This is a genomic window from Massilia sp. 01N417 (assembly GCF_056399645.1).
The window spans coordinates 57672-114092 of sequence record NZ_JBFTRS010000015.1; the positions used below are offsets into that span (position 1 = coordinate 57672).

The 56421-nt window shown below is 66.2% G+C and carries 53 protein-coding genes (2 of these 53 running past the window's edge); 6 read left to right on the top strand and 47 right to left on the bottom strand.

The window, feature by feature from the left end:
* The 4 genes from AC1DOQ_RS16605 to clpS all read right to left on the bottom strand — a co-directional run.
* A protein-coding gene (locus AC1DOQ_RS16605) for a S41 family peptidase (protein ID WP_477366417.1) crosses the window boundary here: on the bottom strand, positions 1 to 45 show its start. It extends 3339 nt beyond the left edge of the window; only the first 45 of its 3384 coding nucleotides appear in the window; the start codon lies at positions 43 to 45; the stop codon falls past the left edge of the window.
* Positions 46 to 138: 93 nt separating this feature from the next.
* On the bottom strand, positions 139 to 1716 hold the full coding sequence (locus AC1DOQ_RS16610) for a methyl-accepting chemotaxis protein (RefSeq protein WP_477366420.1): 1578 nt from the start codon (positions 1714 to 1716) through the stop codon (positions 139 to 141).
* Positions 1717 to 1845: 129 nt separating this feature from the next.
* Positions 1846 to 4146: an ATP-dependent Clp protease ATP-binding subunit ClpA gene (clpA, locus tag AC1DOQ_RS16615; RefSeq protein WP_477366423.1), complete on the bottom strand. Its 2301-nt coding sequence runs from the start codon at positions 4144 to 4146 to the stop codon at positions 1846 to 1848.
* Positions 4143 to 4445: an ATP-dependent Clp protease adapter ClpS gene (gene clpS, locus AC1DOQ_RS16620; protein WP_477366426.1), complete on the bottom strand. Its 303-nt coding sequence runs from the start codon at positions 4443 to 4445 to the stop codon at positions 4143 to 4145. The genes clpA and clpS overlap by 4 nt, the downstream gene beginning before the upstream one ends.
* Positions 4446 to 4799: 354 nt before the next feature.
* Between clpS and AC1DOQ_RS16625 the strand changes: the two genes are divergently transcribed.
* The gene (locus AC1DOQ_RS16625; protein ID WP_060566744.1) at positions 4800 to 5003 is read left to right on the top strand and encodes a cold-shock protein; all 204 of its coding nucleotides are present in this window, start codon (positions 4800 to 4802) and stop codon (positions 5001 to 5003) included.
* Positions 5004 to 5198: 195 nt separating this feature from the next.
* Here the strand turns inward: AC1DOQ_RS16625 and icd are convergent, their stop codons facing one another.
* Positions 5199 to 6455 carry an NADP-dependent isocitrate dehydrogenase gene (gene icd / locus AC1DOQ_RS16630; protein WP_477366429.1) on the bottom strand — a complete coding sequence of 419 codons (1257 nt, stop codon included), beginning with the start codon at positions 6453 to 6455 and terminating at the stop codon, positions 5199 to 5201.
* Positions 6456 to 6536: 81 nt separating this feature from the next.
* On the opposite strand from icd, the gene AC1DOQ_RS16635 reads away from it, so the two are divergent.
* Positions 6537 to 7115, top strand: a complete 579-nt coding sequence (locus AC1DOQ_RS16635; RefSeq protein ID WP_477366432.1) for a pseudouridine synthase — start codon at positions 6537 to 6539, stop codon at positions 7113 to 7115.
* 107 nt (positions 7116 to 7222) lie between these two features.
* Positions 7223 to 7420: a hypothetical protein gene (locus AC1DOQ_RS16640; RefSeq protein WP_477366435.1), complete on the top strand. Its 198-nt coding sequence runs from the start codon at positions 7223 to 7225 to the stop codon at positions 7418 to 7420.
* 319 nt (positions 7421 to 7739) lie between these two features.
* Here the strand turns inward: AC1DOQ_RS16640 and rpsT are convergent, their stop codons facing one another.
* Complete coding sequence (gene rpsT, locus AC1DOQ_RS16645) at positions 7740 to 8006, bottom strand: 30S ribosomal protein S20 (RefSeq protein ID WP_047823157.1); 267 nt, start codon at positions 8004 to 8006, stop codon at positions 7740 to 7742.
* Between the two features lie 201 nt (positions 8007 to 8207).
* On the opposite strand from rpsT, the gene murJ reads away from it, so the two are divergent.
* On the top strand, positions 8208 to 9752 hold the full coding sequence (murJ, locus tag AC1DOQ_RS16650; protein ID WP_477366438.1) for a murein biosynthesis integral membrane protein MurJ: 1545 nt from the start codon (positions 8208 to 8210) through the stop codon (positions 9750 to 9752).
* Here the strand turns inward: murJ and AC1DOQ_RS16655 are convergent.
* The 12 genes from AC1DOQ_RS16655 to AC1DOQ_RS16710 form a co-directional block, all read right to left on the bottom strand.
* Entirely contained in the window at positions 9733 to 10533 is an 801-nt protein-coding gene (locus tag AC1DOQ_RS16655) for a type II secretion system protein (protein ID WP_477366441.1), read from the bottom strand. The genes murJ and AC1DOQ_RS16655 overlap by 20 nt on opposite strands.
* Positions 10534 to 10547: 14 nt before the next feature.
* Complete coding sequence (locus tag AC1DOQ_RS16660) at positions 10548 to 10922, bottom strand: type II secretion system protein (RefSeq protein WP_477366444.1); 375 nt, start codon at positions 10920 to 10922, stop codon at positions 10548 to 10550.
* 4 nt (positions 10923 to 10926) lie between these two features.
* Entirely contained in the window at positions 10927 to 11403 is a 477-nt protein-coding gene (locus tag AC1DOQ_RS16665) for a type II secretion system protein (RefSeq protein WP_477366447.1), read from the bottom strand.
* Positions 11400 to 13379 (bottom strand): secretin N-terminal domain-containing protein, encoded by a 1980-nt coding sequence (locus tag AC1DOQ_RS16670; RefSeq protein WP_477366450.1) that lies wholly within the window; start codon positions 13377 to 13379, stop codon positions 11400 to 11402. Before AC1DOQ_RS16670 ends, AC1DOQ_RS16665 begins: the two co-directional genes overlap by 4 nt.
* Positions 13379 to 13951, bottom strand: a complete 573-nt coding sequence (locus tag AC1DOQ_RS16675; protein WP_477366452.1) for a hypothetical protein — start codon at positions 13949 to 13951, stop codon at positions 13379 to 13381. The genes AC1DOQ_RS16670 and AC1DOQ_RS16675 overlap by 1 nt, the downstream gene beginning before the upstream one ends.
* Positions 13948 to 14541 carry a hypothetical protein gene (locus AC1DOQ_RS16680; protein WP_477366455.1) on the bottom strand — a complete coding sequence of 198 codons (594 nt, stop codon included), beginning with the start codon at positions 14539 to 14541 and terminating at the stop codon, positions 13948 to 13950. Before AC1DOQ_RS16680 ends, AC1DOQ_RS16675 begins: the two co-directional genes overlap by 4 nt.
* Positions 14538 to 15095, bottom strand: coding sequence for a PilN domain-containing protein (locus AC1DOQ_RS16685; protein ID WP_477366458.1), 558 nt, complete (start codon positions 15093 to 15095; stop codon positions 14538 to 14540). Before AC1DOQ_RS16685 ends, AC1DOQ_RS16680 begins: the two co-directional genes overlap by 4 nt.
* On the bottom strand, positions 15092 to 15925 hold the full coding sequence (locus tag AC1DOQ_RS16690) for a hypothetical protein (protein ID WP_477366461.1): 834 nt from the start codon (positions 15923 to 15925) through the stop codon (positions 15092 to 15094). The genes AC1DOQ_RS16685 and AC1DOQ_RS16690 overlap by 4 nt, the downstream gene beginning before the upstream one ends.
* The gene (locus tag AC1DOQ_RS16695; RefSeq protein WP_477366664.1) at positions 15918 to 17600 is read right to left on the bottom strand and encodes a GspE/PulE family protein; all 1683 of its coding nucleotides are present in this window, start codon (positions 17598 to 17600) and stop codon (positions 15918 to 15920) included. The genes AC1DOQ_RS16690 and AC1DOQ_RS16695 overlap by 8 nt, the downstream gene beginning before the upstream one ends.
* 17 nt (positions 17601 to 17617) lie before the next feature.
* Positions 17618 to 18808 (bottom strand): type II secretion system F family protein, encoded by a 1191-nt coding sequence (locus AC1DOQ_RS16700; protein ID WP_477366464.1) that lies wholly within the window; start codon positions 18806 to 18808, stop codon positions 17618 to 17620.
* An 11-nt stretch (positions 18809 to 18819) separates the two neighbouring features.
* A complete protein-coding gene (gene gspG / locus AC1DOQ_RS16705) occupies positions 18820 to 19272 on the bottom strand; it encodes a type II secretion system major pseudopilin GspG (RefSeq protein WP_477366467.1) in 453 nt (150 codons plus the stop codon).
* 185 nt (positions 19273 to 19457) lie between these two features.
* Entirely contained in the window at positions 19458 to 19886 is a 429-nt protein-coding gene (locus AC1DOQ_RS16710) for a hypothetical protein (RefSeq protein WP_477366470.1), read from the bottom strand.
* 258 nt (positions 19887 to 20144) lie between these two features.
* Between AC1DOQ_RS16710 and AC1DOQ_RS16715 the strand changes: the two genes are divergently transcribed.
* Together AC1DOQ_RS16715 and AC1DOQ_RS16720 are read left to right on the top strand one after the other, a co-directional pair.
* Entirely contained in the window at positions 20145 to 20894 is a 750-nt protein-coding gene (locus tag AC1DOQ_RS16715; RefSeq protein ID WP_477366473.1) for an NF038120 family PEP-CTERM protein, read from the top strand.
* Between the two features lie 349 nt (positions 20895 to 21243).
* On the top strand, positions 21244 to 21534 hold the full coding sequence (locus AC1DOQ_RS16720) for a hypothetical protein (RefSeq protein WP_477366476.1): 291 nt from the start codon (positions 21244 to 21246) through the stop codon (positions 21532 to 21534).
* Between the two features lie 18 nt (positions 21535 to 21552).
* On the opposite strand, the gene AC1DOQ_RS16725 is transcribed toward AC1DOQ_RS16720, so the two are convergent.
* The 29 genes from AC1DOQ_RS16725 to gmd all read right to left on the bottom strand — a co-directional run.
* Positions 21553 to 22320: a LuxR C-terminal-related transcriptional regulator gene (locus AC1DOQ_RS16725; protein WP_477366479.1), complete on the bottom strand. Its 768-nt coding sequence runs from the start codon at positions 22318 to 22320 to the stop codon at positions 21553 to 21555.
* A gap of 8 nt (positions 22321 to 22328) precedes the next feature.
* Positions 22329 to 23045: a winged helix-turn-helix domain-containing protein gene (locus tag AC1DOQ_RS16730; RefSeq protein WP_477366482.1), complete on the bottom strand. Its 717-nt coding sequence runs from the start codon at positions 23043 to 23045 to the stop codon at positions 22329 to 22331.
* Positions 23046 to 23312: 267 nt separating this feature from the next.
* Positions 23313 to 23903 carry an NF038129 family PEP-CTERM protein gene (locus tag AC1DOQ_RS16735; RefSeq protein WP_477366485.1) on the bottom strand — a complete coding sequence of 197 codons (591 nt, stop codon included), beginning with the start codon at positions 23901 to 23903 and terminating at the stop codon, positions 23313 to 23315.
* A 25-nt stretch (positions 23904 to 23928) separates the two neighbouring features.
* Complete coding sequence (locus tag AC1DOQ_RS16740; RefSeq protein ID WP_477366489.1) at positions 23929 to 26913, bottom strand: ExeM/NucH family extracellular endonuclease; 2985 nt, start codon at positions 26911 to 26913, stop codon at positions 23929 to 23931.
* A 147-nt stretch (positions 26914 to 27060) separates the two neighbouring features.
* Positions 27061 to 28089: a TIGR03790 family protein gene (locus AC1DOQ_RS16745; RefSeq protein WP_477366491.1), complete on the bottom strand. Its 1029-nt coding sequence runs from the start codon at positions 28087 to 28089 to the stop codon at positions 27061 to 27063.
* A 35-nt stretch (positions 28090 to 28124) separates the two neighbouring features.
* Complete coding sequence (locus AC1DOQ_RS16750; protein ID WP_477366494.1) at positions 28125 to 28850, bottom strand: PEP_CTERM-anchored TLD domain-containing protein; 726 nt, start codon at positions 28848 to 28850, stop codon at positions 28125 to 28127.
* Positions 28851 to 29002: 152 nt separating this feature from the next.
* Positions 29003 to 30421 (bottom strand): mannose-1-phosphate guanylyltransferase/mannose-6-phosphate isomerase, encoded by a 1419-nt coding sequence (locus AC1DOQ_RS16755; protein WP_477366496.1) that lies wholly within the window; start codon positions 30419 to 30421, stop codon positions 29003 to 29005.
* Entirely contained in the window at positions 30418 to 31584 is a 1167-nt protein-coding gene (locus AC1DOQ_RS16760) for a nucleotidyltransferase family protein (protein ID WP_477366499.1), read from the bottom strand. The genes AC1DOQ_RS16755 and AC1DOQ_RS16760 overlap by 4 nt, the downstream gene beginning before the upstream one ends.
* Before the next feature lie 16 nt (positions 31585 to 31600).
* Positions 31601 to 32599: a UDP-glucose 4-epimerase GalE gene (galE, locus tag AC1DOQ_RS16765; RefSeq protein WP_477366502.1), complete on the bottom strand. Its 999-nt coding sequence runs from the start codon at positions 32597 to 32599 to the stop codon at positions 31601 to 31603.
* Between the two features lie 104 nt (positions 32600 to 32703).
* The gene (locus tag AC1DOQ_RS16770) at positions 32704 to 33456 is read right to left on the bottom strand and encodes a WecB/TagA/CpsF family glycosyltransferase (RefSeq protein ID WP_477366505.1); all 753 of its coding nucleotides are present in this window, start codon (positions 33454 to 33456) and stop codon (positions 32704 to 32706) included.
* A gap of 18 nt (positions 33457 to 33474) precedes the next feature.
* On the bottom strand, positions 33475 to 34611 hold the full coding sequence (wecB, locus tag AC1DOQ_RS16775; RefSeq protein ID WP_477366508.1) for a non-hydrolyzing UDP-N-acetylglucosamine 2-epimerase: 1137 nt from the start codon (positions 34609 to 34611) through the stop codon (positions 33475 to 33477).
* A gap of 53 nt (positions 34612 to 34664) precedes the next feature.
* The gene (locus AC1DOQ_RS16780; RefSeq protein ID WP_477366511.1) at positions 34665 to 36635 is read right to left on the bottom strand and encodes a heparinase II/III family protein; all 1971 of its coding nucleotides are present in this window, start codon (positions 36633 to 36635) and stop codon (positions 34665 to 34667) included.
* Positions 36635 to 37711, bottom strand: a complete 1077-nt coding sequence (locus AC1DOQ_RS16785; protein WP_477366514.1) for a glycosyltransferase family 4 protein — start codon at positions 37709 to 37711, stop codon at positions 36635 to 36637. The genes AC1DOQ_RS16780 and AC1DOQ_RS16785 overlap by 1 nt, the downstream gene beginning before the upstream one ends.
* A 55-nt stretch (positions 37712 to 37766) precedes the next feature.
* Positions 37767 to 39089, bottom strand: coding sequence for a phenylacetate--CoA ligase family protein (locus AC1DOQ_RS16790; RefSeq protein WP_477366517.1), 1323 nt, complete (start codon positions 39087 to 39089; stop codon positions 37767 to 37769).
* Between the two features lie 9 nt (positions 39090 to 39098).
* Positions 39099 to 40346, bottom strand: coding sequence for a glycosyltransferase (locus AC1DOQ_RS16795; RefSeq protein ID WP_477366520.1), 1248 nt, complete (start codon positions 40344 to 40346; stop codon positions 39099 to 39101).
* Between the two features lie 45 nt (positions 40347 to 40391).
* Entirely contained in the window at positions 40392 to 41246 is an 855-nt protein-coding gene (locus AC1DOQ_RS16800) for a beta-1,6-N-acetylglucosaminyltransferase (RefSeq protein WP_477366523.1), read from the bottom strand.
* 108 nt (positions 41247 to 41354) lie between these two features.
* A complete protein-coding gene (locus AC1DOQ_RS16805; protein WP_477366527.1) occupies positions 41355 to 43586 on the bottom strand; it encodes a DUF4962 domain-containing protein in 2232 nt (743 codons plus the stop codon).
* 318 nt (positions 43587 to 43904) lie between these two features.
* A complete protein-coding gene (locus tag AC1DOQ_RS16810; protein WP_477366530.1) occupies positions 43905 to 44663 on the bottom strand; it encodes a glycosyltransferase family 2 protein in 759 nt (252 codons plus the stop codon).
* A gap of 2 nt (positions 44664 to 44665) precedes the next feature.
* Positions 44666 to 45877 (bottom strand): glycosyltransferase family 4 protein, encoded by a 1212-nt coding sequence (locus tag AC1DOQ_RS16815; RefSeq protein WP_477366533.1) that lies wholly within the window; start codon positions 45875 to 45877, stop codon positions 44666 to 44668.
* On the bottom strand, positions 45874 to 47391 hold the full coding sequence (locus AC1DOQ_RS16820) for a flippase (RefSeq protein WP_477366536.1): 1518 nt from the start codon (positions 47389 to 47391) through the stop codon (positions 45874 to 45876). The genes AC1DOQ_RS16815 and AC1DOQ_RS16820 overlap by 4 nt, the downstream gene beginning before the upstream one ends.
* 1 nt (position 47392) lies before the next feature.
* Positions 47393 to 48862, bottom strand: a complete 1470-nt coding sequence (locus AC1DOQ_RS16825) for an O-antigen ligase family protein (RefSeq protein ID WP_477366539.1) — start codon at positions 48860 to 48862, stop codon at positions 47393 to 47395.
* Between the two features lie 9 nt (positions 48863 to 48871).
* Entirely contained in the window at positions 48872 to 49564 is a 693-nt protein-coding gene (gene epsI / locus AC1DOQ_RS16830) for an exosortase-associated protein EpsI, B-type (RefSeq protein ID WP_477366542.1), read from the bottom strand.
* On the bottom strand, positions 49561 to 50466 hold the full coding sequence (gene xrtB, locus AC1DOQ_RS16835) for an exosortase B (protein ID WP_477366545.1): 906 nt from the start codon (positions 50464 to 50466) through the stop codon (positions 49561 to 49563). The genes epsI and xrtB overlap by 4 nt, the downstream gene beginning before the upstream one ends.
* 1 nt (position 50467) lies before the next feature.
* Positions 50468 to 51337, bottom strand: coding sequence for a chain length determinant protein tyrosine kinase EpsG (epsG, locus tag AC1DOQ_RS16840; RefSeq protein WP_477366548.1), 870 nt, complete (start codon positions 51335 to 51337; stop codon positions 50468 to 50470).
* Positions 51338 to 51350: 13 nt separating this feature from the next.
* Positions 51351 to 52757, bottom strand: coding sequence for a chain length determinant protein EpsF (gene epsF / locus AC1DOQ_RS16845; protein ID WP_477366551.1), 1407 nt, complete (start codon positions 52755 to 52757; stop codon positions 51351 to 51353).
* Positions 52758 to 52813: 56 nt separating this feature from the next.
* A complete protein-coding gene (epsE, locus tag AC1DOQ_RS16850) occupies positions 52814 to 53602 on the bottom strand; it encodes a polysaccharide export protein EpsE (protein WP_477366554.1) in 789 nt (262 codons plus the stop codon).
* Positions 53603 to 53636: 34 nt separating this feature from the next.
* On the bottom strand, positions 53637 to 54701 hold the full coding sequence (locus AC1DOQ_RS16855; protein WP_477366557.1) for an EpsD family peptidyl-prolyl cis-trans isomerase: 1065 nt from the start codon (positions 54699 to 54701) through the stop codon (positions 53637 to 53639).
* A gap of 148 nt (positions 54702 to 54849) precedes the next feature.
* The gene (gene fcl, locus AC1DOQ_RS16860) at positions 54850 to 55830 is read right to left on the bottom strand and encodes a GDP-L-fucose synthase (protein WP_477366560.1); all 981 of its coding nucleotides are present in this window, start codon (positions 55828 to 55830) and stop codon (positions 54850 to 54852) included.
* Between the two features lie 3 nt (positions 55831 to 55833).
* Positions 55834 to 56421, bottom strand: partial view of a GDP-mannose 4,6-dehydratase gene (gmd, locus tag AC1DOQ_RS16865; protein WP_477366563.1) — the 3' portion only. It continues 528 nt past the right edge of the window; 588 of the gene's 1116 nt are visible here — the last part of the coding sequence; its start codon lies beyond the right edge, outside the window; its stop codon occupies positions 55834 to 55836.

Here is a 56421-nt window from a genome sequence, read left to right on the forward strand (position 1 = left end):
GATGAGGGCCAGCGACATTGCGATGAGGGTGCGGGACACGTTCATGTTCACAAGACAAAAGTTTGCTAGAGAACATGAGTTTGCCATAGCGAAACGCCGAGTTGGCGTGCATATGTGCAAAAAAGACGGGCTTCGGCCTCAGGCCGGCAGCAGCAGCGCCTCCCTGCCTTGTTCCCTCACCTTGAAGGTCGAGACCACGCCGGTCAGCTGCTCGGCCTGGGAGCGCATGGTGCCGGCGGCGGCCGCGGCCTGCTCGACCATCGCCGCGTTCTGGCGGGTCGCCTCGTCCATCTCCGCGATCGTGCGGCGCACCTGGGCGATGCCCTCGGCCTGTTCGGAGCTGGCGACATCGATGGCGGCCAGCAGGTCGGCCACCTGCTGCACGCGCTCGAGGATCTGGCGCATCGTCATGCCGGCCGCGCCGGCGATCCCGGCGCCGGACTCGATGGCGCCGAGCGATTCCGCGATCAGGGTCTTGATCTCCTTGGCGGCCGCGGCCGAATGCTGGGCCAGGCTGCGCACCTCGTTCGCCACCACGGCAAAGCCGCGGCCTTCGGCGCCGGCGCGCGCCGCTTCCACCGCCGCGTTCAGGGCCAGGATATTGGTCTGGAAGGCGATCCCGTCGATCATCGCGGTGATGTCGCCGATTTTCGCGGCCGACTGGCGGATCGTCGCCATGCGCTCGACCATCTGCTCGACCGCGCCCGCGCCTTCCCTTGCGACGCCGGAGGCCGCCAGCGCCAGTTCGCTGGCGTCGTGGGCATTCACGTGGTTCTGCTGCACGGCCTCGGTCAGCTCGACCATGGCCTGGACCGTGGCATGCAGGCTGCTGGCCTGGTGCTCGGTGCGCCGCGACAGGTCAAGGTTGCCGGCGGCGAGGTCGGCCGAGGCATCGTCGATCATGCGCGCGCTGTCGAGCACTTTCACGACGGTGGCGGAGACGCCGCCGGTCATGTGGTTGAGGGCGTCGAACAGGCGTCCGATCTCGTCGCCGCGCGCATGCCGGATGCTGGCACTGAGGTCGCCGCGGGCGACCCGCTCAGCCAGCCGCACGGCGTCCTGCAGGGGCGCGACGATGCTGCGCGTGAGCAGCCAGCCGGCCAGGCCGCCCAGCAGCAGCGCGGCGCCGCCCACGCCCAGCAGCAGGACGCGGCTGAACAGCGAGGCGGTTTCCGAGGCGGTGGCCAGCGCGTGGGCCTGGCGGGTCTGGTGCGCCAGCAGCGCCCCCAGCGCCTGGGTGTAGGCATCGAAGGTGGTGGCGAGGCTGGTGGAGGCGAGCTGTTCGACCTCGACGGTCTTGCCGAGGTCCTTGGCCTGGAAGACCTGCTGGCGCACCTTCATGTAGCCAGCCTTGGCGGTGGCCGCCTGCTGCTGCAGCTTGCGCTCGTCCGCGCTGGTGGCCAGCGCCGCGATGCGCGATTCGAGTTTACCGGCTTCCTGTTCTCCCTGGCCGAGCTGGGCCTGGAAATAGTCGCCGACTTCGAGGCTGTCGCTACGCGCGATGGCGACGGCGCGCATGCCGTTCAGGCGCGCCACGCCGAGCAGTTCGGAACTGAGCTGCTGGCCGGCCAGGCGGTTGTTGACGAGATCCCTGGTCAGGGCGTCGGCGGCCTGCATGCGCCACAGGGCGACGGCACAGATGACGGCGATGGCAGCGGACACGACGGCGAAAGCGCCGAGGATCTTGGTACCGGTCTGGAGCTTGGCAAGTCGCATGGGAGCAATGCTGGTTAAATTGCGGCCAAGTATAGAATTGCATTATGACAATCTGATGACGAAAAAAAAGCCCGCACGCGGCGGGCTTCCTGTCGCGGGGCGAACCCCGCGCGCTTTGTGACGGTCTCGTTACTCGATCTCGACCGTTTCGACCGGCTCCGGCGGCGGCGGGACGTCGCCTTCCGGGAACTCGAGGAAGACATCGTCCTTCTCGTTCAGGTCCACCGTCACGCGGCCGCCGTTGACCAGGCGGCCGAACAGCAGTTCGTCGGCCAGCGCCTTGCGGATCATGTCCTGGATCAGGCGCGACATCGGTCGGGCACCCATCTGCGGATCGAAGCCCTTCTTCGAGAGGAACTTGCGCAGCTTCTCGCTGAAGATGGCTTCCACCTTCTTCTCGTGCAGCTGCTCTTCCAGCTGCATCAGGAACTTGTCCACGACGCGCAGGATGATTTCCTCGTCGAGCGCGCGGAAGCTGATGATCGCATCCAGGCGGTTACGGAACTCCGGCGTGAACATGCGCTTGATGTCGGCCATCTCGTCGCCTGCCGCCTTCGAATCCACGAAGCCCACCGAGCGCTTGGTCAGGCTTTCGGCGCCCGCGTTCGTGGTCATGATGATGATCACGTTGCGGAAGTCCGCCTTGCGGCCGTTGTTGTCGGTCAGCGTGCCGTGGTCCATCACCTGCAGCAGGATGTTGAAGATGTCCGGATGGGCCTTCTCGATCTCGTCCAGCAGCAGCACCGCGTGCGGCTTCTTGGTGATGGCCTCGGTCAGCAGGCCGCCCTGGTCGAAGCCGACATAGCCCGGCGGCGCACCGATCAGGCGCGACACCGCATGGCGTTCCATGTACTCCGACATGTCGAAGCGCACCAGCTCGATGCCGAGGATGAAGGCCAGCTGCTTGGCCACCTCGGTCTTGCCGACGCCGGTCGGACCGGAGAACAGGAAGGAGCCGATCGGCTTGTCCTGCTTGCCCAGGCCTGCACGGGCCATCTTGATCGCGGCCGACAGCGCCTCGATCGCCGGGTCCTGCCCGAACACGACGTTGCGCAGGTCGCGGTCGATGGTCTGCAGCTTGCTGCGGTCGTCCTGGTTGACGGTCTGCGGTGGAATCCGCGCGATCTTCGCGATGATGTCCTCGATCTCGGTCTTGCCGATGGTCTTCTTCTGCTTCGACTTCGGCAGGATGCGCTGGGCCGCGCCGGCTTCGTCGATCACGTCGATCGCCTTGTCCGGCAGGTGCCGGTCATTGATGAAGCGCGCCGCCAGTTCGGCCGCGGTGGAGAGCGCCGACGACGAGTACTTCACGCCGTGGTGCTCTTCGAAACGCGACTTCAGGCCGCGCAGGATCTGCACGGTCTGCTCGACCGAAGGCTCGTTGACGTCGACCTTCTGGAAGCGGCGGCTGAGCGCATGGTCCTTCTCGAACACGCCGCGGAATTCCGTGAACGTGGTCGCGCCGATGCACTTCAGCTGGCCGTTCGCCAGAGCCGGCTTCAGCAGGTTCGAGGCGTCGAGCGTGCCGCCCGAAGCCGAACCGGCGCCGATGATCGTGTGGATCTCGTCGATGAACAGGATGCCGTTCGGCGTATCCTTCAGCTGCTTCAGCACCGCTTTCAGGCGCTGCTCGAAGTCGCCGCGGTACTTGGTGCCGGCCAGCAGCGCGCCCATGTCCAGCGAATACACGACGGCATTCTGCAGGATGTCGGGCACGTCTTCCTGGACGATGCGCCATGCCAGGCCTTCCGCGATCGCGGTCTTGCCGACGCCGGCCTCGCCCACCAGCAGCGGGTTGTTCTTGCGGCGGCGGCACAGGATCTGGATCACGCGGTCCACTTCCTCTTCGCGGCCGATCAGCGGATCGATGCGGCCGTCGGCGGCAGCCTTGTTCAAGTTCTGGGTGAACTGGTCCAGCGGGCTTTCCTTGGCCTGGCCTTCGACCTGGGCTTCTTCCACGCCTTCGGACGCCTTCTGGCTGTCGATCTGCTGGTCCTTGCGCACGCCGTGCGAGATGAAATTGACCACGTCGAGACGGGTCACGCCCTGCTGGTGCAGGTAGTAGACGGCATGCGAGTCCTTCTCGCCGAAGATCGCCACCAGCACATTCGCGCCGGTCACTTCCTTCTTGCCGTTCGAGGCGGATTGCACGTGCATGATCGCACGCTGGATCACGCGCTGGAAGCCAAGGGTCGGCTGGGTATCGACCTCGCCCGTGCCAGGCACGGTCGGGGTGTTGTCGCCGATGAAATTCGTCAAGGTCTTACGCAGGTCTTCGATGTTGACCGCGCATGCACGCAGGACTTCAGCGGCCGACGGGTTGTCGAGCAGCGCCAGCAGCAGGTGTTCGACCGTGATGAACTCGTGCCGAGCCTGCCGGGCTTCGACAAAGGCCATATGTAAAGAGACTTCTAATTCCTGCGCAATCATACTTCCTCCATCACGCACTGCAGGGGGTGACCTGCCTTACGCGCATGCGTTAATACAAACTCCACTTTGGTACACGCTATATCTTTGGAAAACACGCCGCACACCCCTTTACCATGGCGATGTACGGAAAGCATGATCTGCGTCGCCGTCTCGCGATCCTTGTTGAAGTACTCCTGGATGATGGCGACCACGAATTCCATCGGCGTGTAGTCGTCATTCAGCAGCGCCACCTGATACAGGGGGGGTGGCTTTACGGTCTGCCGCTCCAGCAGCTGTTCGGTTTCGTGCTTGGTTGCCATAAGAGTATTCTAAGATGCTTTCGCTGTTCGTGCGTACGTTAACAATCAGGGACAATCACGGGGCAATCATGGGCATCCCCTATGCAATCCCAGGTGCTTTCCATCTTACGCGTTTTCCCAACTGAGCGCAGATGGCGGTCCGATTGTAAAAATCAAGAGCTTGTTGCAAAGCAGTAGTGAACGTTTTTACAACACGCGCTCAAAAGCTCTTGACTTACAAGATTATTGCACCAACAATGCAAACATTGACATGTACTTATGTACTTGTTGATAAGAAGTGAGCAGGCTGAGGAGGGGGCAAGAAGCTTCTTGCTTTTATGGCTCGTGTGATTTGTTTTTATTTGAAAGTTTTTTATGGCAACTGGTACTGTTAAATGGTTCAATGATTCCAAGGGTTTTGGCTTCATCACTCCTGATGACGGCGGCGAGGATCTGTTCGCGCACTTCTCCGCAATCAATATGGCCGGTTTCAAGACCCTCAAAGAAGGTCAGAAAGTCCAATTCGAAGTCACGCAAGGCCCTAAAGGCAAGCAAGCTTCCAACATCCAGGGCGTGTAAACGTTCTCGGAAGCCAGAAAGCCCCGCTGCGGCGGGGCTTTTTTCTTGGGCGCAGTCTCTCAGCCGCTGCGTCCCCTCCCCTGGCGCACTCCCTCCGCCAGCGCCGCAAGCAATTCCTCAAGCCCGCCGATGCGCTGGCCACCGTAGATCAGCTGGCCGATCCGTTCGTGAAAAGGGCATCGGCCATGCCGCGTCTCAGCCCATGTACTCGATCATGACCTCGCCGAAGCCCGAGCACGAGACCTGGGTCGCGCCCTCCATCAAGCGTGCGAAATCGTAGGTGACGCGCTTCGACATGATCGCCTTCTCCATCGAGCTGATGAGAAGATCCGCCGCCTCGGTCCAGCCGATGTGGCGCAGCATCATCTCGGCCGACAGGATCAGCGAGCCCGGGTTCACATAGTCCTTGCCCGCATACTTGGGCGCGGTGCCGTGGGTGGCTTCGAACATCGCCACCGAATCCGACATATTCGCACCCGGCGCGATGCCGATGCCGCCGACCTGGGCCGCCAATGCGTCCGAGATATAGTCGCCGTTCAGGTTCAGGGTCGCGATCACGCTGTACTCGGCCGGGCGCAGCAGGATCTGCTGCAGGAAGGCGTCGGCGATCGAGTCCTTGACGACGATGTCGCGGCCGGTCTTCGGATTCTTGAACTTGCACCACGGGCCGCCGTCGACCAGCTCGGCACCGAATTCGCGCTGGGCCAGCGCATAGCCCCAGTCGCGGAAGCCGCCCTCCGTGTACTTCATGATGTTGCCCTTGTGGACCAGGGTCACCGAAGGCTTGTCGTGGTCAATCGCATACTGGATCGCCTTGCGCACCAGGCGCTCGGTGCCTTCGCGCGAGACCGGCTTGACGCCGATGCCCGAGGTCTCCGGGAAGCGGATCTTCCTGACACCCATCTCGTTGACGAGGAAGTCGATGATCTTCTTCGCGCCCTCCGACTCGGCGGCCCACTCGATGCCGGCATAGATGTCTTCCGAATTTTCCCTGAAGATGACCATGTGGGTCTTCTGCGGCTCCTTCAGCGGCGAGGGGACGCCGGCGAAGTAGCGCACCGGACGCAGGCAGACGTAGAGGTCCAGCTCCTGGCGCAGCGCCACGTTCAGCGAGCGGATGCCGCCGCCGACCGGGGTCGTCAGCGGGCCCTTGATCGACACCACATATTCTTTCACCGCATCGAGGGTCTCCGGCGGCAGCCAGACGTCCGGGCCGTAGATCCGGGTCGACTTCTCGCCGGCGAAGATTTCCATCCAGCTGATCTTGCGCCGCCCACCGTAGGCCTTCGCCACCGCCGCATCGACCACCTTCAGCATCACCGGGGTGATGTCGACGCCCGTGCCGTCACCCTCGATATAGGGGATGACCGGCTGGTCCGGGACGTCCAGCGAAAAGTCGGGCTTGACGGCGATCTTCTGGCCTTCGGTAGGTACTTTAATATGTTCGTACATCGTGTTCTCCGTAGGGGCGCGCTGGGCTGCGATAATCACATTATTGATGACCCTTGCTATTTTGCTCTAAAAACCGATTACATGTCCCTCATCTTATTCAACAAGCCATTCCAGGTACTCTGCCAGTTCAGCGCCGAGCCGGGCCGCGCCTCGCTGGCCGACTACATCGATATCCCGAATATCTACCCGGCCGGCCGCCTCGACGCCGACAGCGAAGGCCTGATGCTGCTCACCGACGACGGCCGCCTGCAGCACCGCATCGCCCATCCGGACCAGAAAGAAGCCAAGACGTATATCGTGCAGGTGGAAGGCGCGGCCGACGCCGGACTGCTGGCGCGCCTGCAGGCGCCGCTCGACCTGGGCGACTTCGTGACCAAGCCCTGCCGCGCGGTGCAGATCGCCGAACCGGAATGGCTGTGGCCACGCAATCCGCCGATCCGCATGCGCCAGGACAAGCCGACCAGCTGGATCGCCATCACTTTGCAAGAAGGAAAGAATCGCCAGGTGCGGCGCATGACGGCCGCGGTCGGACTGCCGACTTTGCGCCTGGTGCGTACCAGCATCGGCCCGTTCTCGCTGGCCAGCCATCCGCTGATGCCGGGCGACTGGATGGAAGTGCCGGCGGAGGCGGTCGGTGCCGGAAAGGCGAAGACGCGCTGAGGGCTTGACTTGCCTCAAGGGCAAGACCCTCATCCCGCAAGGAATGCCTGCCGTTAACGAGCCAGATTCACGTCGTGGATCGATTTCTTAACGAAAAGGAACCCGAAATGTCCAAACTCATCGCTGGGCTGTTTGCTTCGCTGTTCGCCGTTTCCGTGTTCGCCGCCACCCCGGCAGCCGCGCCCGCAGCCGCACYGGCCGCGTCGCCGGCAGAGCCGGCCGCCGTCGCACCGAAAAAAGCCAAGAAGATGAAGAAAACCAGGAAAACCGCAGCCCCCGCGATGCCGTCCGAACCCGCCAAGTAAGCCCCAGCGCCGGACAAGCAAGGCAGGCCACGGCCTGCCTTTTTTCTTGAATTCGGGGTCATGAATTCGGGGTCAGAGCACTTTTTTTGGCAAGATCCTCACAGCATCCCTGCTGGGCGATAAGCCGCGCTGGAAGGCCGGGTCTGCCCTACCCGGCGCAGAAGCATGTGCCTGGGCAGTTGTCCGAAAAAGTGCTCTGACCCCGAATTTTGACCCCGAATTTTGGCGGGTTGGGCAAACGAAAAAACCCGCCGGACCGGAGTCGGGCGGGTCTTTCATCCTTCAGAACTGCGCGGCAAGCCGCGCGTGCCGTGCCGAATTAGGCCGACAGGGCCTTGATGGCGGCAGCCAGGCGGCTCTTGTGGCGAGCGGCCTTGTTCTTGTGGATGATTTTCTTGTCAGCGATGCTGTCGATAGTCGACACGGATTGCTGGAAGATGGTGGTCGCAGCGGCCTTGTCGCCAGCCTGGATGGCCTTCTTGACAGCCTTGATCGCGGTGCGCAGGGTCGAGCGCTGTGCCGAGTTGTGAGCGTTTTGCTTAACTGCTTGACGAGCGCGCTTGCGCGCCTGTGCGGTATTTGCCATGGAAATTCCTAATCGGTGTAAGTTGCGTCCGCAAACACCTCAAACGATTAGTGTCTGCCAACTGAATTCAATACAGCCCTCGATTATAGCGAAGGTTTCATCGCAGGGCAATTCCCAATTCATATTCCTGTCCGCTTTACCCCGCAAAAAGCGACGCCATGTAGCTTTCCCGAGGCTATTGCCCAGCTATAATCGCGGTCTATGAACCTACTCCGAACCCTGGCGGCCATCTCGAGCATGACGATGGTTTCCCGCATCACCGGCCTGCTACGCGACAGCCTGTTTGCCCGCGCCTTCGGCGCCTCGCCCTACACCGACGCCTTTTATATCGCGTTCCGCCTGCCCAACCTGCTGCGCCGCCTGTTCGGCGAAGGCGCCTTTTCGCAGGCTTTCGTGCCCATCCTGGCCGAATACAAGACCCAGAAGGGCGAAGCCGCCACCCGCAGCCTGGTCGACCACGTCGCCACCACCCTGGTCTGGGCGACGGTGCTGGTCAGCGTGATCGGCGTCATCGCTTCGCCGCTGATCCTGATGGCCATCGCCAGCGGCCTGGACGGCGACGGCTTCGACAAGGGGGTCGTCATGACCCGCCTGATGTTCCCCTACATCGCCTGCATGTCCTTCGTGGTGCTGTCCGGCGCCGTGCTGAATACCTGGCGCGAGTTCAAGATCCCGGCCTTCACGCCGGTGCTGTGGAACCTGTCCTCGATCATCTTCTCGCTGTTCCTGGTGAAGTACTTCGAGGTACCGATCTATTCGATGGCGGTGGCGGTGATGGTCGGCGGCGTGGCCCAGATCGCGATCCAGATCCCGGCCCTGAAGCGCATCGGCATGCTGCCGCGCCTGTCCTTCAACCCGCTCTCGGGCCTCAAGGACCCCGGCGTGCGCCGCATCCTCAAGAAGATGGGCCCGGCAGTGTTCGCCGTCTCCGCCGCCCAGATCAGCCTGCTCATCAACACCAACTATGCCTCGAACATGGGCGGCGGCGCGGTCTCCGTGCTGCAGTACGCCGACCGCCTGATGGAATTCCCGACCGGGATGCTGGGCGTGGCCCTCGGCACCATCCTGCTGCCCAGCCTGTCCAAAGCCAATTCGGACGGCGACGCCACCGAATACTCGGCCCTGCTCGACTGGGGCCTGCGCCTGACCCTGCTGCTGGCCCTGCCCGCCGCGGTCGGCCTGGCGGCCCTGTCGACGCCGCTGATCGCCGCCCTGTTCAACTACGGCGAATTCAACGCCGCCAACGTGGCCGCCGCCACCGCGCCGCTGATGGCCTATGCCGCCGGCCTGCTGGGCATCATCCTGGTCAAGATCCTGGCCCCGGCCTTCTATGCGCGCCAGGACATCCGCACCCCGGTGCGGATCGCCATCGGCGTGCTGATCGCGACCCAGGCGATGAACCTGGTCTTCGTGCCGCTGCTGGGCGTGGCCGGGCTGGCGCTGTCGATCGGCATGGGCGCCTGCATCAACGCGCTGTTCCTGTTCATCGGCCTGCGCCGGCGCCGCATCTACACGCCGCATGCCGGCTGGCTGATCTTCTTCCTGAAGGTGGTGGCCGCCGTCGTCGTGATGGGCCTGGCGGCCTGGTTCAGCCAGGCGCAGCTCGACTGGGCCGCGCTGCGCTCCCATCCCTTCCTGCGCATCGGCGCCCTGCTCCTGATCATCGGCCTCAGCGCCGCCGTCTACTTTGCCGTGCTGTTCGCGTTGGGCTTCCGTCCGCGCGACTTCATGCGCCGCGCGAAGTAAGCCGCTCCTTCGCGTCCTTCTCGTCCTTCTCGTCCTTCTCGTCCTTCTCGTCGTCGCCGGAGCCCGAGGCTTCCGACGGCGGCGGTTCGGCCGGCTCCGGCGGCGCCGCATTCTCCGCCGGCGGCGGTTTCACATTCTCCGGATGGCCGCGCACCGGGAACAGCGACGGCGGCTCGGACGGCGCGGCGCCGGGCGGCTGGCCGGCAGCGGGCTGGCCCGGCTGGCCGAACAATCCCGGCTGGCCCGGCTGCCCTGGAGGCTGCCCCGGCGGCTGACCCGGCTGCCCTTGCGCCACCCCCTGCCCGGTCGCCGCAAACTTCCAGTCCGAGATATGCTCGCGGCCCTCCAGGTTCTGGAAGCGCGCATCGAAGTTCGCCTGCTTCAGCGGCTTCGACTGCGACAGGCTGTACACCGCCACCACCCCGCTGCCCTTGCCGTCGATGCCGCCCCCCTTGTTCAGCCAGACGATGCCCCACTCGGCCTTGCCGCTGACCGGGTCGACGAAGATCTTGCGCAGATGGCGGCGGGTGCCGGGAAAGCGCGGATCCTTCAGCAGTTCTTCGAGCGAAGGCGGCTGCGGCGGCTGGCCGCGCGGGGTCGCCTCCGCATAGCTGGTCAGCGCGGCGCTGAAGGCGGCGCCGATCTCCAGCAACTCCTGCTCGGCGGCGGCGCGGCGCAACAGGGCGTCGGCCTTCAGGGTCGCGGCGCCCACCAGGCCGATGATCGTGACCAGCACGATCAGCCCGACATAGGTGAAGCCGGCCTCGCGGCCCAGCCGCATGGAAGGCCGGCGCGCTACCATTCGGAATACGGCTTGCCGTTATGGCCCTTGCCCTCGGCGCCGCTGCGGATGTCGTAGACGTTGCCGCGCGATAGATCCTCGGGCGGCACCACGATCCAGCTGGCATCGCTGTCCGCCACCGGATCGAAGGGCAGGCGCGGCAGGTATTTTTTATCGACCAGCTGCTCCAGCGATTCCGGATAGCGCCCGGTATCGGCATGGAACTGGTCGATCACCGCGCGCGTGGTCCTCAGGTTCTCGGCCAGGATGGTCTCCTTCGTCCTGTCGACGCTGGGAAAGAAGCGCGGCACGGCCAGGGTCAGCAGCAGGGCCACGATGCCCAGCACCACCAGCAGTTCGATCAGGGTGAACCCGCGGTTCGTCTTCATGCGCTCACCACCTGCCGTAGGGGATGCCGTTCAGGCCCGCCCGGCCGGACAGCGAATACACATCGAACACGTCGTCGCCCTCCTTCGGCTCTTTGGCCTCGCTGGCATAGCTGCGCTTGCCCCAGGTCTGGGCGTCGTCCAGCGCCGGGTCGGCGGCGAAGGGATCGCGCGGCAGGCGGCGCAGGAAGTAGATCTTCGCCTTCTTCGGACTGCGCTGGTCGACCACACCGTCGGCCAGCAGCTCGAGCTTCGGCGGATAGCCGGTCGCGCCCACGGCCTTGGCGATGCGGCCTTCGTCGCTGGCCTTCTTGTAGGCGTCGATGGCCTGGCGGATCTCGCGCAGGGCCAGGCGCAGGTCCTGCTCGTGGCGGCGCTGCACGGCCATGCTGGCGGCTGGCACCACCATGGTCCCGAGCAGGGCCAGGATGGCGAGCGTGACCAGCAGCTCGATCAGCGTGAAGCCGCGCGCGCGACGCATCATTGGCGGGACGGCACCGGCGTCACGTCCGGCTGGGGCAGCGGCACGGCCTGCACCTCGGGCGTCGGCGGCAGCGCGGTGGCGGGACTCGAGGGCGGCGCGGCCGGCGGCGGACCGCCCATGTTGACGCTGGTGGCCGGCACCATCGCCGCCGGCGCCGCGGCGACCGGCGCCGGCGCGGGCAGCTGCGGACGTCCCGGCAGCGTGGCAGGCAGGCGCGCCGCCTGGTCCGGACGGCGCCGGAAGCTGGCCTCGGTGCCGGCATTGAACTCGGCCGCGCCGGCGGCCGGACGCTGGATGTTGCGCACCAGGTGGGGCGTGATCGACAACACCACCTCGGTCTTGTCCCGGGTGTCCTGGCGGCTGCCGAACAGGCGGCCGACCAGCGGCAGGTCGCCCAGGCCCGGCAGGTGGGTGGCGCTGCTGCGTTCGTCGTTCTTGATCAGGCCCGCCAGCACCTGGTTCTCGCCATCCTTCAGCTGCAGCATGGTGGCGGCCGAGCGCGTGCCGATGCGGTAGGCGGTGGTGCCGGTCTTGGTCTGGATGGTGTCGACCAGGGTGCTGGCCTCGAGCGAGATGCGGATGCCGATCTCGTTGTTCAGGTAGATGGTCGGCTCGACGTTCAGGGTTAGGCCGACGTCCACGTAATTCACCGACTCCGAGGCAAAGCCGCCCACGCCCGAGGAGATGGTGGTGGTAATGGTCGGCAGCTTGTCGCCGATGACGACCTTGGCCTTTTCCTTGTTGCGCACGCGGATGCGCGGCGCGGCCAGGGTGTTGGCGTCGCCGTCGGTCTTCTTGGCGGCGATCGTGGCCGACACGCCGGTCACGCCGATATTGCCGGCATTGAGGCCGCGCACCTGGTCGATGGTGAGCGGGACGTCGTTCAGGTTCTTCAGCGGCGCGAAGGACAGCGCGGTCGGCCAGTCGACGCCGAGATCGAGCAGGCGGTTGCGCTGCACCTCGAGCACCTCGACGTCGAGCACGACCTCGGGCTCCGGCACGTCCTGCAGCTGGACCAGCTGGGTGGCCAGCCTAACCGCTTCCGGGCTGTCGCGCAGGATCACCAGGTTGAGCTTTTCGTCGACCACCACGTCGCGCGACTTGAGGATGGTCTTGAGCGTGTTGGCGATGCTCTTCGCCTCCGCATTCGCCAGGAAGAAGGTCTTGACCGTCATCTCCTGGTATTCCTTCTGCTTGGCCGCGATGTTCGGGTAGATCAGGATGGTGTTGCCGTCCATGACCTGGCGCTCGAGCTGGTTGGTCATCAACAGGTAGTAGACCGCCGATTCGACCGTGCTGTTCTTCAGGAAGATGGAAGCGCGCTGGTCGGTCTTGACGTCCTTGTCGAACAGGAAGTTGAGGCCCGAATGGCGGGCGATGACTTCGAAGATCTGCTTGATCGGGGCATCGCGGAATTCCAGGCTGATCGGCGTCTTGAAGGCCTGGGCCAGGGCCGCCTCGCCCGGCGCCGCCGCGGTCTTTTCGCCGACCTCGGCCAGCAGCAGGCGCGCCGGTTCGTGGCTGGGGCGCTCGCTCAGGATCGCGCCCAGCTTCTGGCGCGCGCTGTCGTAGTCCTTGCGTTCGAAGGCGGCGCGCGCATCCTCAAGCAGCACGGCGTGGCGGCGGTCGGCCTCGACCAGGCGCAGGCCGGCGCGGGCGCGGTCGTTGACCGGATCGATGGCCAGCACGCGCTGGTAATCCTGCAGGGCCAGCTGCACATTGCCGTCGGCGAGTTCGCGGTCGGCCTGGGTCAGCAGGCGGTTGGTGGCGTTGTCGCGCGCACGCAGCCAGGCCGTCTTGTAGGCCGCATTCGCAGGATCGGCGGCCACCGCTTCCTGGTATTTCAGCAGGCCGGCCTCGACCCTGTCCTGGGCCACCAGCGCATTGCCCTCGCGGTAGGCTGCCTGGCCGGCGCAACCGGCCAGCAGGACGGCGACTGCAAGGGGTACCGCCAAGTTACGGGACAGACGCAGCATCAGTCGAACACTCCAATATTGAGCTGCTGAACCTGGTTCAGCGGCAAATAGGTCAGGGTCAGCAAGGGCGGTGCGATGGCGTCGACGCGGTAAGTGCCGTCGATCAGGCTCTTGTCGCGCACGACATAGGTGCGGTCGCCGCGCGTCAGGTAGACCTCCCAGGCGCCGTTGGCCACCGCCTTGCCGATGAAGGTGAAGGGCAGCGGCGGCGCGCTCGGCGGCGGGGGCGGCGGTGCGGGCTGGGGCGGCGGCGGGGGCGGCGTCCAGTCCTGGCGCCCGAACACGCCATGTTCGCCCTGGCGGAATCCGGCCTCGCTGTCGCCGACCAGGGCTTCGCGCGGTATCAGCGCCAGGATGCGCGCTCCACCGGCCTCCGCCGCGGCCGGCGTGGCCGCAGTGGCGGCCCCTCCGGTGGACGCCGCGACCGCGGATGGCGCAAGCGATGCGGCACGCGGCCGCGGCGCCCGCGCCACCGCCTCGGCCACCTCGCTGCCGGGCGCCCTGTCGCCGAAGATGGCCAGCAGCGCGGCGCCCGCCAGGGCCGCGCCCAGCAGCAGGTGGCGCGGCTTCATCGCTCGCCTCCCGGAACGTCCTTCAGGTACAGGGTCAGGCGCAGGCGCGCCTCGACCACCGGGTCGCCGATGCTGTCGCGGCGGAAGCCGATGTCGTCCAGCGAGGCGAACGGGATCGCGCGCAGCGCGTCCAGCGCGAACTGCCAGATGGCGCCATAGCTTCCCTTCACCGGCAGGTTCACCTGGTAGGTGGTGAGGCGCGCATTGCGGTCGTAGGCGCTCTTGTACTCGCCCTGGCTGAGCGACAGGCCGTTCTTCGCCGCCAGCGCGAACAGGGTCTTCACCTGCTGCTCGGCGTAGCGGCGCGGGCCGAGCGCGGCGTAGAAGGCGTCCAGCGTGTCGGGCGGCGGCGCGGCCGGGAGTGCGGGGGCCGGCGCGGCCGCCGGTATCCTTGATGCCAGGCTCGCCGTGCGCGCCGCGGCCGCCTTCAGGGCATCGCGCTCCTCATCGGCCTGCACGACGGCGTGCAGGGTCCAGGCCAGCGCCGCGAGGCAGGCCAGCAGGCCCAGTGCGGCCGCCGCCAGCAGCGGATTGGCGCGCACGGCCAGCCGCAGGCGCAGCATGAGGTGGCCGAACGACGCGGAGGTCATTGCGCCGCCCTCCACTGGGCGTCGAGCTGGAAGCGGATCGGCCGGTTCGGATCCTGCTCGTTGATCTCGTGGCGCGCCAGGACCACGGTGCTGAACCATTCCTGCTTCTGCAACTGCTCGACGTAGGCGATCATGTCGTCGCTGCTCTTCGCCTCGGCCGTGATGCGCACGCTGTGCCTGCGCGCATCCGGCTCCAGCGCCAGCAGGGCGACGCTGGCCGGCGTGCCGGCCTGCACCGCGTCGTGCAGCGCGCGCCACGGCAGGTTCAGCTGCAGCACGGCGGCATTCACCGCGGCCGCCTGGGCGTCGGGCACGGGCGGCCGGGCCACGGCCGGCGGCGCCGTCCGCGCCTGCGCCTGCGCCTGGATGCGCGCCTGCGATTGCGCGCGCAGCAGCTCGATTTCCCACTGGCGCTTGCCGAGTCCCAGGTTGGCGGCAACCAGGCCGAATACGCAACAGGCCAGCACCCACAGCGCGAGCCAGCCCAGGCGCGGCGTGCGGAACACGCTGCGCACCAGGCCCGGCGGCGCGAAATCGATGCGGACCTTCTTCATGGCGCCCTCCCCGTCATGGCCAGGCGCGCGCTGTCCGGCCATAGCGGATCAAGCTCGTCCTCGAACAGGGTGCAGGCGAACTTCAGGCGTCCGGCGCTGCTGGCCCAGCCTTGCGGCGCCGGGCCGCAGACCTGCAGGCGTTCCGGGCGGCCCAGGCCCACGCGCAGCGCCTCGCGCGCGACGTGGCTCTCCAGCCAGTCGCGGTCGGCGCCGTCGGGAATCGGCGCGGTGCGCACCGCGGCCAGCTGCTTGCCGTCGAAGGCCGCCACGCTCAGCACGCCGCCGTGCACCAGGCCGAACCAGGCGCCGGGGCGCAGGCGCGAACGGAACTGGTTCAACGCGGCGACGAATTGCGGCGCCACCTCGACCAGGTGGAGGCGGTGGCCGGCCGCGGCTTGCCGCAGCTGCGCCAGCAAGGCCTGCGGCACGGCGGTGGCCAGGAAGGGCTGGCTGGCGTTCCAGTCGGCGCGGACCGTCCAGCCGGCCAGGCCGGCGCCGAACAGCGCCTGGTAGCGCAGCGCGGCGGCGGCTTCGAGGTCGGCCATCCGCGCCGCGCCGCCCGGGGGCGCCACCTGCCACAGGCGCACCAGTTCGTCGGACAGCACCACGCTCAAGCGCATGCCGGCCACGTCGTGCTCGTCCAGCAGCAGCGGCAGCGCCTCGGCGATGGCATCCAGGCCCGTGTACGCGCCATCCGCGGCCAGGCGCAGCTGGCCGAGCAGCAGCGCGCGCTCATGCTGCCATGCGCTGGTGCGCACCAGCGCCAGGCCGTCGGGCGCGATCCCGAGGCGCAGCGCATGCCCCAGCCAGGGTCTCAGCCATCTACGCATGCAGGGTCACCCGTTTGATCTCTTCGATGGTGGTGGCGCCGCGCCGGACCAGGTCGAGCGCCGCCATGCGCAGGCTGCGGGTGCCGTTGGCGGCGGCCGCGGCCTTGATGCGGCGGATCGGCTGCTTGTCGACGATCAGTTCGCGGATCTCGTCGTTCAGGGTCAGGATCTCGGCGATCGAGCGGCGGCCCTTGTAGCCGGTGCCGCGGCAGTCGCCGCAGCCCTTCCCGCGCATGAACAGGTAGTCGCCCACCTCGTCCGGGTGCAGGTGCGCCGAGGCCAGCTCGGCGTCGTCCGGCTCGTATTGCGTGGCGCAGTGCGGGCAGTTCATGCGGATCAGGCGCTGGGCCCAGATACCGTTCAGGGCCGAGACGAAGGCATAGGGGTCGATGCCCATGTGGGTGAAGCGGCCGAACACGTCGAACACATTGTTGGCGTGGACGGTCGTTAAAACCAGGTGCCCGGTCAGTGCCGACTGCACCGCGATCTCGGCGGTCTCGCGGTCGCGGATCTCGCCGACCATGATCTTGTCCGGGTCGTGGCGCAGGATCGAGCGCAGGCCCTTGGCGAAGGTCAGGCCCTTCTTCTCGTTGACCGGGATCTGCAGGATGCCGGGCAGCTGGTATTCGACCGGGTCCTCGATGGTGATGATCTTTTCGCGCCCGTTGTGGATCTCGGTGAGCGCCGCGTACAGGGTGGTGGTCTTGCCCGAGCCGGTCGGCCCGGTCACCAGCAGCATGCCGTAGGCTTCCTGGGCCAGCATGCGCAGCGTGACCAGCGAGGGCGCGTCGAAGCCCAGCGCCTCCAGGGTCAGCGCGCCGTAGGACTCGATCATGGCGCGCTTGTCGAGGATACGGATGACCGCGTCCTCGCCGTGGATGCTGGGCATGATGGAGACCCGCAGGTCGATCTCGCGCCCGCCGGACTCCACGCGGAAGCTGCCGTCCTGCGGGATGCGGCGCTCGGCGATGTCGAGTTCGGCCAGTACCTTCAGGCGCGAGATGATGTGCTCGGCCAGTTCGATGCCGCCCACCGAGGCCGCATGATCGAGCACGCCGTCGACGCGGTATTTCACGGCCAGCCCGCCGGCCGTGCTCTCCAGGTGGATGTCGGAGGCGCCCGCTTTCAGGGCGTCGTACAGGGTCGAGTTGACCAGCTTGACGGCCGGGCTGGCGCCTTCGGACACCGAGGCGAAGGACAGCACCGCGGCGGTCTTGCCGTCGCGTCGCGCATCTGCGCTGTCGCCGACCAGGGTATCGACCGCGCGCGCCGATTCCTCCTGCTTGCCCAGATAGGCCTGGATGTCGCCGGCCAGCGCCAGGCGCAGATGCAGCGGACGCGCCGCCGTGCAGCCGGCCTGCGCCGCCAGCCAGGTCTGCAGGTCGAGGTCGAAGGGATCGGCGAGCACGCCGGTCAGCTGACCCTCGCCGTCTTTCAGCAGGACGCAGTTGCGCGCCATCGCATGCGCCAGCGGCAGCAGGTCGAAGGCCGGCTGGCGGCCGAACATCTCGGCCGTCTCCATGACCGTCAGGCCGAAGGGTTCGGCCAGCCGGCGCACGATCTGGCGTGCTTCCAGCCCGGACAGGGCCTGCAGCTCCTCGACCAGCGAACGCTGCGACTGGCGGCTCTGGGCACGCGCCCGCGCCAGCAAGGCGGGATCGAACTGGGCGAGCATGTCGACGTTCGAATCAGTCACGACATGTCTCCGGCAAGGTCGAAGATCGGCATGTACAGCAGCACCACGATGGCGCCGACCACCAGGCCGATGGCGGCCATCAGCAGCGGCTCGAAGGTGCGCGTGAAGCGGTCGATCCAGCGCCCGATCTCGCCGTCGTAGAAGGCGGCCGAGCGGGTCAGCATCGGGCCCATGTCGCCGGTGCGCTCGCCCACCCGCAGCATGCGCAGCGAGATCGGCGTGGTGAGGCCGTTGGCTTCGAAGGCGTCGGACAGCGGACGCCCGGATTCGACCGCCGCCTTGGCCGCGCGCAGGCTGGCGCCGATGCCGGGCGAGACCATGCCCTGCACGGTCTCGATCGCGCTGACGATGGTGATGCCGCCCTCGTTGAGCATGCCCAGGGTCAGGTAGAGGCGCGACAGTTCGTAGACACGGGCGCGCTCGCCGATGCCGGGCAAGCTGGCCAGCAGGCGCGCGGCGCCGCCCTGGCGCAGCACGCGGCGGATGCCCAGGGCGGCCAGCAGGATGGCGGCGGCGAAGGACAGCAGCAGGCCGCCGGCGTGGCGGCCGGCGAACTGGCCCCAGTCCAGCATCAGGCGCGACATCCACGGCAGGTTGCGCCCGGCCCCTTGGTACACTTCGGCGAAGCGCGGCACCACATAGGTCATCAGGAAGACCGAGACGCCGCCGCCGACCATCAGCAGGATCGCCGGATAGATCGAGGCGCTGACGATTTTCGAGCGCACGGCGTCGATGCGCTGCTGGTATTCGATATAGCGTTCGAGGGCGCGCGGCAGGTCGCTGGTGCCCTCGGCGGCGCGCACGATGCCGACGTAGAGCGGCGGGAACAGGGCCGGCTGCTCGGCCAGCACGCCGGAGAAGCGTTTGCCCTCGCGCAGGCCGCCCAGCAGGCGTTCCAGTACCGCGCGGGTGGACGGACCGGCTTCCTTTTCGAGCAGGGCTTCGAGGCCCTCGACGATGCCCAGGCCCGCGGTCAGCAGGGCCAGCAGCTCCTCGCTGAACAGCACCAGCGACAGCTTGCCGCCGCGCCGGCGCAGCTGGAAGCCGGCCGCGCGCGCCGGTTCGACCGCGCTGACGTAGAGACCGCGCGCCTCGACCTGGCGGCGCGCGTCGGCTTCATCCGAGGCATCGACCACCACGCTGGCGATGGTCATGTCGGGCGCGAGGGTGCGGACCGCGAACTGCACGGCAGGCGCGCTTATTGCGAGCTGATGTCGGCGGCGTCGCCGGTGCCGCCCGGCTGGCCGTCCTTGCCGAGCGAGACGATCTCGTAGTCGCCCTTGGTGCCTGGCGCACGGTATTGGTAGGGGTGGCCCCAGGGATCGAGCGGCACCCCCTTCTTCAGGTAGGGACCGTTCCATTTGCCGGCGGCGGTGGGCGGCGCCGCCATCAGGGCGTTCAGGCCTTCCTCGGTGGTGGGGTAGCGGCCGACGTCGAGACGATAGGTGTCGAGCGACTTCTCGAAGGCTTCGATCTGGGCGCGTGCCACCGTGACTTCGGATTTGCCGAGCTGGGAGAAATACTTGGGGCCGACATAAGCGGCCAGCAGGCCGATGATGACGATCACCACCAGCAGCTCGAGCAGCGTGAAACCGGCGCTGCGGGCCTTGTCGACGCGAGCGTGTGCGCCCCGGTACAACTCTGAAACCATTCCCACTCCTTTGTGCTTTTGGAAAGCCTAGCCGTGCAAGGCTACCATGCTCCTAGACGCACAGACAATTTCTTTTTTACTATGCAACACATGTTGCGACAATCGAAGGAAAGCTGTCGATCCGTCACCAGCCTGTAACCGGAAAATGCCAGGAATAATGCCCCGCAAAGGGGAGCGCCGGGGAATCAGCGCGCCTGCAGGACCCCGCCGCCGCCCAGCTGGCAGGTGCCGGCACGGCAGACGGCGCCGGGATCCATCATGTACTGGCAGGTCGAGGCCCTGCCGTCCGCCGCATTGGCGGCGCGCCGTTCTTCCTTGTAGCGCTCGCCGAGGGCCTGCAACTCGGCCTGCTGCGTCTTGCCCGAGGACCAGGCCAGGTAGCTCTCCGGCCCGCCGCAGGGACGCGCCCCGAGCGCCAGCGTATGGCATTGCGCATCGGTGGAACAGTCCGGCGTGCCGACCAGGGCGCGGATGCGCGCCAGGGTAGCGCCCGCCTCTCCCGCGGCGGCCGGCGGGGCCTGGGTGCCGCGCGGCGCCTGCCGGGCGTCGGGGGTGGCTGCGCTGCAGGCGGTACAGGCGGCCAGCGCCAGTAATAAGGGGATCAGGGTTCGCATGGACCCATCATGCGCCCCGGCCCGTCGCAGCGTCAAGTGTACCGATGAGCCATCGGCATTCTTCATTCATCAGCAGCCGTTACATGCCGGCTGCTTACTTTATGCAAATATTATTCGGCAAAATACGCAGGCCGCCGTCTGTTCGCTTGTGTGTTATCTCCCACACAAAGTTATCTAGAATGATATATTCTGTAACAATTTCTGGGCAGTCCCGCAAGGCGCGCATCCGCGCATCCTCCAACGAAAAAAGGTGAAGCCATGATCAGGACCACACTTCGCGGCGGTGTACTCAAACGACTCTTCGGCACTGCCGTCCTTGCCATCGCCTCCGCCGGGGCGGCCCAGGCAGCCGTCATCACCTTCGAAGGCCAGAGCGGGCCGGCGCTCAACACGAGAAGCTTGGTGCAGGACGGCTACAAGGTCACCTTCCTCGATCCGGGTGGTGTGGCGCCGCCGAACACGGTCCTGATCGGCCGCTTCATCAACGGCAGCAACCCGGCCAGCTGCGGCGCCAACCTCTGCCCGACCAATGACACGACCACCTACTTCGACCTGCTGACCAGCGGCCTGATCGACATCACGCCGACCGTGTCGGGAGCGACCTTCAGCTTCAGCGGACTCGACGCCAGCTTCATCGCCGCCCTCGGCGAGCAGTACCCGGCCATCCCGGCGGCGCTGCAAGTGATCGGCCTGCGCGCCGACGGGACCACCGTCGACACCATCCAGTTCGACATCCCGGACACCATCGCCTTCCAGCATTTCGACGCGACCGATGCCGTCGGCGGCCTCGAGTTCTCGCAGCAGCAGTTCATCGAACTGGCCATCGTCGGCTTCCGCTGCAATGCGGAATTCCAGTGCGGTGGCCTGGGCGGCGATCCGGCCCAGATCGGCCTGGACAATATTGCCCTGTCCGACCTGCCCAGCAACGAGGTGCCGGAGCCGGCCAGCGCGGCCCTGCTGGCGCTGGGCCTGCTGGGCGTGGGCGCGGGCAACCGCCGCCGCAGCTGATCCCCTTGATGCACCGCCGGCGCGGCTCCCAGCGCGCGCCGGCTTCCCTCGCCTTCCTTCCGCCCTCTTCCACTGTGCCGGAGCGATAACACAGCTTGCCGCGCGTGTGAATTTGTTTATGCAGTTTTTCTAGCTGTCAGTACGCAAACGTCGCACCAGCACGACGTTACTTTGGCGCATTTAAAATTTCCCCAAGTCCACTTTCGGCATCGTCGCCCAACTTCGCTCATTTCCACACAAAAATCTTTCAAAACATCAATATTTGCACTAAATTAACGAAAAAAATATTGAGCCGCGGAAAATTTCCTGCCTACAATAGATCATCTGTTGAACACACCCTCTTCCGCACATGAAACTTCACGCTTTCCGCTCCGCTTCCGCCCTCGTCGTCGCCGCCATCCTCGCCGCCTGCGGTGGTGGCCAGGCCGACCAGCCGACCCAGACCGCCGCCGCCGTGCTGGTGTCCGGACAGTCGGGCACTGCCGCCCAGGTCGCAGCCGCCATGCCGGCGCCGGATTGCGCCGCCGACGGCTGCAAGAGCCCGCGCATCATCGACGCCAACGCCGAAGCCTACCGCTACGATGCGATGCGTCGCGCCGCCCTTGAACAGGCAGCCGGCAACACCAACAGCAGCATCTGATCCGGGTCCGCCGGAGGCTCAGGCTTCCAGCAGGCGTAGTTCGAGGCAGCGCGCCAGCGCGTGCGCGCGATTGCCGACCCCGAGCAGGCGGTAGATCCGCTGCAGGTGGTTCTTGACGGTCAGCGCGCTGATCCCGAGGATCTGCGCCATCTCTTCATTGCTTTTCCCCTCGCGCAGCCAGCCGACGATCTCCGTTTCGCGCGCGCTCAGCGGCCGCGGCGGCAGGCCGGCGGCATGCGCGTCCGGCGCCGGCAGGCGCAGCAGCGCCAGGTGCAGGTGGGCCAGCAGCAACTCCAGGAAATAGGCATGCCGCGGCCCCGGCCGCATCGGCAGGCCGAGCAGCACGAATACGCTCGCCCCGTCCGCCAGCGGCCCGGTGCCGTGCACCAGCACGCTGTCGAAGCCGGCTTCCCGCAATTCCCTTCCGAAACCGGCCAGCGCGCCGCGCCTGTCGTCCGCTTCATGCGCACCGAGGTCGGCCAGCGCCGGCAGCCTGCCGCCCTGCATGCAGTGGCGGGCGATGCGCAGGGCCAGGCCGTCGCGGCAGTCCCCCAGCAGGGCTTCGGCATGGGCCGGCAGCACGGTCGCGTGCAGGCATTCCAGCCGGCGCAGCCCACCCGAAGGCGCGAACTGCAGCGCCACCATCACCTGGTGCGGCAGCAGCGCCTGCAACTGCCCCTGGGTCCAGAGAAAGAACTGGCGCATGCTGGCCACCCGCAGGCCGGATTCGACCGCGCGCAACAGGTATTCCTGCTCCTGCCGGCTGAGGATGACGACCGCGTCCACGCGCGAACTCAGGCGACCTTGGACCAGTCGACGCGCGCGTTCCAGGCCACGAAGCGGTAGCCGGTGCCGCGTACGGTTTCGATGTGCTCCTGGTGGCCGCTGGGCTGCAGGGCATTGCGCAGGCGGCCGACGTGGGTATCGACGGTGCGCTCGTCGAGCACGGCATGGCGGCCCCAGACCTTGTCGAGCAGCTGGGAACGGGTGTGCACGCGCTCCGGATGGTGCATCAGGAAGTTCAGCAGGCGGAATTCGACCGGTCCCAGGGCCAGCTGGCGTGAACCGGCGATCACGCGCTGGGTACCGGGATCGAGGCGCAGGCCGGCCATCTGCACGGTCTCGCTCGACACGTGCGGGATGCGCCGCCGCAGCACCGCCCCCATGCGCGCCAATAGCTCGCGCGGATTGAAGGGTTTGCTCAGGTAGTCGTCGGCGCCCGATTCCAGCGCCAGGATCTTGTCGTGCTCGCCGGTCCGGCCGGACACCATGATGATCGGCAGTTCGCGGGTGCGCGCCTGGGCGCGCAGGCGGCGGATCAGCGCCTCGCCGGATTGTCCGGGCAGGTCCCACTCGAGCAGCAGCATCTCGGGCAGGCTGTCGTCCATCATCACCAGGGCCGACTCGGCGTCGAGGCAGCTGGCGGCATGGTGGCCGGCGCTGCTCAGGTTCAGCTCGAGCAGCCGGCGGATGGCGGGATCGGGGTCGACCACGAGAATGTGTGCTGCCATGGCTCGGTCTACATTGCTGGGTCTGCGGGAACAGGAATGATTTTAATATGCACCAAGCAAGATGGACTGAACAATATGATTTGCCTTGGGGATTGATATCTTTCCCGAATAAATGAACAAAGTGCGCAAAGCCTAGGGGGAAGCGGGCTTCAGCCATCCGGGACAGGCCGGCGCCGACGCCGCAAAAGTGGCGAAAAGGATACATACAAGACACAAAAAACCCGCCTGCCCTCGCGGACAGGCGGGTGAGTGCAGCCGCTGCCCGGATCAGGCGCGGCGGCGGCGCATCAGGCCCAGCAGGCCGAGGCCGGTCATCACCAGGGCCCAGTCGGCCGGTTCGGGCACGTCGGTGTTGCCGCCGCCGGCGCCTTCGGTAATCAGCACGATGTCGCTGCCCTGGATCTGCGGCGCGGCGCCGGCGAACAGGTCGATCTGCAGCAGGGATCCGGTGAGGTAGTCGGTCTGGTCCTGGTTCACGAAGGCGAGGCTGAAGCGGCTGCCGTCATTGCCCTCGTCGCCGAGATCGAGGGTCAGGTCGAAGCCGAGCAGGCCGCCGAAGGTGACGGCTTGCCACAGCGCGCCGTCCGGCGCCCGCAAGGTGAAGCCGTTGGCCGCCGCGGACGCGTCGCCGAACAGCGTGGTGCCGCTGCCGACGCCGGTAAGCTTGCTGATGAAGGCCGAGGTCGGCACCCCGGTACCCGGGCCCGCCAGCGACAGTTCCAGGTAGCCGCTGCCGTCGGCGGAGAAGGACTTGGTGCTCAGGTCCACGTGGTAGGTGATCGGGGTGGCCAGGGCGGCCCCGCAGGCCATGGTCAGTGCCAGCAGCGAGCTGGTCAGGAGCGATTTCAGCGTTGTCATATTGTTGGATCCTTGATTCGGTGTGTTAGAACGAGCCGCTGTACAGCTTCGGCGTGTACGAGATGGTGACCTTGTTCGGGTTGCTGAAGCTCACGCTGACGGTGACCGAGGCCCCCGCGGCGATCGACGCATCGGGCAAGGTCACATACGGCGCGCCATCCCTGGTGCCGCTCTTGTTGTCGAGCGTGACGCCGGCCGGCAGGCCTTGCAGCAGGAACTGCAGGGGACCGTTCAGTGCCGCACCGCTGACATTGGTGAAGGTGACCGTGCCGCTGTACTTGCTGGTGATGCGGTTGACGGTGTAGCCCGACTGCACCGCCTTCACGCTGGCGCTGACGTCGGCCAGTACCGGCGCCAGGTTCAGGCTGACGATCACCGGATCGTGGTCGGAGGCGCGGAAGGCGTTGTTCACGTAGGGGTCGTTGCCGGCCTTGCCTTCCAGGTTGTAGTCGATCGCATCCGGTTCGTCCGCGTTGTTATGCCATTCGGTCACGCCGGCCACCTGCTTGTCCAGCGAGGTGCTGGCCAGCGCGTGGTCGAGGTAGCCGCTCTGGGCGTCGAACACATAGGAATACGGCATGCCGTTCGGACGCACGAAGCGCTCCAGCTCGCTGACCATCCCCTGGCCGTTCAGGTAGACGATCGGGTCTTCCTGGCCGTAGGAGTTGAAGTCGCCCACCGCCAGCACGTCCGGGTCGCCCGACGTTGCCACCACCTGGTTGATGAAGCTGACCAGTTGCTGTGCCTGCTTGAGGCGGGTGGCGTTCCAGCAGCCCTGGCCGTCGCCGCTGTCGCTGTCGCCGGTGCCGGCGCCGCTGCAGCTGCCCTTCGACTTCAGGTGGTTGACGATCAGCGAGAACTTGGCGCCGTTGGCGACCGACTTGAAGGTCTGGGCCATCGGCGGACGGTTGTTGATCGAGGCGTTATCCGACATCGAGGCGCCCACCAGGCTCACCACGGCCGGCTTGTAGATCATCGCCACGCGGATCGCGTCGGTGCCGGTTGCCGGCGGTTGCGGCACGACGGCGTAGACCGGGTAGCCGACCGCCTGGTTGAGCTGGCCGACCAGGTAGTTGACCGCATAGTCGCCGTTGTTCTGGATTTCCATCAGGCCGACCACATCGGCATCCATGCCCTTCAGTTCGTTGACGATCTTGTCGCGCTGGCGCACGAACTCGGCCAGGCTGTCGGCGCCGCGGCAATTGCTCTTGCTGGTCGAACTGCCGATCTTGCAGCCCTGGCCGGTGCGGCCTTCGACATCGGTGCCGTCGGTGAAGGTGGTGAAGAAGTTCAGCACGTTGGCGCTGGCCACCTTGACGTTGCCCGGGGCGACTTCCGGCTTGTCCAGGCGCGCATTGGTGCGGCTGATCTGCGGGGTCTCGGTCGGCTGGATCTTGAACGCGGCGCCGCCGCCGCCGATCGCGCCGAAGTCGAGCACGCCGGTGAGGTCGTTCACGGTGTCGCCGCTGCGCACGGTCTTGTCGTCGGCCAGGTAGGGAATCTGGGGCGGGGTCGTGAAGATGCCGTCGTCGAGGACCACGATGTTCTGGGCATTTTCCCTGGCCAGTGCGATCGCTTCCGGCGTGCCGGGGCGATAGCGGTTGGTGGGGGTCTCGCGGCGGCCGTTCGACAGCACCAGTTCGCCGCGGTCGGACAGGTAGCTGTTGCCGTTCACGGCCAGCGGGCCGACGAAGCGCACCAGCATGCCTTCGTAGTTGGCCAGGTCGGCGTTCGGCAGCTGGATATTGGTCGGGGCGATGGTGTAGCCGCTGCCGGTGACGGTGACCGCGGTGACGCTGGTGAGTTCGGTGTAGGAACGGGTCGCGCCGCTCGGCTTGTATTCGGTCACGGTGCCGGTCACGCGCACCATGTCGCCGACGTTGCCGGCGGTGGTGGCGCCGAACACGTAGATGGCGTCCGAGGTGGTCGGGTCGCCGTCGCCGTTCGGGTCCTGGATGAAGAAGCCGCCGCCGCTGAGCTTCTTGGTGATCACGCCGCTGGTGGTCTGGACGGTATTCGCGTACTTGCTGGTGGCGCCGCTGCCCTGGATCTGCGGGATCGTCAGCTGGCCGGCGACCGAGACGTTGACGGTGCAGCTATTGCTCTGGCTGGCGTTGTTGCTGAAGCTCACCACCACCGGATAGAGGCCGGCCGGTACGTTGGATGCGACCGACAGCTTGACCGAAGCGCTGCCACCGACGGCAGTGGCCGGTGCGAACTCGGTGAGGCTGATGCCGCTCACGGCGCCGCTGGCGATGACGGCGGCGTTGACGATGCTGTCGCTGTCCGATGCGCTCAGGGCGCCGGAGAAAGCGGTGCCGAGGCCGCCGCTGAGGCTGGCCGGGCAGTTGAGGACGATCGGCGCGGCCGGCGGGGTGCCGCCGCCGCTGCACGCGTGCAACGCAGTGCTCGTTCTGCGCGGGCCGACCACCGCACCGGCGCTGAAGTCGGCGCCGTTGTCGTCGGTGTCGGTACAGCCGGCGCCGGCACGCTGGATCGAATTCACGGTGGAGGGTGCCGGCGCAACGCTGGTTTCGAAGCGGTTGGCGGTGCCGAAGCCGACCAGGTCGATCACATCCGCGCCGCCGTCGGCCGTCGTCATCGCGGTGGCGATCCTGGACAGGGCGACCTTGCCGGTGGTTCCCGACAGGTTCAGGCTGCCGGTTTGGTCGACGCTACCGATATCCGTGCCGGTGGCGCCACTCGCGCCGCCGACCAGGAAATACTGGCCCGGCTGCAGAACGTAGGACGGCAGCGCGGTGGCCTGCCAGGTGGTGCCGGTCGCCGACTGGTACTGCACGCTCATGCCCGCGAGGCTGACCGGTTCCGAGCTGCGGTTGAACAACTCGATGAAGTCCCTGTTCCAGGCGGCGCCGGCATTGCCGCCCGCGCCGTAAATCTGGCTGACGACGACGGGGCCGGCGGCAAACGCCGGCGCGGCGAAGCCCGCCAGCAGGGCTGCGAGCACGGTCAGGCGGCCCGGAGAATGGATCGATACGCGATGAGTCATGTGGTTTCCCAAAAGTGAAGTCTCAGGTTGTCAGTGAAACACTTAACAATTCCATATTAAATGCGCAAATTGACAACATCATGACCACGGATTAGTCCATACGGACCAATCCGGTTTACCACCCGGGAAACGGGACCGGGACGGCCGTCAGCGCGGCCGTTTGCGGTAGGGCGCCGCCAGCGGCTCGCCGATGAACAGGCCCTGGGTCGGCCAGGCGACGCTCTTCCAGTAGGCTTCGATCGCGCTGTTGCCCTGCACGTAATGCTTGAGCAGCACGGTCGGGTTGGGGAATTTCTGCCAGTAGTTGCAGGGTTCGCTGACCGAGCCGTAGCTGGCGGTGGCGCCCGCCTCCAGCCAGCGCAGGCTGCTCATCTGCCCTTCTCCCAGCAGGTCGCCGCCGAGCGAGGTCAGGTGGTCGGCCAGGGCGCCGGGCAGGAAATGCAGGGTGTCCAGCTTGTCCACCTGGGCCATGCCGGTCTCGTAGATCATCACGTCCTTCGCGCCTTCCAGCACGTCGCCCTGGACGGTCCTGGTGCTGAGTTTCCTGGACTCGATGCGGCCCGGCGGCGGGAAGAAACCGGCGCGCGAATTGCGCGCCTTTTCCGAGGTGACCAGGTAATAGGCGGTGGCCGGCACGATGCGGAAACCGGCCGAGGCGCCGCGGTCGATCAGGGACTTGGCCTCCGATACCGATTCGGTCGGCAACAGCATCGACAGGCGCAACTTGAGGTCGGTATAGGGCCGTGTGGAACTGGAGTTGAAGTATGGGCTGGAGCGGCCGCTGGCACAGGTCTTGGCGCACTGCGAGGGATCGAAGCCCAGCGTGTAGGCGCCGGTGATCGAATTGCACTCGACCTTGTAGGGCGCGGTCCAGACCATCAGCACCGCCTGGATGTCCGGACCGAGGTGACCGTCGATCTCGTCCCTGAGTTCCTGGAAGCGCTCGAAGCTGATCTCGTGCGGCTTGTCCGGAATGCTGACGTGGACCACGTTGGCTTCCGGGATGCCGCGCCGCTTGCGGTAGTACTCGCCGATCTTGACGCTGTTGGGCTCGGCATCGTTGATGACGACGGCCAGTTGCGCTGGCTGCAGACTGGGAGCACTGGTGAACTGGGCATGGGCGCCGGCGCTGACCGCCAGCATCAGGAAGGGAGGAAAACGTCGGATCGATCTCATCCCTTCATCATGCCACAACTTGTAACGCGGACAATTTACGCCGAGCTCAGTTTGCGCTTGCGCTGGCGCCAGTGTCCGACCGCGCCGAGCATGCCGACCCCGGCCAGCAGCATCGCGCCGGCGGCTGGCTCCGGCACGGGGGCGATGGCGAAGATTTCCATCGCATTCACGGTAACGGCCTGGCCGCCCAGGCTGCCGTCGATGATGCTCATGCCCTCGTTCGTCGGATTGCCATAGCTCAGCTGCCAGGACAGGGCCTTGGTGAGGCCGTCATTGACCAGCAGGTCGGGTCCGGCACCGAACACCGGGCCGAACAGGATGTCGTTGAAGGTCTGGCGCAGGCCCTGGCTGGGCAACTGGTAGCTGGTCGGCACCTGGCGGTAGACTGCCGGCGTGGTGAAGTTGAACAGGAAGGCGGTGCGCTGGAAGTCGCGCTCGGTCTCGTGCCAGCCGTCGGTGGACGACCAGCTCTGCGGATTGTAGCCGCCCACCAGGAAGCTCTGCCCGCTGCTGTTGGTCACGTCGAGCAGGGTAAAGGTGGCGCCCTTGCCGTCGGCGGCCTGGTGGAAGGTGGCCGAGGTATCGCCTGGGCGCAAGGTATAGACGTTGTTGAGGTTGAACTCGCCCTTGCCGAGCCAGCGCTCGAGCTGGGCCTGGCGGCCGTCGTCCAGCAGGCTGGAGCCGCCGATGATATCGCCCGCACGCGCAAGGCCGCCGGCCAGCGCCAGCACCATGCCGCCCGCCGCAATGATCGTCTTCATCGGAGTCCCCCATCGGTTCGCATCGACGCATTGTATGCCTGACGGGTGACGACCTACGCACTGTAGACCTGCGGAAAAGAGAACGCCGCCGGCGCTGGAGCGCGGGCGGCGTGTCGCGAAGCCGGTTCGAACGGACGGCTCAGGCGCGTTGCTCAGGCGCGTTGATAGACGTCCTCGAAACGCACGATGTCGTCTTCGCCGAGGTAGCTGCCCGACTGCACTTCGATCAGGTGCAGCGGCAGCTTGCCCGGATTTTCCAGGCGGTGGGTCATGCCGATCGGAATATAGGTCGACTCGTTCTCGGCCAGCAGCTTGACGCTGTCGCCGCAGGTGACGCGCGCGGTGCCCGACACCACGACCCAGTGCTCGGCGCGGTGGTGGTGCATCTGCAGCGACAGCTTCTCGCCCGGCTTGACGCAAATGCGCTTGACCTGGAAGCGCTCGCCAGCGTCGATGCCTTCGTAGAAGCCCCAGGGGCGGTAGACCCGGGTGTGGTGCAGGTGCTCGGTGCGCTCCTGGACCTTCAGGTGGTCGACGATGTTCTTGACGCGCTGGACCTGGTCCTTGTGCGCCACCAGCACCGCGTCCGAAGTCTCCACCACCACCAGGTCCTTGACGCCGACCACGGCCACGATGCGGCTCTCGGCGCGCACCAGCGAATTGCTGACGCCGTCCAGGTAGACGTCGCCGCGCTGCACGTTGCCGTGGGCATCGGCCTGCTGCACGTCGGCCAGGGCCGACCAGGAACCGACGTCGCTCCAGCCGATGTCGGCGGCGACGACCACGCCGTCACGGGTATGTTCCATGACCGCATAGTCGATCGAATCCGACGGGCAGGCCGTGAACGCGGCTTCGTCCAGGCGGCAAAAGTCGAGGTCGCGGTAGGCGCTGCTCATGGCCTGCTCCGCCGCCCTGGCGATCTCGGGCGCGTGCTGCTCGATCTCGGCCAGGAAGCGGTCGGCGCGGAACATGAACATGCCGCTGTTCCAGTAGAAGCCGCCGTCGGCCACGAAGGCTTCGGCGGTGTTGCGGTCGGGCTTCTCGACGAAGCGCTCGATCTTGTAGCAATCGTCGCAGCCCGGCAGCGGCTCGCCGCGGCGGATGTAGCCGTAGCCGGTTTCCGGCACGCTCGGCACGATGCCGAAGGTGGCCAGCGAACCGTCCTGCACCATATGGTACGCACGCTCGACCGCCAGGCGGAAGGCTTCGTTCTTCTCGATCACGTGGTCGGCCGGCAGCACCAGCATGATGGCGTCGGGATCCTCGGCCAGCAGGTGCCGCGCGGCCGCGGTCACGGCCGGGGCCGTGTTGCGGCCGACCGGCTCGAGCAGGATGCCGCTCGGGGTGATGCCCACCTCGCGCAGCTGCTCGGCGACCAGGAAACGGTGTTCGTTGCCGCAGACGACCAGCGGCGCCATCAACCCCGGCCAGCCGCGGACCCGCAAAGCGGTCTCCTGCAGCATGGTCTTGTCAGTGACCAGCGGCAAGAGCTGCTTGGGCATCAGGGCGCGCGAGAGCGGCCACAGGCGGGTGCCGGCGCCGCCGGAGAGGATGACTGGATAAATTTTCATGCGCTAAGTTTCTCTAATGTGGAATCTGTCTCGTCCGCACCTTCTTTGCGGCGGCTGCGGCGACGGTCGCGGGCGTTCAGCCACTCGTCGGAGCTGTATTCGGACGAGTGCTTCATCTCGCCGGCGCGGTCGATGCTGTAGTCCTTGAAGACTATCATTTCGTGCAATGTCACATCGTTAAGTACGCGAGTATATTCGAAAAGCACGCTACGGACGACTTCGGCACCTTCGCAGATGTGGCTGCCATGACCGATCCAGGTCGGGCCGATGATGGTGGCGCCGGCCTCGATCTTCACACCCGAGCCGATATACACCGGGCCCTTGATGGTGGTGCCGTTCCAGTCGATGCTGGTGTTCAGGCCCACCCACAGGCCGGGCTCGATCTCGATGCCGGGCACGTCCATGTGGTTGACTTCGCCGGTCAGCACGTTCTGCAGCACTTCCCAGTAGTCCGACACGCTGCCGATGTCCAGCCAGTTGAAGGGACGGCCCTGGGCGTAGAAGGGCATGCCCTTCTCGGCCAGCAGCGGGAACAGCTGGGAACCGATGTCGAATTCCACGCCCGAGGGGATCAGGTCGATCACTTCGGGTTCGAAGATATAGATGCCGGTGCTGATGAAATTCGACAGCGCCTCTTCCTGCTTCGGCTTTTCCTGGAACTGGGTGATGCGGCCGTTCTGGTCGGTGACCACCACGCCATAGCTCGACACCTTGTCCCAAGGCACTTCCTTGGTGATCACGGTGGCCATCGCGCCCTTGCGGCGGTGCTCCAGCAGGGCCGCCTTCAGGTCGAGGTCGATCAGGGCGTCGCCGCACAGGACGATGGTGGTGTCGTCGAAGAAGCCGCCGAATTCCTGGATCTTCTTCATGCCGCCGGCCGAGCCGATCGGCACCGCCACCACTTCGCCGTCTTCCTTGGTATAGCCTTCGAAGGAGTAGCCGATCTGGACGCCGAACTGCTCGCCCTCGCCGAAGTATTCCTCGATCTTTTCGTGCAGGTGGCTGACGTTGACCATGATCTCGGACACGCCGTGCTTGCGCAGGTGTTCGATCAGGTAGGCCATCACGGGCTTGCCCAGCACGGGGATCATCGGTTTCGGCAGGTCATAGGTCAGCGGACGTACGCGGGTGCCTTTGCCTGCTGCAAGAATCATCGCTTTCATGGTTCGGTCCTCATGCTCATTTTGGTGTCGTCTGGTAGCGCCAGGAGTCGGCGCACATTTGTGCGATGTCACGCGTCGCCGTCCAACCGAGTTCCTCGCGTGCGCGGGTCGGGTCGGCGTAGCACTTCGCAATGTCGCCGGGGCGACGGTCCACGATTTGATACGGAATCGGCTTGCCGCAGGCCTTTTCGAAGGCATGCACCATTTCCAGCACGCTGTTGCCGTTGCCGGTGCCGAGGTTRTAMGTATGCAGTCCRGCTCCCTGGGCCAGCTTGTCGAGGGTCTTGACGTGGCCGATCGCCAGGTCGACCACGTGGATGTAGTCGCGCATGCCGGTCCCGTCCGGGGTCGGGTAGTCGCCGCCGTACACGGACAGCTTCTCGCGCTGGCCGTTGGCGACCTGGGCGATATAGGGCACCAGGTTGTTGGGGATGCCGTTCGGCTCCTCGCCGATCAGCCCGCTTTCGTGGGCGCCGACCGGGTTGAAATAGCGCAGCAGCGCGACGTGCCAGTCCGGCTCGGCCTTGAACAGGTCGCGCAGGATGTCTTCGATCATCAGCTTGCTGCGGCCGTAGGGGTTGGTGGCCGAGAGCGGGAAGTCTTCGCGGATCGGCACCGAGGCCGGGTCGCCGTACACCGTGGCCGACGACGAGAACACCAGGGTCTTGCAGCCGAACTTGGCCATGGTCTCGAACAGCACCACGCTGCCGGAGACGTTGTTGTCGTAGTAGCGCAGCGGCTGCGCCACCGATTCGCCGACCGCCTTCAGGCCGGCAAAGTGGATCACGGCGTCGACCTTGTGCGCGCCGAACGCGGCTTCCATCGCCGCRCGGTCGCGGATGTCGGCCTCGACGAATTCGAAAGCCTTCCCCGTGATGCGAGTCACCCGTTCCTGCACGGAACGGTTGGCGTTGGACAGGTTGTCGACCACCACCACCTCGTGGCCTGCGTTCTGCAGTTCAACCACGGTGTGCGAACCGATATAACCCATGCCGCCGGTAACCAGAATCTTCATTGATATGTGCTTTCGTAAAAGTTATGCCTGTCGCCATGCCTTGAGCTGGCGCCTTCGTTTTATTCGTGCAGCGGCTTCTGCGGCCGCCGTGATCCCTGTTTTGCTTATGCCTTGCGGCGGCCGCTCAGGGCCTCTTTGATGAAGAGGCCGAGAAAGGCCATGTCCTCGATGAAGTAGCGGCGGAACATACGCCGCGGCTCCTGCAGGAAGCGGTAGAACCATTCCAGTCCCGACTTCTGCATCCACACCGGCGCACGCTTGACGTGGCCGATCGCCACGTCGAAAGTGCCGCCCACGCCCATCGCGAACGGAATCTTCATCTCGGCCTGGTAGCGGCCGAGGAACTGCTCTTTTTTCGGCGAACTGATCGCCACGAACAGCAAATCCGGGCGCGCCTCGCGGATCTGTTCCACGACCTGCGCTTCTTCCGCCTCGCCCTTCCAGTAGCCGTTGCGGTAGCCGGCCAGCACCAGCTTCGGATACTTGCGCTGGTAAGTGGCGGCCACCTTGCCGACCACTTCTTCCTTCGCGCCCAGCAGGAATACGCGCCAGCCCTTCTCTCCCGCGCGGCGCATCAGCGCCTCGAACAGGTCGACGCCGGCGACTCTTTCCTTGAGCGGCTTGCCGAGCAGGCGCGACGCCCACACGACCGGCATGCCGTCCACATTGATGAGCGCGCAATCGTTGATGATCTGCCTGAGCTCGGGATCGCGGCTGGCCTTGACCAGCTTGTCCACGTTCACCACCACATGCTGATGGGGCCGTCCTGTATGGATGAAACCCTCGATGGTCTGCAATGTTTCCTCCATCGACAGGTTGTCGATGGAGCACCCCATCAGTGTGATGCGTTCGCTCATATGATCATCCTCTTCTGCTCATTTGCGTTCCTGCTCGGAGTTCTTGCTGAGCTCTTTAGCCAGGACCTCGACGATACGTTCCGCCGCCTTGCCGTCCCACAGGTGCGGCCGGCGGCCCTGCTTGCCTTCGCCGCGCAGGATCTTGCGCGCTTCCAGCAGGATGGCGGCCGGATCGGTGCCGGCCAGCACGTTCGAACCCTCGTCGACGGTGACGGGGCGCTCGGTGTTCTCGCGGATGGTCACGCAGGGCACGCCCAGCGCAGTGGTTTCTTCCTGCAGGCCGCCGCTGTCGGTCAGCACGACGGCCGCGTCCTTCCACATGTTGAGGAAAGCCATATAGGCCTGCGGACCGGCCAGCGTGATGTTCGGCCCCAGGTCGATGCCGAACTTGTCGATGTTGGCGCGGGTGCGCGGGTGCACCGGGAAGACCAGCGGCAGCTCGTTCGAGATTTCCTTCAGGGCGCCGGCGATGCGGGTGAAGGTTTCCTTGTCGTCGACGTTGCTGGGGCGGTGCATGGTGATCACGCCGTAGCGCTCGCCCGCATCCTTGCGAGCCTGCTTGAAAGCGCTGGTCTCGAAAGCCGAGGTGTCGGCCTGGGCCAGCTTGTCCGCCTGGTACAGCACGTTGTCGACCATCACATGGCCGACGTAGTGGACGGCGGAATCCGGCTTGCCTTCGCGGCGCAGGTGTTCCAGCGCGGCCGGTTCGGTGACGAAGAACCAGTCCGAAATACTGTCGGTGACCAGGCGGTTGATTTCTTCCGGCATGGCCATGTCGCCCGAGCGCAGGCCGGCCTCGACGTGGGCCACCGGAATGTTCAGTTTCTTGGCGACGATCGAGCAGGCCAGGGTGGAATTCACGTCGCCCACCACCAGCACGGCGGCCGGGCGTTCGTTCTGGCACAGTTCCTCGAAGCCGACCATGATCTTGGCGGTCTGCTGGGCGTGGCTGCCGCCGCCGGCGGCCATGAAGACGTCGGGCTGCGGAATGCCGAGTTCCTCGAAGAAGACATCGTTCATCTCGCGGTCATAGTGCTGGCCGGTATGAATGATCTTGTACGACAAGGTTTTCGGCGATTGAGCCTGCAGCGCGCGGACGATCGGAGCGATCTTCATGAAGTTGGGCCGTGCGCCCGCAACCAGATAAATGAGCATGAAACAAGTTCCCTAGTAATTAGTATTAAAACAATTCTTACGGCGGTTGGTTATTAAAAAAACGTTATTGTAAACCTGCACTCGACCGGGACGGCGGACGATACGGTGCTGATCTTCAGCACGTCGCAAGCCTCCTTCGATTCGTAGCAGCGCGAATACCAGCCCAGCGGCGGATTTTCATTGGCGCGCACCAGTTCCAGCTTGAGGTCGGCGCCATGGGCATGCATCTGCAGGGCGAAGCGCTTGCCGCGCACGTGCAGGCCAGAACTATCCAGACGGACGCTCAGTCCCGGCGCGAAATGCCAGAACAGCTCCACCTGGTGATGCTTCCTGGCAGCAAACTCGTCGCGCACGACCAGGCTCGAGGTCGCGGCGTCGAAGCGCACGCTGCGCATGTGGCGCACCGGGTCCGCCAGGCGCTCGTAGCCGTCGTGCGAGCCGCGGAAATCGAATTCGTGGGGCGACTGCGGCATCCTTTCGATGCTCGCCCTGGCCTTCTTCAGCCACATGAAGCGCCCGCCCGACACCGACTGGTCGAGGCCGTCGATGCGCACGGTGTTGTGGGCCGAGGTGCCGCGGAAATAGTCTCGCCACTTGTGCTCCTGCCAGTAGGAATAGGTGCCGGGATCGACCAGGCATTCCTCGCCGCCGACCGACAGGTTCAGCGCCAGCGCGTCGGCGTGGCCGTGGGCGGCGATCCCGAGGTAGCCGAGCGGGCCGCAATCGACCATGCCCTTGATCTCGTTGGCTTCGCCGAAGTGGGAGCCGAACAGCAGGTAGCCGCCGTCCGGGAAGGCCCAGCCGGTCTCGGATTCGTGCGGATCGGTTTCCGGGCGCTTGCCCGGCAGCGTATGCAGCAGCCAGCGCACGCCCGGATGCTCGCTCGCATACGCGCTGTCGTGGCGCCGCAGCACGGCGTCGCCGAGGGCCAGCAGCTGGGCCGCGCGGTCGCTGCCCGGCGCGTCGAGGCGGAACACGATGCCGTCGTCGGCGTCGCCCACCATCGGCACGTTGCCGCCGACGTCGCGCAACGACCGTAAGAATCGTAATGCGCGCTGCAGGCTGGCCCAGTAGGCGCGCGAGAAGGGATGGCCGCAGGCCTGGCCGACCAGGCCGGCGACGAACAGGAATTCGGACGAGAAGATGTGGTAGGCGAAGGCCTGTTCGCGGTTCACGCCGTCGCGCGAGAACTGGGCCTGGGCCTCGTGTTCGAGTTCGCGCCTGGCCTGCTCGAGCCAGGCCGCGGACGACTTCCAGCAGGGCCAGATCGAGGCGCCCACGTACAGGCCGGCGAGTTCGCCGATCAGGTGGTTGTTGGCGGACGAGTGGCGCGACAAATGGCGCGCGATCGCGCTGCAGTGAGCGTGGATGGAATCGAGCCAGTCGGCGCGCAGGCGCTCGCCGTCCTCGCCGGCGAACAGGCCGCTGCCCTCTCCTCCGATCAATTGCCAGACCAGGCTCCAGTTGATCAGGCGGATGCCCAGTTCCAGCGAGCTGGTCCAGTTGGGGCCGACCAGCGGCGGGCACTGGTCGAGCCAGCTGCGCAGCTGGTGGTGCAGGGCGTGCAGCCAGGCGACGTCGTTGGTCGCGGCCCAGGCCTGGGCCAGGCGCACGAGGTGCAAATGGCGGTTCAGTTCCCAGACATGCTTGATGTCGCCAACCTGCTCGCGGTTGGTGATGGCGATGTCGCCGGCGTAGATGGCCGGTCCGGTCACGCCGCTTTCGGGATCGCGGTTCCACAGCGGCGGCATGCCGACGTCGAAGCGGCGCGCGGCGAACAGGACCACGTGGCCGGCGCAAATGCTGTCGGCGTCGGCCAGCAGGGCTTCGCGCTCGGCCGCGCTCAAGGCAGGCGCGCCATGGATGGTGAAGGTGCGGGCGCGCGGCAGCGGCGGCGCGGCGCGCGGCCTGACCCGTTTCGCCACCCCTTTCACCGCCGCCTGCTGGATCCGGTAGCCGACCTCGGCCACCGACATGCAGCGCAAACGGTTCACCAGCCAGACCATGCCTGTCGCTTCGCTCATCATTGTGTCCCCGCCAATTCACGGTAGATCGCGGACAATTGCCCGCACACTACCTCGGTTGAGTAATGTTGCTCGATGGTTGCGCGCGCACGCTCCGCCAGCCGTGCACGCAGGGCGTCGTCGCCCAATACCTGTTGCAGCGCCCCGGCCAGCGCCGCTTCGTCGCGCGGCGGCACCAGCAAGCCGTTGTCGCCGTCGACGATGGTTTCCGGAATCCCGCCCACCTTGCTGGCGACCACCGCCCTGCCGGCCGCCATCGCTTCCAGCATCGACATCGGCAGTCCCTCGGCATGCGAAGGCAGGCAGAACACGGCGGCGCGCGCCAGCTGGGCGTCGCGTTCGCGCGGACCGAGCCAGCCGGGCAGTTCGATGCGCTCCAGGATGCCCAGCTCGGACGCGCGCCTGCGCAGTGCCTCCGCATCACCTTCGCCGCCGAATACCAGGCGCAGGTCCGGAAACTGCGGCGCCAGCCGGGCGCCGGCGCCGAGCAGTTCGAACACGCCCTTGGCTTCCTCGATGCGGCCGAGGAAGAGGACGCGCCGAGCGTCCCCGCGAATGCCGGAGGGCGCCGGCAGCGGCACCGAATTCGGCACCACCGTCACCCTGGCCTTCGGCGCGAAGGCGCGCACGAAATCAGCCCAGCCGGCCGACAGCGTGATCACGACCGAACTGGCTTCCAGCGTGTGGCGGATCCAGCGCCGCATCAGGGCGCCGGCCTCGACGGTGGCGAACTGGCGGAAGCCGCCGCCATGCAGATGAAAAATCGTCTTGCAGCCCGCCAGGCGGGCGATCAGCAGCACGATGGACTTGCGCACGAAACTGGCGCGCGAAGCCGCATGCACGTGCACCACGGCCGGATGCTGGCTCACGCAGGCCAGCACGGTCTGCCAGAAGCCGGACAGCGCACCCTTCGCCTTCTCGGCTTTCGAGCCCTCGCGGTGCGTAGCGACATAGCGCACCCGCTCCCGCTCGAACAAGCCATGGTGGCGCAGCACGGACACCACCGCCGCCACCCCGCCCCTGCCTTCCAGGGCGGTACCGACCATCAGGATGCGTGGCGCGGTTTTTCCCTGCATGGTTGATGGCTGTTTTAACAAAATACACGCTCTTATTAAACGGGCAATATTTCGATCATACATCATGAATTTCCCGTGATGCGCACGGTTCGCCTTCCTCTTCGACAACAACGAACTCGAACTTGCCCCGCGGCCCGCGCGCAATCGCCTCGACCCGGGCGACGCTGACCTCGACGCCGGGCACGCGCAGCAGGAATTTGTCGACCATCGCGCGCGCATCGAGTTCGCTCCAGCCCTCGGTGGCCACCACCCGCAACAGGAAGCGGCCGTGGCCGCGATATACCACCTGGCCTTCGACCAGGTGGCGGTCGTGGCCTTGGAAAATGCGATCCAGGCGGCCGATCATGCGCCCGTCCGGCAGGGTGATGACTTTTTCCTGGCGTCCGAGGATGGCCTTGACGGTCGGAAACACGCGCCCGCAGGCACAGGCTTCGCCGCCCGGGATCACGGTGTCGCCGGTGCGGTAGCGGACCAGCGGCATCGCCAGGTTGTTCAGGCCGGTGCCGACCAGCTCGCATGCCTCCGGCTGCTCCGTGTCGAGCAGGGCCACGCTGCCGTAGTCGGTCAGCACGTGGTAGCTGCCGTGCTCGCAGGTGCCGATCGCGGCCACCCGTTCGGACTGGCCGTACCAGTCGAACACGCGCACGCCGAACGCCTGCTCGACCGCCGCCCTCACCTCCGGCTCCATGGTTTCCGACGAGGTCATCACGCCCTTCAGCGCCCTGCCCTCATAGCGCCGTCCGCGCGCGTTCAGCCAGGCCGCCAGCGCCGCGATCGAGGATGGATAGGCGTGGATCACGACCGGATCGAGCCCTTCGAGGGCGGCGATGTAGGCGCCGATGGTCTCGTTCGACAGGTGGTACGAGGACATCATCAGCATGTTGCCGACCCAGTCGCGGCACCAGTAGCGGCCGTCCTTCGGCTGGTCGGCGCAGACGATGTCGCCGCGGATCCAGGCGCGCGGCTGGCCGGGCCGCCAGCCGATCCAGCGCAGCTGGCGATAGACGAAGCCCTCTTCGCGCACCATATTGCCGAGCGACTGGACGATGGTCAGCGGCGTACCGGAGGTGCCGCTGGTCTTGATGGTGGTGCGGATCAGGGAGCCGAAGCGGCGCGGGCGCAGCAGGCGTTCGGGATGCTGGCGCAGCTCCTGCTTGGTCAGCAGCGTGGCGCCGGGTGCCAGGCGCGGCAGGCTGAAGGGATCGCCGTCGAGCGGCACGCCGACCTTGTCGGCACGCCGCGCCACATAGCGGGCCAGGGTTTCGCGCGAGCACTCGTTCCTTGCCAGGGCCGGGTAGACCAGCAGACGCCCCCAGATGTTGCGGACCAGTTCACGCCCGAGAGAACGCAGGGAGAACTTGAGCGAATGGGTCCACATCGTGCAGGGCTACTCCATCAGGATCTTTTTATAAGTTCTTGCAACATTTCGGCCGAGAATATCATAGGTACGATGGGCTTTGACGTACGCTGGACCACGCATCGCGAACTGCCGGGCTTGTTCCGGATCGTTCAATAACGCCAGGACGGCGGTCGCGAAGGCGCGCGCTTCCATCGGCACGCACAGGCCGGCGCCGCTCTGCGCGAGGACCAGCTGCTGGTCGGGGATATCGGTGGCGACGGTGGGAATGCCGAGCGCCATGTACTCGACCACCTTGGTCGGCGACATCGTGTCGCCCAGCACCCCGCGCGGCATCGGCGCCAGGCCGACCTCGGCCCGCACCGCATAGCCGAGCGCCGTCCGCTGGGGCAGCCAGCCGGTCAGCAGCACGTGTTGTTCGAGCCCGCGGGCGGCGATCTCGCGCCGCATCCACTCCATCTCGTCGTTCGAGGGCGCATCGCCGGCGATCACCAGCAGGACCTCGGGACATTCGCGCCGCAATTCCTCGGTGACGTCCAGCAGGAAATCGGACCTGCGCGACTGCGCGATGCGGCCCAGGTAGAGCACCACCCGGCGGCCGTCCAGGCGCGCATCGGCGGCGGGTTCGACCGTCGCGCGGTCGAACAGGGCGGCGTCCACGCCCATCGGCACCGCCGTCATGCGTTCACGCGGAAAACCCTTGCCGGCCAGCCAGTCGGCCATCGCATCGCTCTGCACGAAGATGTGGCGCGCGCCCGGCAGCACCAGGCGATAGATGACATGCCAGGATGCCCAGGCGCGCAGCGCATGCGCCGCCCATTTGAGGCGGCCGGCGGGGCCGCGCTGGTGGCGCGCGATGTCGTCGCGGCGCACCGCATAGCCTTCGACGATGGGGAAGGACATCCAGTAGACGAAGGGCACGCGCAGCAGCGCTGCCGCCACGCGGCCCAGCACGCCGCTGGCGATCTTGTCGCGCACCTGCAGGCAGTCCGGACGTCGCCCCCGCATCAGGCCGCGCAAGCCGCCGAGGGCGTGCCACAGGCCCATGAGGTCCCACAGCGGCGAGCAGACGCTGGCGAGCGGCGAATGAAGACGCCCCACCACGTGCATGCCGCCGGCCGGCCAGCCGGGCGCGCCGGCTTCCTGCCCGCCCTGCCCCACCAGCTCGGTATGCACGCCGTAGCGCGGCATCTCGGTACCGAACAGGGTCAGCACATCGGCACGGGTCGGGGGAAGCGGGTCGCGAAGGATGCAGGCAATCGATAGCGGTTTCGACATGAATCGATTCTAACGCAGCCGTACGGACGCACGATTGCGCGCCATTCAGCCTGCCCGCAGCGCTTCGAGGCGTTGCAGCAGCGCGGCGCTGGCCCGGCTGTCGATCTTGCGGCAGAAATGGGCATTCGAGGCGGCGATGCGTTCGAAGTCGTGCTCGTCGAGGATCTTGGGATTGCGCGCGCCGCGCTGCGGCCATTGGACGTAGCGGAAATTTTCCGACAACACGCGCTCCCTGAAGCGCGAATTCATCACCAGGGTCTGGAAGAATAGCTCGTCGGCGCAGGACACGCTGCGGAAGAAGCGCAGGAGGCCGGGCTCGCGCCGGACCCGCGCCAGCACCTCGCGCACGCAGTCGCGCGACAGCGCCCACCACGACGAACCGCCATGCGGCTGCAGGCCGCCCGGCATGCGCCGCGCGAGGCCGCAGGCGCGCATCGCGCGGTTCGCCAGCGAACAGGCCAGGCGCAGCGCCCGCCCCGCGTCCTGGCGGTAGAAATACTGGTAGCGGTAGGCGGCCGCCCACTGCCCCGGTCCGCGGCCGATCGGCACGGTGTCCAGCAGCTCGTGGCCGCGCAACGCCGCCAGCGCCGACTTCAGCGCGGCGTTCGACAGCAGCGGGAAGTCCTGGGCGCTGAGGAGCAGCACCTTGTCGAACTCGGGCACCTCGGCCACGATCTGCTCCAGCGAATTGAGGGTGGCTTCGACCTGGCTGAAGCAGCCCCAGTGCACGGCGATGCGCTTGCCGACCAGGCGCGCACCCGGGTGCACGTCAAAGGGTTCGATGGCGCCCTTGGCGTCGAGGTGGACGTAGATCAGGAAGTCCTCGTCGCGCAGGCGTTCGACCAGCGCGTTCAGCTGGGCGGGATCCTTGTGGGCGGCAATGAGGAAAACCTGCTTCATGATGAGCTACCGGCGAAAAAAAATCCTTCGCGGCGCCTTGCCTGCGAAGGATTCCGGCCCGCGCGCCGAGTGTAGCACGGCGCTTGGGCAGCTTGATTTACAACTGAATCAGTTCAAATTCACGGTCTGGGTACCGATGGTGAAGGTACGGGTGCTGCCGGACGCGCCGATCTTGACGGTCGGGCGCTTGCAGCCGACGTCCATCAGGACCAGGAATTCGCCGACCGACTTGCCGTCGTTTTTCAGGTAGAAGGCGCCGTGCGCTTCGGTCACGCCGGCCTTCGCCGCCGGACCGGTCCAGGTCGCGAACGGTGCGTTGCCGTTCAGGTCGCGCAGGCAGACCGACTGGCCGCCCGCCGTGATCTTCACGCTCGACGGGCTCTCCACCGTGAACGCCACCGGGGCGTGGACGTTGAACTCGTAGGTGTGCGGCACCACGGCCGACAGCTTGTCGCGCACCAGCATCGCATCCTGGGCCTTGAAGTACCAGATCTGGCGCTTGGCCATCGTCAACTGGCCGCCGTAGGCCGGGGTCGCATCGCCTTCTGCGTAGTCGTAGTTCGGGTTCACCGCCCACGCGGTGATCTTGCCGTTACGCTGCAGCTGCTCGCGGTAGCCGTCGACCAGCTGGCCCTTGCCGCCGTCGAAGGTGATCGCGTTCTGCGACCTGGTCTGGTGGTACCAGTCGCTCCACTGCGGCGAGCCGTACCAGTCGTACCAGCCCGACTTGATCAGCAGCGGCTGGCCGGCCACCGACAGCAGCAGGCCGTTCTGGTCGCCGTGGCTGTGGTTGAAGGAACCGTAAGGGCTCGACTTGAAGTAGAACGAGCTGCGGTTGGTGTTGCCGATGTCGCTGTGGATCGCGACCCAGCCGATGCTCGGGTAGTAGTTCTCGTTCGACGGCGCCGCGAACACAGTGTTGCCGGCGATCGGCATCGGGTACGGCGCTTCCAGCACCTGCATGCCGTCCTCGATACCGCCCAGCTTGGACTGGTACCAGTTGGCGCGCGGGTTGACCAGGCGCTGGGCGAAGGCGTGGAACACGCGCGGGTCCGGCTTGGTCTCGGAACCGTCGCCGAAGGCGTGGACCTTCGAGCCCGGCGGCGTCAGCATCATGGCGAAGTCGAGGAAGCCGAGGGTCCAGGGCTTGGCGTACATGTTGACGCCGGTAGCCTGGTTGATCGAATCCCACAGCGCGACCATGTAGCCGGCCGCGTACTCGGCATAGGCGGTGCCGTTGGCGTAGCCGCCTTCCGGGCCGGACCACGGCGACGGATTGTTGACATAGGCGCGGAAGGTAAAGTCGAACCACTTCTGCGCATCCGGGATGTCGCCCAGCGACAGGCTCGAGATCAGCGACATGAAGATCATCAGGGTGTTGCCGTGCGAGTCGAACGGGTACTGGTCCAGGCGGCCGTTGTCGCCGGCCAGGTTGTTGTACATCTCGTTGGTGCGCACGCGCACGATGTCCAGCCAGCGGTTGCGGCGGGTGGCGTCGAGGTCGCCAGGCAGCAGGTCGATGGTCTTGATCAGCGACAGCGCGATCTGGCGGGTGGCCTGGTCCTGGTTGGCGTAGCTGGTCGGGCCGGTCGGGGTCAGGGAGGCGAGCTGGTCGCCGCGCTTGATCGCTTCGTTCAGGTAGATCGGATCCTTGCGGATGCGCCACAGCAGGGCCGCGGCTTCCATCTGGCGGGTGGCTTCGTTGATCCTGTTGCGCACGTCGACCTGCTGGGCGGCCATCTGCGCGGTCAGCGGGGCGCCGATGGTGATCGGCCACGTCGCATCGCTCAGGTTGGGCAGCGCACCCATCTGCAGCTTGACTTCGTTGGTCAGGCGGCTCAGGTAAGGATCGAGCTCGGTCTTCTTGGCGGTATTCCAGGTCGAGTAGGGGGTGGTGGACGACGGCAGCGAGCGCGGGCGGGCCTTGGCCAGGATGCGGGCGCGCAAGGTGGCGTTGTCGGGCACTTCGAACACGGCCGACTTGCTGGTGATCGCGAAGGAACGCGGGGCCGACCAGTCGGACGAATTCGCCGGGCGCACGCGCCAGGTGTAGTTGCCGAGCGCCAGGGCCTTGGTCGGCAGGTACCAGTTGCGGTCGACGGTGGCAGTGATTGGCGCGCCGCCCGCGGGCGTGATCTCGATCACGTAGCTGGCCGGGCCGGTCGCGTAGCGCGCCCAGGCGAAGCCGGGCGGGTTCTGGGCCTGCACCTGGCCGTTGGCCGGGGCCGGCTGGACGACGAGGGGATCGGTGGATTGCGCCCAGTCGGCACGCGCGCTGAACGAGCAAAACAGCGACATCAGTGCGACCGCCAGGACAATACCTTTCCGATGAAATTTCATGTAGGAGCTCCGAGAATATTAACTAAGACTTACAAGGGATGGCTCGTCGGCATGGCGCCAGACGTATTCGGCGACGCGCGCTTTTTTGTGGGTGAAAAGCGCTGTCCGGTTCCAAATAATAGTACCGCACATCAATTGATCTGCGGCAAAATTCCCTTAGAAATCAAAGATTTTTCTCGCTCCTCGCGAAAATCCAACGGGCGTAAGGACAACTTTGCAGAAGGAATATTTTCAATAACACCAGTCTCGTTTTGCAACTGAAAAGACAGTCTGGAAACTCCGTGAGCAATCCTGCAAACTTGCCTTATGAACCACAAGTCAATGCGCTTCTTCCGCGCGCAAGGTCCGCATGCGTTTCATGTAGCGCAGACAATAGATACCAAAAGCTAACGGTGCCTGCGCCAGGTAGCGCCGCCGCACCGCGAATTCTTCCTGGCGCGCCTTGATCCGGTTGGCCGAGGACAGGCTGCCGGCGTGGTCGCGGAACACGGCCAGCGGGCGGTCGACGGTCGACGGCCGCGCTACCCGGCCCAGGCGCAGCCAGAGGTCGACGTCCATCGCGTACTTCAGCTGTTCGTCGAACATGCCGACCCGGCCGAAGGCGCTGCGGCGGATGAAGACGGCCGGATGGGGGACCCAGGCGCGGCCGGCGGCAAAGGAATCGTAGCTGAACGGCAGCATCGGATAAGGCGGGACCAGGGAGCCGTTCTTGAGCACCTGCACGTTGCCGAACACCCAATCCGTCCCTTCCCTCGCGAAGCGCTCGGCGACCGTCGCCAGCACGTCGTCGCTGGCGTAGTAATCGTCCGAGTGCAAATGGGCCACGTATTCGCCGGTGGCCGCTTCGATACCCTGGTTCATGGCGCGGCTGACGCCGCCGCCGACGTCGCGCAGCACGCGCTTGCGGCCCGGGTAGGCGGCGATCATCTCCAGCGTGCCGTCGGTCGAGCCGCCGTCGACGAAGATGTGTTCGTAATCCTGGCAGGTCTGGCGCTGCACCGAGGCCAGGGTATCGGGCAAGGTGGCGGCGCTGTTCCAGGTGCAGGTGACGATCGAGAAGGTAGGTTTGCTGGTCATGGTCATTTGGCGTAGAGGTCGAGTAGTCGAGGGATGGCGTGCGACACGTCCATCGCGAAGGAATCCGGGAGCGGCACCGTCACTGGCGCACGTCCCAGCATGCCGACCAGCCGCTCCACCAGCCGCGGCATGGTCTCGGCCAGCTGCAGCTGGCCGTCGTAATATTGGTAGGCCGCCAGCTCCGGCGTGCCGCCGCGCGCCAGCGCCACGCACTGCTTGCCCAGCGCCAGCGCTTCCAGCACGGTGGTGGAACAGGCTTCCTCGCACACCGAGGGCACCACCAGCACGTGGCTGCGCGCCGACAGCCTGATCACCTCGCCGTAGGGCTGCCAGCCGAGGAAGCGCACCTGCGGACCGGCGTAGCGGGCTTCGAGCTGCGCGCGCAGCGGGCCGTCGCCGATGATGGTGACCCGCGCATGCGGCGGCAGCCAGCCGGCCACCTGGCCCAGGAATTCGCCGAAGCCCTTGCCGGTGTCGATACGTCCGACCAGCAGCACCTCCCCTGCCCGTACTTCGGCGGGCGCCGCCGCGTTCTCGCGCAGGAAGGGATAGCGGATGAAGTTGTGGATCACGCAAGCGCGCGACAGGTCGGCATCCGGTACCGAGCGCAGGAAGGCGCGGCGCAGGAAGTCGGACACGAACACCGTCTTGTGGCGCGCGAAGGACTCGGCCGTTTCGGAACGGTAGCGTTGCACGGCGAAGCCCGAGACGGTCCGGCGCAGCGAATTCGGCGCCGGATGGATGCAGGCGGCGCAGTCGCGCCGGTCGCGCGTCTCGCACACATGCCCTTCCTTGAAGCGCAGGTGGGTCACGCATTCGCTGCCCTGGTCGTGCCGGGTCTGGACGAAATTCATCGTCGGCGGCACGTAGCGCCCGACCATCGGCAAGTGGCCGTGGTAGTGCACCACGTCGTACTGGCCGGCCTCGCGCATCAGCGCGCGCGCCACCCGCCGCGCGAACCAGGGACGCTTGACGGGGTTGAAGAAGCCCAGCTGGGACTCCTTCCAGCCGGGCCGCGCGAACGCGAAGCCGGGCAGCAGCCGGCCGTGGAAGCCGATCTCGCGGGCAGCCTCGCCATGGAAGCGGTCGCTGCGTCCCATGATGTCGACTTCATGCCCCTGCTCCAGCAGGGCGTTGGACAGGGTGACGACATGCTTGCCCAGGCCGCCGATCTGGGTGCCCGGCAAATCCTCCGATACCATCAGGATCTTCAAACCGCTTTCCTCATCGACAATAAGCCTTTGACCCTGGACCACGCCAGGTCCTTGTCGTCCTTTTCGATCACGCACAGCGCGCCCCAGGCGAACAGCAGCGCCACCGTCATCAGCACCAGCAGCACCAGGTCGAGCGGACCGCCGTCGAACAGGCGGTTGCCGGCATTGGCGAGGACGGCCACCAGGCCCACCCCGAACACGCTCGGCAGGTAGGCCTGGCGCACCAGGTCCTTCATCCGGGCCGGCACGGTGCGGCCATGCACCGCCGCCAGGAAGATGCAGGTCATGACCCCGGACGCGATCAGATGGCCCCAGGCGGCGCCGACGATGCCCCAGCCATCCACGCCGAACCACACCACGACCAGGCCGAAGGCCGCGCGGACCAGCGCGAACATGCCGCTGACACGCGGATGCCCCATGCCGTCGTTGACCAGCGACGGCAGGCTGGTGAGCGAATCGATGAATTGCGACAGCGCCATCACCGCCAGCACCACCTGGCCGGCGCGTGCGAACTGCGGGTTCATCCAGTAATACAGGATCTGGTAGGAGAATACCGCCACCAGCACCAGTACCGATGCATTGATGAATACGACATAGCGGCTGGCCTTCAGGTAGAGGGCGCGCAGGCGTTCCAGCTCGCCGCGCGCGGCCAGGGCGCTGGCGGCCGGGAACAGCACACCCGAGAGGCGGAAGGTCAGGCTGAGGATACGGTTCGCCAGGGTCGAGGCCACCGTGAAATACGCCAGCCCGGTCACCCCCACCAGGGCGCCGATGATCAGCTTGTCCGCATAGGCATACGACAGGCCGGCGAAACGGCTGAGGAAGGAATAGGCGGAAAAGCCGAGCAGCTCGCGCCGGATCGTGGCGCCAGGCCGGCGCCAGGCGAGTTCCGGCAGCAGGCGGCGGATGCAGCGCCACAGCACCACGCAGTTGATCGCRCTGGCGACGACGCGCAGCAGGATCACCTCGAACAGGCCATGGCCCAGCATCAGCACCGCCACCGTCAGCAGCGGCACGCCGGTACCGAACGCCATCTCGATCCGGCCGGCGATGTCGTAACGCATCAGCGATTGCGGGATGCTCTGCAGATAGCTTTGCAGCTGGCCGAGGAAGAAGCCGAGCGCCGCCAGCTTCAGGGTGGCGACCGCCTCCCCCACCAGCTGCGGCGGCACCGAGAACACGCGGGTGACGAAAAAGTGGGCGCCGCCGTACAGGCCGATGGCGCCGATGAGGCCCAGCAGCGAGTAGACCGCCAGTCCGAAGAACACGGTCTCGTCGATGCGTTTCTGGTCCTGGTGTGCATTGAACTCGGCGATGTACTTGACCGAGCCGGCGGTGACGTTGATATCGATGACGGCGAAATAGCCGACGATAGCGGTCACCAGCGAATACACGCCGTAGTTCGCATCGCCCAGGCCCTTGACCACCAGCGGTACGGTGCCCAGGGCGACCAGCGCGGGTATGACGGCGCCGAGCAGGTTGGAGAAGGCATTGCGAACCAGGCTCAGATTCATCTCACAGCGGGGCTTGCGCCGGCACCAGGTTGACGTGGCCGCGCTTGTTCGCCTCCCTGACGGGCTGGACGGCAGCTTCGCGGCACACGGCCATCGCCACGTACGGCAGCGCCAGGCAGATCGCCAGCATCTGGGTCGTGCGCACCTGCGGGAACGGCGTGCCGACCAGCAGGTCGGGCAGCATGAAAGCCAGCCCGGCGGCGCCGGCGGTGGCCACGCCGAGCACCTCCGGCGACACGGTCCGCAGCGCGCGGCGCGCGAAGGCGGCGAAGGCATAGATGGTGCCACCCAGCAGCACCAGCCCGGGCAGGCCGGCTTTCAGGGCGATGTGCAGCACGCCGCTGTGCAGGAACAGGCCGCCGTCGGGATTGGCTTGCCACGAGATGTGCTGGTAGCCCGTGTAGCGGCCCCAGGTGCCGATCCCGGTGAGCGGGTGCGACAGGAAGTCGCCCATCGCAAACTTCAGCTCCAGCACGCGCTCGCTCTCGCTGCCGAAACGCTTCGACTGCATGTCGAAGAACAGGCTGGAGAGGCCATGCGCGCCCTTGGTCTGGCCGAGCCGCTTGAAGGCGGCGTACAGCAGCCCGACGCCCACCACCGGCGAGCCCAGCACCATCAGCTGGATGCGGCGCTGCATCGGGAAGCGCATCATGACGATCAGGCCGGCCAGCACGAAGCCGATCCAGGCGGTGCGGCGGTAGGACAGCACCACGCACATGGCGGTCATGCACAAGGTCGCCCATTCGACCAGGTGCCAGAAGCTGCCGCGCCTGGTCTTCACGATCTGGAACAGGTTGACCGCGGCGATCGCGAACGCGATCGTGCACAGCAGGCTGTCGTTGATGTCGAAGAAGGTCAGCTTGATCTTCAGGCCGTTCATGTTGGCGTAGACGTTGTTCGGGTCGCCCTTGAAGATCGCCCAGCGCACCAGGCCGAACAGCGCGCGGCCCAGGCCCGCCAGCATGATGAAGCGCGACAGTTCCACCACGTCCTCGCGGGTGCGGAAGGACAGCAGCAGCAGCGAGACCAGCGGCGCCATCCAGATGATGTTGGAGAAGCCGGCCACCGTCAGGATGTCCTGCAGCTTGACGTTCATGAACAGGCCCACCGCGACGTGGCCGCACAGCAGCAGGAACCAGGCCCAGAACCAGGGCCGCAGGTTGCACTGCGGGGTCGGAAAGCGCTGGAAGTTGGCCGACACGCGGGCGCAGCACCAGAACGCGAACATCATCCAGAACAGCAGCGGGAACAGCAGCACGCCGGAACCGCGGGTGTAGATGCCGGGCGCGCCCACCGTCGACAGCGAGCCGTAAGTGGTCGAGTTCATGCAGAAGAACACCAGCATGTAGGCATACGCCAGCCAGCGCGGCCGCACCATGCCGATGCCGGCCGCGACCACCGCCAGCACGCACAGCAGTGCGACGACGATGAAGGGCAGCGAGGTGTAGACGTAGAGGATGAAGTTCTGCATCGAAGACCGCTATCCGTGGGTGGTGGCCGCGCCCAGCAGGCGGCTGCGCGCCTGCGGGTCGAGCGCACTGAGCATCTGGTTGACGAAGCGGTCCTGGACCTTGTAGGCATTGCCCTCGTCGGCTTCGATGGTCGAGACGCGCACCAGCATGCCATCCGGGATCCGGCCCGACAGGCCGTACATGAAGCGCTGCAGTTTCTGGTCGAGGCCCGACATCACGACCTTGTCGCCGATCGTGACCCAATAGGTGATCGGCTCGTTGCGCGCGTTCTGGCGCGCCACCAGGCGCTTGACCGGCAGCTTGCCGAAGCCGGTCGCCAGCTCGTCGCGGCGGTCCTTGAGCATGTCGAAGCCCTGGGCCACGTAGCAGACCTCGGGCAGGTGCAACTGCAGCTGCTTGCTCTGGTCGCCGCCGTAGGCGATCGACAGCATCACGCGCTGTCCCTGGGCGTTGACATAGGTGCGCGACAGGGTCTGGTCGTAGAGCGCGGCGATCAGCTCCTTCTGGTTCGGATCGGGTGTCAGCGGCACCACGCTGCTGTCGATGGTCCAGCCGGCGAAGCTCTTCGGGATCATCGTGTCGAGATTGAAGTTGGCGCGGGCGTCGGCCACCTTCTGGGTCGGCGTCAGGGCGCCGGTCAGGGCCGAGGTGCCGGCCATTGCCACGCCCAGGATCACGCTGGCGGCAAACTTGCGGTTCATGCGGCCTCCCTGGTGCGCAGCGGCGTGTTCTTCGCTTCCCTGCGGCGGATGGTCCACTGCAGGGCCGAGTCGATCGACAGGATCAGCACCAGCGCCGTCACGAACAGCACCATGCCGGCAAAGCCGTGCAGGAAGCCCTGCCCCGCCGCGTCGCCGTAGTAATAGGTGATCAGGGTCAGCACGATCACGCGGATCACATTGGCCGAGAACGAGATCGGGATGATGAACAGGGCCAGGCCGACATTGCGGAAGGCCGAGGGGTGGCGCATCAGGTTCAGGTAGAACAGGCCCAGCGCTTCCAGGGTGAGCAGGGTCTGCAGGCCGGCGCAGGCATCCGCCACCAGCAGCTGGTACTGGCCGATCTGCAGGATCACGCCGGAACGGCTGATCGGGTAGCCGAAGGCGAACAGGATGTGTTCGGTGGCCCAGGAAACCGCCATCTTCATCGGCATCGTCACCGCGGCCACGAATTCGCTGGGGAGCGGCACCATGAAGATCATGAAAAAGAAGGGGAACCACAGCACGCGCATCGCGCGTCCGCCGCGCTTGATCAGGAGCACGGCCATCATCACCAGGATGATCGACAACACTTCCAGCATCAGGATCTTCTGGGAGCGGCCCAGCATGTGGGTCAGCAGGCCGATCGCGAGGATGGGCCAGCCGGTCCAGCTGGCGCGCGGCGGCGTGGTCGCTTCCAGCATCTCCGGCCACTTGCGGTAGATCAGCCACAAGGCCAGGCCGAAGATGATCGGGCCGTGGCCCTGCTCTTCGCCGACCCAGGCCCCGGTGAACAGGTCGTAGAAGGTCGGGACGAACAGCACGGCCAGGCCGAGCAGTACCGGCCACCATTCGGGCAGCGCGGCACGGAAAGAGCGCATCGAGCGAATGGCCAGCGTGTTCATTTCAGAACTCCATCACCACCGAACCGAGGATCTCGCAGCCGGCGTCGACCAGCTGTTCGGCGGTACGGCCGATGTGCGAGATGCGCGTGTAATTCTTGCGCGTGACCAGCAGCGCGCCGCCGGCGCGGCTGGCGACCGCCACCGCGTCGACGCCCACCTGGAACGGCGGCACGTCGTACAGCACCACGTCGTAGCGGCTCTCGAGCTGGGTGTTGAGGTTGCGGAAGCCCTCGCGCGCCAGCAGTTCCTGGGGGTTCGGCGGCAGCGTCCCGGCCGGCATCACCGACAGGTCGACGAAGGCCGGCACCCGTGCGATCACGTCGAGGTCGGCGCGCCCGGCCAGCAGGTCGGACAGGCCGGCGCGCGGCTTGATCGCGAACGCATCCTGCTGGCGCGGGGCGCGCAGGTTGGCGTCCACCAGCAGGGTCTGCTCGCCGAGCTGGGAAAAGACGATCGCCAGGTTGGCCGCGAACAGCGCGGCGCCGTCGTCCTGGTCGACGCCGACGATGGCCAGGGCGCGGCGTCCGCGTGCGAACCAGCGCAGCATCAGCTGGCTGCGGATCGCGCGCAGCGACTCGACCTGCGGCGAGAACGGTTCATAGGCGGCGATCAGCTTGGGCGACAGCCCGGCCTGCCCTTTCTGCAGGTAGGGATAGGAGAACTGGCGCGCCAGCGCCTGCTGGATGTCGTCCTCGCTCACCAGGCCCAGACGCACGGCCGCTTCGCCGAAGCGGATTCCGGTTTCCTTCTGCATGCGCAGCACGCGTTCGGCGTCTTCCGGATTGAGCTTGCCCGAATCGAGCAGGAGGGCGCCCATGCTCATTTCGGCGGCGTGGTCGGCGTGGACGGCGGATAGCATCGGAGAATTCATGGTCTGTCCTCGATCAGTTCAGGCGCAGCAGGCGGCGCGGCGCCAGGGAACGGATACCGCCGAGACGGCCGCGCGCCGGTTTCCATTCGATGGTGCCGAGCACCGGGATGCCCAGCATGTCCTTGACGTCGCTGGGCGAGCGCACCGGACGGTTCAGCAGTTCCAGCAGCAGGGCCAGGCCGACGCCCAGCACGGTACCGGCCAGGATGCCGACCAGGGTGTTCAGCAGCACGCGCGGGCCGGACGGCTCGGTCGGCGCCACGGCCGGGTTCAGCAGCGAGATGTCGGACTGCTCGGACTGGGCTTCGATACGGGTTTGCGAGAAGCGCTGCGACGCGGCGTCGAAGGCGCGCTGGGCGCTGTCGAGATCCTTCAGCAGCACGCCCAGTTCGTTGCGGGCGCGGTTCAGTTCCAGCACCTTGGCCTTCTGCTGGGCGACGGCTTCGCGCAGCTCGGATTCGCGGGCGCGCATCACCTGGGCGTTCGCGCCGACGCTGCGCGAGACGGTGCCGAGGGCGGCGTTCAGCTCGCCACGCACCTTGTCCAGCTCGGCCTTGGCGGACTGGTACTGCGGGTGGTTCTTGCCGTAGCGCTGGGAGGTGTCGGCGAACTTGCCTTCGGCGGTGGCCAGGTTGGCACGCATCTGCTGGATCAGGGCATTGTTGGCGACGTCCGGCGAGGTCAGGGCCGAACCGGCGGCGGCCTGGCGCGAGTTCCCTTCCATCGCGGCGGCTTGTGCCTGGACCAGCTGGGCGGACAGGTCGTTCAGGCGCTGCAGTTCGACGTCGACACGGTTGTTGTCGAGGCTGACGATGCCCTTTTCCTGCTGGTATTTGGAGAGGCGGGCCTGGGCGGCTTCGAGGTTGTCGCGCAGCTGCTTGGTCTGTTCATTGAAGTACGACGATGCCTTCTTGGCCGGCTGGGTCTTGAGCTGGACGGTGATCTTCTCGTACTCGTCGGCGAAGGCGTTGGCGACCGCCGCGGCGAAGGCCGGATCGGCACCCTTGAAGCTGATCTCGACCACCGAGGATTCGCGCGAGGGCACGATCTCGAGCTTCTTCAGCAGCAGGTCGGCCAGCCAGTCGCGCACCGTGCCCCGGCCGTCGGTGGCGTCCTGGAATTGCTGGATCACGGCCGGGCTGTTGGCCAGGTGCAGCGCATCGACCACCCGCAGCGCCACGTTCTTGCTGCTGATGATGTCGATCTGGGTGGCCATATAGCCCGGCAGCAGCTGGCCCGGCATGGTCAGTCCGGTCAGCGGATCCACCCCTTTGTAGTTCAACAGAACGGATGCTGTTGCCTTGTACGTCTTGGATTGGATCAGGCTCCAGCCCAGGGCCAGCGCGACCGTGACCAGCAGGGTCGTCAGGATGATCTTTTTCCGAGCGAGCAAGATCAGCAGGAATTGATGGACGTTCATGATGAACCTTTTTCAAAACGGGGTGGAACAAAAAGCCGGACCGCTTTACCTAAACATCAGAACCACGATTCACGCACCGTGATGACGTCGTCGGTCTGCACCAGGTCGTCATTCTTCACGTCGATCGTATGCGCCACGCCGCTCGCATCCTTGCGGGTCACGCGCAGGCCGCGCTGGGTGCCGCGCTGGGTCAGGCCGCCGCCGGCCGAGACGGCCTGCTGCACGGTCATCGCGCGCTCGATGCGGAACGGACCCGGACGGTTCACTTCGCCGGTGATGTAGGCGCGCGGCGCGCGTTCGACGAAGATGATGTCGCCGCCGGCCACTTCGTAGTCGCGGTCCAGTTCGCCCTTGCGCACCATGTCGACGATGTCGATGGTTTCGCGGGTGGTCTTGCCGTTGCGGTTGCGTACCAGGCTGACCATGTCGCCTCCGTCCTGGCTGATGCCGCCGGCGATCGCCAGCAAATCGAGCACCTTGCGCTTGCCCTCGATCGGATAGCGTCCCGGGCGGTTGACCTGGCCCAGCACCGACACCTGCTGGCTGGCCAGCGTGGTGATCAACAGGTTCACCTGGGCCTTCTTCAGGTAGCCGCCCTTCTCCAGCAGGCCGCCGATCTTCTTCTCGGCCTGCTGCGTGGTCAGGCCGCCGACCTGCACCTCACCCAGCAGCGGGAAGGTCATGCTGCCGGCTTCGGAGACGCGGGTCTCGGTGGCCAGGTCCGGGCTGCCGTAGACCGTTGCCTTGACCACATCGCCCGGGCCCAGCACCACTTCGGCAGCGCTGGTAAAACCGGCGGCCAATGCCAGGGTTGCTGCGATCATCCAGTGTACGAATCGTTTCATTTTTGTTCCCTCTTTTTGATCAATGTTGAACGTGTCACTTCAGTCCGGCGACGCCGCGGTCGAGCGCTGCCTTGTCGGCATTGTTTTCCGAAGCCGGCGCCGGGGCCGCAGCGGCGCCGTTGGCGTGCACGCCGCCCTGCTGATCGGCAACCGGCGCCCCATTGGCACCCGCCACCGCGCTGGCCGGGGCAGCGCCGGCCGGCAGCGTCGGCGCCGATTTCGGATCAGGCATCAGCGACTTGTTCAGGTACTCGATCTTGGCGTCGGCACGCAGGCGCTGCAGCTCGGCAGTAGCCAGTTCCTTGTTTTTCTTGTTGACCAGGAACTGCTCGATCTGCGGCGAGGCAACCGCCAGCGTGACCGGTGCATCCTTGACTTCGGTCACTGAAATGAACATCGCACGCGGACCTTCCTTGACCACGAACAGCTGCCCCTTCGGCATGCCGAGCAGCTTCGACGACAGCTCCGGCGGCACGTCGGCGGTGCTGCGGGTGACCTGGGTGCGTCCGTACTTGAGCTTGTGGGCATCCAGCCAGACCGCGACTTCCTCCAGGGACTTGGCGCTGTCGGCCGCGGCCCGCACTTCCGGCGTCAAGTCGTTGGCGCCGATCACGATCTCGCTCATGCTGAACTGCTTACGGTTGGAGAAGAATTCCGGATGGGCGTTGAAGTAATCCTCGACCTCTTTCGGCGTCGGCTTGGTCACGTTGCCGACCCGCTTCTGCAGATAGGCCTGGGCGACGATCAGCGACTTGGCCCGGTGGATCGCCTGCATGACCTTGGGATCGCGATCCAGGTTTTCCTTGGCCGCCGCCTCCTGCAGCAGCTGGCGGTCGATCAGGACCTGGAGCAATTGCTTGCTGGCGGCGTCCTGCTGGGCCGCCGAGACGCCCGCCCGCTGCAGCTCCTCGTTCAGCTGCAGCACCGTGACTTCTTCGCCGTTGACGCTGGCCAGCGCCTGTCCCGGCTTCTTTTCCTTTGCCTTTTCGCCGCACGCGCTCAAGGTTGCGGCAACGAGGATCAGCGCGGCGCATAGCACGCGCTTCGGGGTGGAGGGGGAATCGCTTGTTTTCATGGCCGCCAGGTGGTGTGTGTTCACGTTGTTTCCTTGGGTTGGTGGGAACTCTTGTTATGACGAAGATGTCTCACACTTCAGTCTGCTACTGATGCATTCTGGGTGCCGCACGCTTGGGGCTCTGTTCGTCGGCTAACACTCAAATGCCAGCTTGCGTGCGGCTCCCGCCGGTTCAGGCCGCAGCCCGATTCTGTTCCGCTTCCGTCAGTTCGACGAAGGCGGCGTATGCGCGGGTCAAGCCTTCCGGCAGCGGCGTGCTGGCCTGCCAGCCGAGCCGCTTCAGCTTCGACACGTCCAGCAGCTTGCGCGGCGTGCCGTCCGGCTTGCTGGTATCGAAGCCGATGCGTCCCTTGTAGCCGACCACCTCGCCCACCAGCCGCGCCAGGTCGGCGATGGTGACGTCCTCGCCGGTGCCGACGTTGATGTGCGAATGCATCGGATCGGTGACCTTCGCATAGGTGTCGTGGTCGAGGTTCATCACGTGGACGCAGGCGGCCGCCATGTCGTCGACGTAGAGGAACTCGCGCATCGGCTTGCCGCTGCCCCAGATCACGACTTCCGGCGCATTCGCCAGCCTGGCTTCGTGGAAGCGCCGCATCAGGGCCGGGATCACGTGGCTGTTTTCCGGGTGATAGTTGTCGCCCGGACCGTAGAGATTGGTCGGCATCACGCTGCGGTAATCGGTGCCGTACTGGCGGTTGTAGCTCTCGCACAGCTTGATGCCGGCAATCTTGGCCATGGCATAGGGTTCGTTGGTCGGTTCCAGCGTGCCGCTCATCAGGTACTCTTCCTTGATCGGCTGCGGCGCCATGCGCGGGTAGATGCAGGACGAGCCCAGGAACAGCAGCTTCTGCACCCCGTTGGCCCTGGCTTCGTGCACGACGTTGGCCTGCACCATCATGTTGTCGTAGATGAAGTCCGCCGGGTAGGTATTGTTGGCGTGGATGCCGCCGACCTTGGCGGCCGCCAGGTAGACCTGGTCGATGTTTTCGTTCCGGAAGAATTCGCGGACCTGCTGCTGGTCGGTCAACTCCAGTTCCTGGTGGCTGCGGGTAACGATATTGGTATGGCCTTGCGCGCGCAGGGTGCGCACGATGGCCGAGCCGACCAGGCCGTTATGGCCGGCGACGTAGATGCGAGGCTGAGTATTCAACGTTCACTCCATTGAAATTGCAACGTTGTAACCATGCGATGCCAGCAGTTTGTGACGGCGCGCCGTGTCCAGGTCGCACTCCACCATTTCCTGCACCATCGCCGCGAAAGAGGTGCGCGGTTCCCAGCCGAGGCGATCGCGCGCCTTGCCCGGATCGCCCAGCAAGGTCTCGACCTCCGTCGGCCGGAAATATTGGGGATCGATCGCGACGATCGGCTGCCCCATCACCACCCCCGGCGCCTTGTCGCCGCCGATGGACGCGACCACGCCGCGCTCGTTCACGCCCTCGCCTTGCCAGGCGATCTCGATGCCCAGCTCGCGCGCGGCGAGCTCGACGAAGCTGCGCACTGAGTACTGGCGGCCGGTGGCGATCACATAGTCCTCGGGCTTGTCCTGCTGCAGCATCAGCCACTGCATCTCGACATAGTCGCGCGCATGGCCCCAGTCGCGCATGGCATCCAGGTTGCCGAGGAAAAGCTGCTGCTCCAGGCCCTGGGCGATGTTGGCCAGGCCGCGCGTGATCTTTCGGGTGACGAAGGTTTCGCCGCGGCGCGGGGATTCGTGGTTGAACAGGATGCCGTTGCAGGCATA

What these genes read in the sequence shown, in the direction of transcription:
- xrtB (WP_477366545.1), bottom strand. Translation starts at nt 50,466, where the DNA reads ATGAACACGCTGGCCATTCGCTCGATGCGCTCTTTCCGTGCCGCGCTG.
- epsG (WP_477366548.1), bottom strand. Translation starts at nt 51,337, where the DNA reads ATGAATTCTCCGATGCTATCCGCCGTCCACGCCGACCACGCCGCCGAA.
- AC1DOQ_RS16685 (WP_477366458.1), bottom strand. Translation starts at nt 15,095, where the DNA reads ATGAAGAAGGTCCGCATCGATTTCGCGCCGCCGGGCCTGGTGCGCAGC.
- icd (WP_477366429.1), bottom strand. Translation starts at nt 6,455, where the DNA reads ATGTACGAACATATTAAAGTACCTACCGAAGGCCAGAAGATCGCCGTC.
- AC1DOQ_RS16770 (WP_477366505.1), bottom strand. Translation starts at nt 33,456, where the DNA reads ATGAGCGAACGCATCACACTGATGGGGTGCTCCATCGACAACCTGTCG.
- AC1DOQ_RS16695 (WP_477366664.1), bottom strand. Translation starts at nt 17,600, where the DNA reads ATGCTCGCCCAGTTCGATCCCGCCTTGCTGGCGCGGGCGCGTGCCCAG.
- AC1DOQ_RS16680 (WP_477366455.1), bottom strand. Translation starts at nt 14,541, where the DNA reads ATGACCTCCGCGTCGTTCGGCCACCTCATGCTGCGCCTGCGGCTGGCC.
- rpsT (WP_047823157.1), bottom strand. Translation starts at nt 8,006, where the DNA reads ATGGCAAATACCGCACAGGCGCGCAAGCGCGCTCGTCAAGCAGTTAAG.
- AC1DOQ_RS16625 (WP_060566744.1), top strand. Translation starts at nt 4,800, where the DNA reads ATGGCAACTGGTACTGTTAAATGGTTCAATGATTCCAAGGGTTTTGGC.
- AC1DOQ_RS16825 (WP_477366539.1), bottom strand. Translation starts at nt 48,862, where the DNA reads ATGCAGAACTTCATCCTCTACGTCTACACCTCGCTGCCCTTCATCGTC.
- AC1DOQ_RS16635 (WP_477366432.1), top strand. Translation starts at nt 6,537, where the DNA reads ATGTCCCTCATCTTATTCAACAAGCCATTCCAGGTACTCTGCCAGTTC.
- AC1DOQ_RS16610 (WP_477366420.1), bottom strand. Translation starts at nt 1,716, where the DNA reads ATGCGACTTGCCAAGCTCCAGACCGGTACCAAGATCCTCGGCGCTTTC.
- AC1DOQ_RS16740 (WP_477366489.1), bottom strand. Translation starts at nt 26,913, where the DNA reads ATGACTCATCGCGTATCGATCCATTCTCCGGGCCGCCTGACCGTGCTC.
- AC1DOQ_RS16750 (WP_477366494.1), bottom strand. Translation starts at nt 28,850, where the DNA reads ATGAAGACGATCATTGCGGCGGGCGGCATGGTGCTGGCGCTGGCCGGC.
- AC1DOQ_RS16665 (WP_477366447.1), bottom strand. Translation starts at nt 11,403, where the DNA reads ATGATGCGTCGCGCGCGCGGCTTCACGCTGATCGAGCTGCTGGTCACG.
- AC1DOQ_RS16810 (WP_477366530.1), bottom strand. Translation starts at nt 44,663, where the DNA reads ATGACCAGCAAACCTACCTTCTCGATCGTCACCTGCACCTGGAACAGC.
- AC1DOQ_RS16670 (WP_477366450.1), bottom strand. Translation starts at nt 13,379, where the DNA reads ATGCTGCGTCTGTCCCGTAACTTGGCGGTACCCCTTGCAGTCGCCGTC.
- AC1DOQ_RS16660 (WP_477366444.1), bottom strand. Translation starts at nt 10,922, where the DNA reads ATGAAGACGAACCGCGGGTTCACCCTGATCGAACTGCTGGTGGTGCTG.
- AC1DOQ_RS16785 (WP_477366514.1), bottom strand. Translation starts at nt 37,711, where the DNA reads ATGCAGGGAAAAACCGCGCCACGCATCCTGATGGTCGGTACCGCCCTG.
- AC1DOQ_RS16805 (WP_477366527.1), bottom strand. Translation starts at nt 43,586, where the DNA reads ATGAAATTTCATCGGAAAGGTATTGTCCTGGCGGTCGCACTGATGTCG.
- AC1DOQ_RS16790 (WP_477366517.1), bottom strand. Translation starts at nt 39,089, where the DNA reads ATGTGGACCCATTCGCTCAAGTTCTCCCTGCGTTCTCTCGGGCGTGAA.
- murJ (WP_477366438.1), top strand. Translation starts at nt 8,208, where the DNA reads ATGAACCTACTCCGAACCCTGGCGGCCATCTCGAGCATGACGATGGTT.
- AC1DOQ_RS16710 (WP_477366470.1), bottom strand. Translation starts at nt 19,886, where the DNA reads ATGCGAACCCTGATCCCCTTATTACTGGCGCTGGCCGCCTGTACCGCC.
- AC1DOQ_RS16735 (WP_477366485.1), bottom strand. Translation starts at nt 23,903, where the DNA reads ATGACAACGCTGAAATCGCTCCTGACCAGCTCGCTGCTGGCACTGACC.
- AC1DOQ_RS16675 (WP_477366452.1), bottom strand. Translation starts at nt 13,951, where the DNA reads ATGAAGCCGCGCCACCTGCTGCTGGGCGCGGCCCTGGCGGGCGCCGCG.
- epsF (WP_477366551.1), bottom strand. Translation starts at nt 52,757, where the DNA reads ATGAACGTCCATCAATTCCTGCTGATCTTGCTCGCTCGGAAAAAGATC.
- epsI (WP_477366542.1), bottom strand. Translation starts at nt 49,564, where the DNA reads ATGAACCGCAAGTTTGCCGCCAGCGTGATCCTGGGCGTGGCAATGGCC.
- AC1DOQ_RS16690 (WP_477366461.1), bottom strand. Translation starts at nt 15,925, where the DNA reads ATGCGTAGATGGCTGAGACCCTGGCTGGGGCATGCGCTGCGCCTCGGG.
- AC1DOQ_RS16720 (WP_477366476.1), top strand. Translation starts at nt 21,244, where the DNA reads ATGAAACTTCACGCTTTCCGCTCCGCTTCCGCCCTCGTCGTCGCCGCC.
- AC1DOQ_RS16780 (WP_477366511.1), bottom strand. Translation starts at nt 36,635, where the DNA reads ATGAGCGAAGCGACAGGCATGGTCTGGCTGGTGAACCGTTTGCGCTGC.
- AC1DOQ_RS16715 (WP_477366473.1), top strand. Translation starts at nt 20,145, where the DNA reads ATGATCAGGACCACACTTCGCGGCGGTGTACTCAAACGACTCTTCGGC.
- clpA (WP_477366423.1), bottom strand. Translation starts at nt 4,146, where the DNA reads ATGATTGCGCAGGAATTAGAAGTCTCTTTACATATGGCCTTTGTCGAA.
- clpS (WP_477366426.1), bottom strand. Translation starts at nt 4,445, where the DNA reads ATGGCAACCAAGCACGAAACCGAACAGCTGCTGGAGCGGCAGACCGTA.
- epsE (WP_477366554.1), bottom strand. Translation starts at nt 53,602, where the DNA reads ATGAAACGATTCGTACACTGGATGATCGCAGCAACCCTGGCATTGGCC.
- gspG (WP_477366467.1), bottom strand. Translation starts at nt 19,272, where the DNA reads ATGGTTTCAGAGTTGTACCGGGGCGCACACGCTCGCGTCGACAAGGCC.
- AC1DOQ_RS16755 (WP_477366496.1), bottom strand. Translation starts at nt 30,421, where the DNA reads ATGAAAATTTATCCAGTCATCCTCTCCGGCGGCGCCGGCACCCGCCTG.
- wecB (WP_477366508.1), bottom strand. Translation starts at nt 34,611, where the DNA reads ATGCTCATTTATCTGGTTGCGGGCGCACGGCCCAACTTCATGAAGATC.
- AC1DOQ_RS16800 (WP_477366523.1), bottom strand. Translation starts at nt 41,246, where the DNA reads ATGAAGCAGGTTTTCCTCATTGCCGCCCACAAGGATCCCGCCCAGCTG.
- AC1DOQ_RS16760 (WP_477366499.1), bottom strand. Translation starts at nt 31,584, where the DNA reads ATGAAAGCGATGATTCTTGCAGCAGGCAAAGGCACCCGCGTACGTCCG.
- AC1DOQ_RS16655 (WP_477366441.1), bottom strand. Translation starts at nt 10,533, where the DNA reads ATGCGGCTGGGCCGCGAGGCCGGCTTCACCTATGTCGGGCTGATCGTG.
- AC1DOQ_RS16795 (WP_477366520.1), bottom strand. Translation starts at nt 40,346, where the DNA reads ATGTCGAAACCGCTATCGATTGCCTGCATCCTTCGCGACCCGCTTCCC.
- AC1DOQ_RS16730 (WP_477366482.1), bottom strand. Translation starts at nt 23,045, where the DNA reads ATGGCAGCACACATTCTCGTGGTCGACCCCGATCCCGCCATCCGCCGG.
- AC1DOQ_RS16745 (WP_477366491.1), bottom strand. Translation starts at nt 28,089, where the DNA reads ATGAGATCGATCCGACGTTTTCCTCCCTTCCTGATGCTGGCGGTCAGC.